Below are 57,554 nucleotides of genomic sequence, written 5' to 3'. Positions count from 1 at the left end.
GGCCCGCTTCAGGTTCCGGTCATCGATGGAGAAGCCCAGGGGCTCCACCAGGATGAGCCGGCAGCCCGTCACCGCGCAGAGGCGGGCGACGTTGCCGGTGTTGGGGGGAATCTGGGGGGAGACCAGAACCAGATGCAGAGGACGCGCCAGGGGCTCGAGCATGGGGTAGAACGCGCTACATGCGCTGGAAGGTGACCAACGAGACGCGGCAGAAGCCGCTGGCGGACCGGGCGGAGAAGGCCACCTCCTTCGCCCAGCGCTTCAAGGGACTGATGGGGCGCGAGCAGCTCGCCGTGGGCGAGGGCCTCCACATCCAGCCCTGCAACTCCATCCACACGTTCTTCATGCGCATCCCCATTGACGTCGCCTTCCTGGACGCACAGGGGCGTATCGTCAAGCAGATGATGGCGCTGCCGCCCTGGAGGACGACGTCCGTGTACTTCCAGGCCCGCTCCGTGCTGGAACTGCCCGCGGGCATCCTGGCCGCGAGCGGCACCCAGGAAGGGGACCGCTTGAGCTTCGAGCCTGCCTCCCCAGCCCCGGTGTCCCCTGTCTGACCGCACCAAGAGCACGTCTTTTGACCGTTTTCCGAGCGCTTTGTTAACGTGCGCCGCCAGTTTCTCGTCCCCTTAGAAGAGTCCCCGCGCATGCGCATCGAGGTAGCCGGCAGCACCCACGTCGGGATGAAGCGGAACCACAACGAGGACAACTTCCTCATGTTGCCCGATGAGCACCTCTTCATCGTCGCGGACGGGATGGGCGGGCACTCCTCAGGAGAAATCGCCAGTCGCATCGCCGTGGACGAGTTGGGTGAGTTCTACAAGATGACGTCCAAGGACCAGGACAGCACCTGGCCCTTCAAGATGGATAAACAGCGCAACTATGACGAGAACCGGTTGGCCACCGGTATCAAGCTCGCCAACGCGCGCATCTTCGAGAAGGCCAGCAGCGAGTCGAAGTACAAGGGCATGGGGACGACCCTCGTCAGCCTGCACTTCGCCAACGACGTCGCATACGTCGGGCACGTGGGTGACAGCCGCGTGTACTTCTTCCGCTCCGGAGCCCTCAAGCAGATCACCGAGGACCACTCCCTGCTCAACGACTACCTCAAGGCGAAGAAGCTCTCGCCGGAGGAGGTCGAGAACTTCCCGCACAAGAACGTCATCGTCCGGGCCCTCGGCATGAAGGAGAACGTCCAGGTGGACGTCTCCCGCGTGGAGCCGCAGCCGGGCGACGTCTTCCTGCTGTGCTCGGACGGCTTGAGCGGCATGGTGACCGACCCGCAGATGCAGGAGATTTTGGGTCGCACGCCGGAGCTGGACAAGGCGTGCTCCCAGCTCATCGACATGGCGAACGCCGCGGGCGGCAACGACAACGTCACCTGCGTGCTCGCCCGCTACCACGCCGCCTGAGCCGAATCAGGCGGTGCGCAGGAAGACCCGCAGCGCCTCGGCCACTCCCCAGGCCTGGGCGATGCACCCCCTTGGCCTGAAGGGGGGCGTGGCGTCGAAGATTTCGCTCACCTGCCCGACGCCCGCCTGTCTCAGGTGGGTCTCCAGGCCGTCCATGACGTCCCGCAGGTGGGCGCGGTCCGGCTGAACCCGCAGCGCCGCGTCCACGTAGTGGCCAATCAGCCAGCTCCACACCGTGCCCTGGTGGTAGGCCGCGTCGCGCGCGCGCAGGTCTCCGTCGTACGTGGCCTTGTACTCGTCGTGGTCCGAGGCCAGTGAGCGCAGCCCCACCGGCGTGAGCAACTCCGTCTCCACCTTGTGCAGCACGTCCGGCCACCGGTCCGGGTTGAGCACCGGGTGCTTGAGCGACAGGGCGAAAATCTGGTTGGGCCGCACGGCGACGTCATTGCCACCGCCTTCCCCGTCCACCACGTCGTACAGGCACCGCTCCTCGGGATTCCAGAAGCGCTGGTTGAAGGACTCCTGGGCGCGTTGCGCGGCCTGCGCGTACGGCGTCGCGTCCAGTCCCTGGAGCGCGGCCCACTCCGCCATCAACCGCATGGCGTTGAACCACAGCGCGTTGAGCTCCACGGCCTTGCCGCGCCGGGGCGTCACCACCCAGCCGTCCACCTTCGCGTCCATCCAGGTGAGCTGGTAGCCCTCCTCGCCCTGCGTCAGCAGTCCGTCCTTGGGGTCGATGCGGATGTTGTGGCGCGTGCCCTGCTCGTGCTTGCGGACGATGTCCTCGAACGTCGGATAGAACTCGCGCAAGAGCTCCATGTCCCCAGAGGCCGTGACGTAGCGGTCCACCGCGTGGAAGAGCCAGAGCGTCGCGTCGGCCGTGTGGTACAGCCCGTCCGCCTCGCCCTCCGGGAAGAGGTTGGGCAACAGCCCGTCCTTCACGTGGTGACGGAAGGTGCGAAGAATCGCCGCCGCCTCGCGGAAGCGCCCCGAGCACACCGTCAGCCCCTCCAACGAAATCATCGTGTCGCGGCCCCAGTCGGTGAACCAGGGGTAGCCGGCGATGACGCTGCGGGCATCCTCGCCAATGGCCCGGGCCCACGCGTCGTCACGCGGGCGCATGGGGTCGACGATGAACTGGTCCCCCGCGAGCACCAGGCGCGCCGCGGTGCCCGTCCTCGCCGCCGCGGGCGCGCGCTCCAAGAGGCGCCACTCGCGCTCGCGCTCCATGTCGAAGCTCATGGCCGGGTCGCGGTCCAACCGCGACCAGTCGTCCACCGTGGCTCCGAGCGACAGCCGGCTGCCCGGCCGCACCGTGCACTCGAAGTAGCCGGGGCTCGCCTGCGTTTCAATATGCGGCATCCCCCGGGCGCGCTCCGTCCGGTAGAGCTGCGGCGAGGAGATTTCAGGCAGCGCCACGAAGGGCACCGTGCCGTCGGCGTACAGCCGCAACTTCAACGCCGGCGCGTCCTTCTCCGCCAGCACCTCGATGCGCTCGCCCTGGAGGATGACCTTCGGCTGGCAGTAGCCGTGCGGGAAGTCGTGCTCGTGCACGCGGAACACCGGGAAGGGCCGCAGCCGGAGCTTCACGGGAGGCCCGGACAGGTGCGCCCACTCGATGAAGAGCGTGTTCTCGCCGTGCACCAGCACCAGCCTGCGACGCAGGCGCGTGGCACCCAGGACGTACTCCCATTCGGGGATGAGGCCATCCAGCCGGAAGGAGTGCAGCAGCGAGGTGTCGCCCATCAGCGTGCCGTCGGCGCGCACCTCTCCCTCCAGCCGGTAGGTCTGCCCCTCCACGCGGGCGGTCTCCACCAGCCGGGACAGCATGACGGTGCGGCCCCGCTCGGGCAGGGTGGGGATGAAGAGGCCGTGGTAGCGGCGCGCATTCACCCCCGCCAGCGTGCTGGACGCGTAGCCCCCCAGGCCATTCGTCACCAGCCACTCCCGGCCGAGCACCTCGATGGCCGGCGCTCCCACCGGCCAGGCGAACTTCAGCTCGGGCAAGCCCCGCACCCGGCTCATCCTCCCGTCCGCGTGTCGCGGTCCGTGGGGCTCCTTCCCGTGCTCGTCATCCACAGGGCGGTCATCCCCGGTACGCGCCATGTTGTCGCGACCCTCAGTGAGTCCAGTGAGCAAGAGCCTGCACCTCCGAATCGAACCTCTTCACTCGACAGCCCAACACGCCACCCTTCATCCCGAGGTGGCGCCAACAAGGGCTCGGGGCACGGAGAGAGCTCCAGCTCGCTCCCCAGGTTGACGAGCAACAGCCGGTCGCCTTCCTGCTCGCCGCCCGAGTAGCGCAGCACGAACGCGTTGGGTGAGAGGACGGCCCCCGCGAGCTGGCCGCCGTCCTGTCGGGCGAGCACCGGGTCCTCTCGACGCAGCCGGAGCAGCTCACGGTGCAGGGTGAGCGGCCCCTCGTTGCGCTCCCGCTCGCTCCAGTCGAGCCGGGAGCGGTGGAAGGCCTTCTCGTCCACGTGCTCCACGTAGCCCTCGTGCTCCAGCGCGTGGCGGGCGCTCTCGAACTGGCCGAGGTAGTGCTCCCGTCCCTTGCGCACCAGCGGCTGGAGCTCCGGCTTGTGGTCCACGAAGTAGAAGAACGGCGTGTTCGCGAACCACTCCTGCCCCATGAAGAGCAGCGGCGTCTGGGGCAGCAAGAGCCACAGCGTGGTGAGCGTGCGCGCCAGTCGCTCCCCGCAGAGGCGGTGCAGCCGCTGGCCCTGGAGCATGTTCGCGAGCTGGTCGTGGTTCTGGAGATAGAAGATGCACGCGCTCGACGGCACGCGCAGCAGCGGACTGCCCCGGGCCTTCTTCTGCCAGCGGTAGTACTGCCCCTGATAGAGCGAGTTGCGCAGCACGCACGACAGCAGCTCCTGCGCCGTGCCTCGATAGTCCTGGAGGTACGCCTCCGCCCGTCCCGTGGCGGCGACGCGCGTGGAGTGGTGGAAGTCATCCACCCAGAGGGCATCCATCCCCCAGCCGCCCCGCTCCGCCGCCCTCACGCACAGCTCGTCCTGGGGTTCGTTCTCCGCGATGACGAGGACGCCCCGCCCGCCGCTCGCCTCGCGCACCGCCTGGGTCAGCTCCTTGACGATGTGGCACGGCCCGTCGTCATACAGGGCCTGCGTCGCATCCACGCGAAGCCCGTCGAAGTGGTACTCGGCCACCCACGCACACGCGTTCTGGATGAAGAAGTCGCGACTGGGCCCCGCGGCGGGTCCGTCGTCGAAGTTCGTCGGCTCGCCCCACTCGTTCTCGTACTTGCGGGTGAAGTAGTCGGGCGAGTACTGCGCCAGGTAGTTCCCGTCCGGCCCCAGGTGGTTGTAGACGACGTCCAGCAGCACGCCGAGCCCCAGCGCGTGCGCGGCGTCCACGAAGGCGCGCAGCTCCTCCGGTCGTCCGTACTGGAAGCTGGGCGCGAACAACTGCGCGCCGTCGTAGCCCCAGTTGAAGCGCCCGGGGAACGTGTGCAGCGGCATCAACTCCAGGCAGGTGACGCCCAAATCCTTGAGCAGCGGCAGCTTCGCGGTGGCCGCCGCATACGTCCCCTCGGGCGTGAAGGTGCCCAGGTGCAGTTCGTAGAGCACCTGCCCCCGGATGCAGGCCAGCCCCTTCCAGTCGCCGTCCGTCCACGGGTGAGTGTGCGGGTCGACCACCTCGCTGAAGCCATGCGGGCCCTCGGGCTGGAAGCGCGAGGCGGGGTCGGGGAACTCTTCACCTGAGTCCAGGCGATACTTGTACAGCGCCCCCACGGGCACCGGATGCACGGCCTCGAAATAGCCTCGGTCGTCCCCCGTCAGCGGAAGCGGCTGCGACGCGCCTCGCACCACCACTTCGACACTGCGCCTGCGAGGCGCCCACACACGGAAGTGGGTGCTGTCTCCCCCCGCTGGCCTGGCCCCCAGAGAACCTCGCCACTTCATGCCCCAGACCTCCCCTTGTTCCCGCGCCGAACTCCCCCGGCCCAGGCAGGCTGTCCGCGACCAAAGGTAGGGCCCATTGTCCGAAACGGCGACCTTCGAGCGGAGGACAGAGCCCGCTCGCACGCCGTGCGGTAACCGACCCTTTCCGGGCCGGCTCCGTGCGCGTGGAGACAGGGGAGGTCAGCGGCCGGTCAGCGGCGCGGGAATCCGGTGCGCCCCCCAGGCGAGCACCTCGGTGAGCGTCTCACCGGGCGCAATCGACGTCTGCTCGAAGACGGCGGCGCTTTGGAGCCGAGCTCCCGCGTCCACCTTCACCCCGGCGCCCAACGACACGGACTCGCCCACGACGGCGCCCTCCGCCACCGTGACGCCGCGGCCGAACCAGGCGGGGCCCTCCACCTTCGCTCCACACACGTGCGCGTCCGGATGCGCCCACGAGGAGCCCGGCCCGCGCACCGTGCCGGCGAGCGGTGAGTCCGCCCCCAGCCACTCCAGCCGGACGCGGCCCGCGAGCACGTCCCGCACCGTGGCCAGGTAGCGCGACGGCGTGCCCAGGTCGGACCAGTAGCCATCCACGCGCGCGCCGCGCACCACCTGCCCCTGGGCCATGGCGCGCGCGTAGACCTCGCGGTTGATGTCCTCGGGCCCCTCGGCGCTCATGAAGTCGAAGACGCGCGGGGACATGACGTGCACGCCCGTGAAGTGCCACGGAGTCAGGCCCTCGCCTCCAGGCCCGTGCCCCGCGATTCTCCGCACGCGCCCCGACGCATCCAGCTCCACCGACGCGTACTTCTCTCCCTCCGGCATCGGGAGCAGCACCATCGTCGCCAGCGCTCCGGACGCCTGGTGCATCGCCACCACGGGACGCAGGTCCACCGGGTAGAGGATGTCGCCGTTGAAGACGAGGAAGTCTCCGTCGGAGAGGAAGTCGCGCAGGCCTCGGATGCCGCCGCCGGTGCCCTGGATGACGGGCTCGCGCACCACGTGCAGCGGCAGCTTCGCGCGCTCACACTCTTCGCGAGCCACCTCCTCCATGGTGTCCGGCAGGTGGTGGGTGTTGATGCCCACCGCCGTGACGCCCGCGGCCTTCAGCACCGCCAGGTGGTAGCGGAGCAGCGGCTGCCCCAGCAAAGGGAGCGCCGGCTTGGGCCAGCGCTCCGTCAACGGACGCAGGCGGGTTCCCAGCCCCGCGCAGAGGACCATCGCCTTCATTGTCGACTCCCCTCTTCAGCCGAGTGGGTGGCTCAGGCCGCCAGCTCGGGGACGTACTTCGCCACCAGCTCCTGCAACTCACGCAGCTCCGGCCGCCGACGGAACGCCTCGCGCACGTAGCGCAGCGACGCGGGGATGGAGACGAGGAAGCCCGGGTTGCCCTTCACGCGGTTGATGTACTCGAAGCGGCCCGCGTCCTTCAGCTTGCGCTGCACGGTGAGCAAATCGAAGAACGCCTTGAACTCCACCGCGTCTATCTTCTCGCCGCTCGCCTCCTGGAACGTGGCGATGTAGCGGTCCAGCATCGCGTCCACGAAGTCCCGGTCCAGCTCCACGTAGCTGTCGCGCAGCAGCGCCACCAGGTCGTACTGGCGCGGGCCCTGGAGCGCGTCCTGGAAGTCGATGACCACCAGCTCGCCCTCCTTCACCATGATGTTGCGGCTCTGGTAGTCGCGGTGCGTGAAGCCTCGGGGCGCGGCGGCGAGCTGCTTCGCGATGTCGCGGAACGTCGAGTCCAACCAGGCGCGCTCGGCGTCCGTGGGCAGCTTGCCGCTCCACGCCTCCAGGCCCCACTCGCGGAAGTGGTGAAGCTCCCAGTCGTACAGGTCCTCGTCGAACGAGCGCGTGAAGGCCAGGCAGTCCGGGTCCTGGTTCTTCTCCGCCTGCACCCGCAGCCGCGCGAGCAGGTCCACCGCGCGGGTGTAGAGCGCGTGGTTGTGCTTGCCGCCTTCCAGCGCGGCCTCGAAGGTGATGTCGCTCAGGTCTTCAATCACCATCATCCCCGCCGGCTCGTCGTAGCGGAGGATGGCGGGCACGCGCACGCCGAGCTTGTTCAGGTAGCGGTGCACGTTGACGAAGGGCAGTTCCTTCGGAGGCTCACCCTTGGTGGCCTCCTCGCTCTTCTTCGTCGCGTCCAGCGGCATCACCATCACCACCCAGCTCTCCGGGGGCGCGCCGACGCGGTAGTACGAACGATTGCTCGCGTCTCCCTTCAGCTTCTTGATGGGAGCATCGGAAACGGGACGGCCAATGGCCTGTCCCACCTGGTCGCGCAGGGCGGCCTCGAGTTCCATATCGACGGGGTTCTCCAAGGGGGGTTGGGAGCGGCTCCCGAGTATGGGAGGGGCGACTTTCCGCGTCAAAGCCCTCGCGCGGCGATTGCCCCCTGGCCCTTCGGGCTGTCACGTAAGCGACGCCGAAACATGAGACACCCCGGCTTCTCGTCGCGGCGCGTCGCGAGCCCGGCTGCCCCCTGACGAAGCGGGCCTCTCCCTCCTGGCACGGTGCCAGGAGACACCCGGGGTCCTGGTGTGGGGGGCGAGGGGGAAGTCCCCAGGGCGGGGCACTGTTACTTCCCGACGGGGCAGAGTGACTCCCGCTGTCGACCGGGCCCCTCCGGCGGCATATAAGACGCGCCGCGAACCCCTCTTTTTCTGGAAGCCGCGATGGACATCCACGACACCATTCTCACCGCCATTGGCAACACGCCCCTGGTCAAGCTCAACAAGCTCGTCGGACCGAACGATGCGACTGTTCTGGTCAAGTGCGAGTTCATGAACCCGGGCGCGTCCATCAAGGACCGCATGGCGCTGTACATCATCGAGAAGGCCGAGCGGGAGGGGAAGCTCAAGCCCGGCGGCACGATTGTGGAGAACACGTCCGGCAACACCGGCATGGGCGTGGCGCTGGCGGCGGCGGTGAAGGGCTACAAGTGCATCTTCACGATGCCGGACAAGATGTCGCTGGAGAAGATCAACCGCCTGAAGGCGCTGGGCGCGCACGTGGTGGTGACGCCGACGAACGTCGCGGCCGAGGACCCCCGCAGCTACTACGAGACGGCCAAGCGGCTGCACCGTGAGACGCCGGGCGCGTTCATGCTGAACCAGTACCACAACCCCGACAACATCGAGGCGCACTACAACCTCACCGGTCCCGAGATTTTCGAGCAGACGGGCGGGAAGATGGACTACTTCGTCTCTGGCCTGGGCACGGGCGGGACGATGAGCGGCGCGGGCAAGTTCCTCAAGGAGAAGATCCCCGGCCTGAAGAACGTGGGCGTGGACCCGGAGGGCTCGGTCTACGAGGGCTACTTCAAGACGGGCAAGCTCACCGAGCCGCACGTCTACAAGGTCGAAGGTATCGGCGAGGACATGCTGTGCGGCGCCATGGACTTCAAGGTCGTGGACGACGTGCGCCAGGTGGATGACCGTCAGTGCTTCGCGGCGGCGCGGCGGCTGGCGCGCGAGGAGGGCATCTTCGCGGGTGGCTCCTCCGGCGCGGCGGTGCACGTGGCGGTGCAGTTGGCGAAGGAAGTGGGCAAGGGCAAGACGATTGTCGTCGTGCTCCCCGACTCCGGCAGCAGCTACATCAGCAAGTTCCACTCGGACGAGTGGATGCGCGACAACGGCTTCGCCGAGGAGAAGGGCACCGGCACGGTGCGCGACATCATCGGGAGCAAGCAGCGCGACGTGAAGACGGCGCGCAAGGGCGACCGGGTGGACCAGGTGGTGGAGACGATGCGCAGCCACGGCATCAGCCAGATGCCGGTGGTGTCCGAGGACGGACGCGCGGTCGGCATGGTTCACGAGTACGACTTGCTCAACGCGCTCGTCGCCGGGAAGGCGAAGTTCGCGGACACCATCGACGCCATCGTCGCGCCGCTGCAGGGCGCGCTGTCGCCGGACACGAGCATCTCCCGGCTGCGTGAGGTCTTCGCGCAGGACAACGTCGCCGTCGTGAAGGAGGGCGAGAAGGTCGTCGCCATCGTCACGAAGATCGACCTCATCGACTTCCTGCACCGCACGGCGGCCTAGTCGGCCTCCAGGCAGTCGCGTCTTGGGAGGGCCTCTCACCGGCGACGGTGGGAGGCCCTTCGCGCGTCCGGGGGCGCGGGTCATCGATGTCCGAAAACCGCGAGCGCGGCTGGGCCCTGGGTGACACTGTCCGGGCATGGACCTGCTCGATTCCGACGCCTGCTACCGCGCGCTCCAGACGCGGGATGCCCGCTTCGACGGCCGCCTCTTCGTCGCGGTGACGTCGACCGGCATCTACTGCCGGCCCATCTGCCCCGCGCGTACGCCCAAGCGGGAGAACTGCCGCTTCTTCGCCTCCGCCGCCGCGTCCCAGGAAGAAGGCTTCCGCCCCTGCCTGCGCTGCCGGCCGGAGACAGCCCCGGACCTCGCGTCCTGGCGAGGCACCTCCAACACCGTGTCGCGCGCGCTGGCCCTCATCGCGGAGGGCGCGCTGGATGGCGGCGAGGCGGGCGTGGACTCACTCGCTGAACGCCTGGGCGTGGGAGGACGACAGCTCCGCCGCCTCTTCAAGCAGCACCTCGGTGCCACGCCCGTGGCCGTCGCGCAGACGCGGCGCGTGCTCTTCGCCAAGCAGCTCATCCAGGAGACGCGGATGCCGCTCGCGGAGGTAGCGCTGGCCTCGGGCTTCGGCAGCATCCGGCGCTTCAATGAAACGTTCCAGGGCCTCTACCAGCGGCCCCCGGGCGCCCTGCGCCGCAAGCAGGCGGTGGAGACGACGGCCAGCGCGGTGGCGGACGCGGGCGTGACGCTGCGGCTGCGCTACCGGCCTCCGTATGACTGGGCCGCGATGCTCTCGTACCTGTCCGCGCGCGCCATCCAGGGCGTGGAGCAGGTCTCCGACACGCGCTACCTGCGCACCGTGTCCCAGGACGGCGCGGTGGGCACGGTGGAGGTGACGCACGAGCCCGCACGCAACAACCTCGTGGTGAAGATTCGCTTCCCACGCGTCCAGTCGCTCCCGGCCATCGTCGCGCGCGTGCGCAGGGTGTTCGACGTGGGCGCGGACATCGAGGTGATTGGCGCTCACCTCTCCAAGGACCCTTTCCTGGCGCCCCTCGTGGCCCTGCGGCCCGGCCTGCGGGCCCCCGGTGCGTGGGATGGTTTCGAGCTGGCGGTACGCGCCATCCTCGGTCAGCAGGTGACGGTGGAGGCCGCGCGCAAGCTCGCGGGGAAGCTCGTGGTGCTGTGTGGCGAAGCGCCCATGGAAGGACTCCCCTCTGGCCTGTCACGAGCCTTCCCTTCCCCCGAGCGCGTCGTGGCGACGGACCTGGTCGCGCTGGGGATGCCGTCCGCGCGGAAGGCGTCACTGAAGGCCCTGGCGCAAGCGGCGCTCGAGGACCCACTGCTGTTCCATCCATTCGGCACGGTGGAGGAAGGCATCGCCCGGCTGCGCTCCATCCGAGGCGTGGGCGAGTGGACCGCGCAGTACATCGCCCTGCGCGCGCTGCGCGAGACAGATGCCTTCCCCGCCAGCGACGTGGCGCTCTTGCGGAGCGCGGCGACAGATGCGGGCGAGCGCCCCTCACCCGAGGACCTGATTCTACGCGCGGAGCCCTGGAGGCCCTGGCGGGCCTACGCCGCGCAACACCTGTGGGCCGCGGACCCAGGCCCGCGTTCCCGACTCCAAGAGGTGCGTCATGGTTGAGCCGCTCCACTTCCTCATCGACAAGACGGACACGCCCATCGGCGAGCTGGTCCTCATCGCGGACCGCGAGGGACACCTGCGCGCCATCGACTGGACGGAGCACGAAGGCCGGATGCGCAACCTGCTGCGCCTGCACTACGGTGACAGCTTCCGACTGGAGGCCGCGCGCAATCCCAGCGGACTCACCGAGACGATGCGGACGTACTTCTCGGGGCAACTCGACGCCATCGACAGCCTGTCCGTCCGCACCGAGGGTACCCCCTTCCAGCGCGAGGTCTGGACGGCGCTGCGCGGCATCCCGTGCGGAGTGACGGTGTCCTACTCGGAGCTGGCGAAGCGCATCGGCCGGCCCGCCGCGGTGCGCGCCGTGGGCCTGGCGAACGGCGCCAATCCCGTGGGCATCGTCGTGCCGTGTCATCGCGTCGTGGGGGCCAATGGCTCCCTCACCGGCTATGGAGGTGGCATCGAGCGCAAGCGCTGGTTACTCGACCACGAGTCGAGGCTACGGCGGACGTCCACTGCCTGAGGCGCTCGCCATCTCCTCCCGCCGCTTCCACACCCCTGCTCGAAAGGACCGCTGACCATGCCTGTCGCTCCTCCAAACTCCGCCCGAGACTTCCGTCAACTGCACGAAGCGGGCTTGCTGTTGCTGGTGAATGCCTGGGACGCCGGAAGCGCGCGCGTCATGGAGAGCCTGGGCGCCAAGGCGCTCGCCACGACGAGCGCGGGCGTGGCCTGGGCCCAGGGCTATCCGGACGGCGACAAGCTCCCGGTGAGTCGACTCCTGGACACCGTCACCGCCATTGCCCGCCTCGTGAAGGTGCCGCTGACGGTGGATATCGAAGGGGGCTATTCGGATGACCCCAACGCGGTGGGCGAAGTCGCCGCGGGCGTGGTGGAGGCGGGCGGCGTGGGCATCAACCTGGAGGACGGCGGGGGCTCGGTGGACCTGCTGTGCGCCAAGATTGAAGCCGTGAAGCGCGCCGCCGCGAAGAAGGGCGCGGACCTGTTCGTGAACGCGCGCACGGATGTGTTCCTGCGGGGCATCGGTCCGGCGGAGCGTCGCGTCGAGGAGACCCTGGCCCGGGCCCGGCGCTACCGAGCCGCTGGCGCGGATGGCCTCTTCGTTCCGGGCTTGAAGACGCCCGTGGACATCAAGGCCATCGTGACGGAGGCGGGCCTGCCGCTGAACCTGATGGCGATTCCTGGTCTGCCTCCCGCGTCGGAGCTGGCATCGCTCGGAGTCCGCCGCGTCAGCGCGGGAGCGGGCATGGCGCAGGCCATCTTCGGCCGCATCGCCGCGCTCACCACCGACTTCCTGCGCGACGGTGGCGCCGCGCCCGCGCCCGAGGCGGGCATCTCCTATCCCACCCTCAACACGCTGATGGCTCCGCGCTGAAGCATCGAACCCGGTCGCGCCATTCGTCGGCGCGACCCGGGCACTCCGACAGGACTACTTCGCCGCGCCACCCTCGGGCTTCCGCGCGAACAGCGCGTTGGCGATCTCCGTCATCACCACCTCGCCATTCTGGTTGCGGACCTCGAAGCGGAACTTGATGGCGCCCCGGTCCGGCTTGCTGCGCGACGGCGTGGTGGAGATGACCTCGAAGCGCGCGGTGAGCGCATCCCCGGGGCGCACCGGCCGCAGCCAGCGCAGCTCGTCCAGTCCCGGAGAGCCCAGGCTCGCCGTCTTGCTCAATAGATTTTCCACCGCGAGCTTGTGGCAGATGGAAGCGGTGTGCCAGCCACTGGCGATGAGGCCGCCGAAGATGCCTTCCCGACCTCCCTCGTCGCTCAGGTGGAAGGGCTGCGGATCAAACTGCTTCGCGAAGGCGATGATCTCCTCCCGGGAGACCACGTAGGGCCCGGCCTCACTCGCCTCACCGGGTTGGAAGTCGTCGAAGTAGCGCATGGGACTCCTCGGATACGGGTGACTCTTGCTGCATGGCCCCCTGACGCATTGCATAGGCCGCTCGCCGGGCCAGGGCAACGCATTGCAGCGCCCAGGCCCTCACGCACCATGTATCCACGACTTTCTGGCTTGGTCGGATTCATGACAGACTGACGCGGCCTCGTCAGGCACTGCCAAGGAGACACCAATGTTCGCGAAGCTGCTCAAGAGCCAGTGGTCCATGGTGCTGTGCATGTTGCTCGTGGTGGGACTCGCCGCCCTGTCCATGGGTGAGCCCCAGGCCGTGCTCGTCGAAGCGGAGGAAGAGGCGACGTGTGATTCGGCGGTGAGCGCGCCGCCGGAGGGCACGCTGCTCGCCGACAGCGAGTACGCCAACGCGGCCTGTCGCCCCGGTTGCTCCGGGCCGTGCTGGATCTGCGTGCTGGGTGTCTGTGAAAACCGCTGTATGTAGACAGCCGTCGAAGGCTTGAGGCGCCGGGCCACCGCCGGGAAACCCCTCGGGTTCGCGGCGGTGCGCTCCCAATTCCAGGCGTTGGCGGACGCGGTCAGTCTCCGCGTGGACAGCAACGCACCCGACACCTGCGCCGTTTCCCGGGCCAGGAAGTCCTGGCTCCATTGACTCCGGGTCCGTCAGTCCTGATACACGGCGTTGATGCTCCTGGATTTCACACCTCGTGCAACTCGACTGTCATTCATCCTCTGTGTCCTGCTCACACTGGGCGGTGCCTGTGATTCGGCACCACCCGCGCCGCCTGCTTCGGAGCCCGTCGCTTCGGTGAAGGCCCGGTTGGATCCACCGACCTGGTTCCAGGAGGTCGCCATGACGGGCACCTCCGCGTGCACGCTCGACTACGGCCTGGTCGACAATTGCTACAACGAGGAGAATCCGCAGCGCCCCAGCATCTTCCGTGAGGTGTCCGCGGCGTGGCGGCCCTATCGGAACGGCTACGGGGCCCCGCTGACCTTGAAGCCCGCGTCGCTCTCCAAGGTGATGCTGCCCTTCCCCCCGAACGAGTACGACAACGGCTGGTGGGCCCCGAAGCTGCCAGAGCGGAGCGACTCGGCCAACGCCATCCAGGTGCTGCCCTACAACCGAGGCACCAACGACGGACGGCTCTTCATTCGCGGGGGCTGCCGGGGCTGCGCGGAGGGCTCCCTCCTCTACACGTTCCGTCCCGAGGTGCTCGGCCACGACTTCCGCTACGACTTCACCAAGAAAGGCCCCCACCTCGTCCAACCCTCGCAGGTCATCGGCCGGATTCACCCGTTCACCTACTTCAACCCGATGGCCACGATGCTGACGGCCAGGAACAACAACGACTTCCCAGACGCGCTCCACAGCACCACGTGCGAGAACTCGATGAGCGCCCTCCAAATGGGAGTGAATGGGCGAAACCCGCTGGCGTGCACGGCCCGGTACGACGCGGGCTCGCCGCCCGTCCCCGGCGATTGCTACGACATCTCGCTCGTCTACAGCCTGGTGGCCTCCAACGGCAAACACTGGGAGCTGCGCTCCGTGGACCTGACGGTCTTCGTCAGGGACCCCAAGTCCATCCGGGCCGGCAACGCCGTGACTGGCGACGCCGACGGCTGGGGCCTGTGGGTGTACCCACGCAATCCCGAGGGCGAAACCAAATCCCTGCCCACCTGGGAGCTGCCTCCGTTCCGCCCGTTCAACATCCATGACTCGGACTGGGGCGCCATGAGCCCGAACTCCGGGTACAGCGTCCCCGGAGCACCGGACACCATCGATTGGCCCAAGCTGTTCAGCACCCATCCGACGTTCCAGTGCTACGTCCCGGTGAGGGTGCTGCCGCTCCCCGAGCCGCTGTACTTCCGCAACACCACCGCGTCCGCGCCCAAGTGGTGCCAGTTCTTCGACCGGCAACACTTCCGGGCCGTCTACCAGGTGGAGGACGACGAGGACTCCGTCATCGGCAACGGCCCGAACTGGAGCGGCGTTGTCGGTGAAAACTCCAGCGCGGGCGAGCGGCCCCTGGCCTTCTTCGAGCCCGCGACGAGCGGCGACGGGCGGCTGCTCGTCGTCAACATGAAGGGCCTCTTCTATTCGGTGGCGGACCAGGCCTGTGACGCGGGGAGCTGGGCGCACTTCAAGCCCATCAGCATGATGCCCAAGGACCCGGCGGTGAACACCCGCTACGAGATGGCGAAGTCCCAGGTCGTCAACGGCAAGCCCCAGCCCTTCCGGGACACCCTGGGCAATCCCATCCCCTTTGGTGTCACCAACCAGTGGGCCTACCCATGGCTTGACCGCGAGGGGAAGAACCTGTTCTTCGCCGCGAAGAACAACACCCACGACGGCTACTACGCGCGGAAGGTCTTCCTCGAGGAGCGGTTCAGCAGCGCGACCCGGACGGACTACACCTGGGGGCCACCCGCGGACTCGGACCGCGCCACGTTCAACCCCGACCGGTCCGCCGCGCAGGCCGTCGCCGCGCTGGGCGCATGGACGCGAGGCAAGGCCGTCATCCTCGACAACGGCCTGAACATCACCGACCTCGCGGGCAACTCCGAGGACGGCCACCAGCGCACCTTCTCGATGCGCCTGTATGCCGGTGATGACCTGCCGCTGACGCCCGAGGGGCCCTCGCAAATCTTCTCGTTCGAGAACCAGCTCAACCACTTCGACGCGATGCGCCCCACCCTGCCGTTCGACGTGGTGTGGAACATCCAGGCCAACACGCAGCGCAACGCGGAGGTGGCCTTCGACGACTACCTCAACAAGCGCGCCTTCGTCGTCGCGCACATGAACGCGGCCATGCGCATGGATGTGTCTCCCCACGGCCCATTCAGGGCGGAGACCTTCCCCCAGGACGGCTTCGTCCCCTTCCAGAACGTCTGGGCCGACGTGCGAGGAGGACAGCTCGCGGACTTCCGCTTCAAGCGCAACCCGCTGGCGCAGAACGCCGCCACCACCCACTCGACGTTCGGCACGGATGGCCCGCAGCCCCCCAGCTCCGTGCGGCTGCGCGGAGGGGCGCGCATCGAGCCCGTGGCGCTCGGCGGCGTCAGCGGCAAGGGCGTCTGGTTGGATGGCCACAATGACTTCATGGACATGGGCTATCCCATCAACGCCTCACAGCGTGAATGGATGCTGAGCCTCTGGCTGGACACGCGCGAGGACCTGGTGCTCGCCCCCGGAGCGAGCTGGGTGCGCGGCCTGCCCCGCACCCTCTTCTACTTCTCCGACAACTCGTGGGTCGCGCTGGTGCAGAGCAAGGACTTCACGGGCGCGGTGTCGCACGAGCTGGAGGTGTACAACGGCAGGACGGGCGGCAGGGGCACCATCAACCTGGGCTCCTCGCTGGTGCAGGTGGGCCGCTACTTCCACTTCGGCATGAAGATCTCCAACGCCGTGGGGCAGCGGAGGCTGCACTTCTACATCGACGGCACGTGGCACTCGACGCACAACGTCGGGCCGAGCGACGTGGGGTTCGACCCGATGTGGAACTCGGGGAACAACGGCTGGACGTGGATGACGGTGGGCGACCCGGGGCCGACCTTCGTCCCCGGACAGCAGCGGCTGCCCTTCTTCGGGTGGGTGGATGAGCTGCGCATCTACGCGCTGTCTCCCAACGATGCGAATCGCGGCTGGACGGACGAGCTGATGTGCAACCAGGCACTCGGGACACTGGTGGACGCAAGCCCATACCGCCCGGGGCCAACACATCCCGTGCTGGAGAAGCTGCGGGTGAAGTCGACGCAGTACCCCATCGTGCACTGGCTCATGTGCGAGCAGATGCGGCTGGGCTCGTACGTGGAGCCGCTCGACTACCCGGCGCAGTACGGAGAGCACCTCTGCATCGACCGGGTGCACAAGAACCCGCATCCCGACCCGGACCTGGCCTCCCGGTGCATGCGCTCGGCCCTCATCGACATGCCCGCGCTGTCGGCCACGCTGCCCCGGCCGGACACCAGCACCAACGCGTTCTGCCTCTCGTGCCACACCAAGACCACCACGCTGCCGGGACTCCAAACAGGCGCCCTGACGAGCGGGACGGTGCCCCGGTTCATGGACCGGCGGCGCCAGCCCATGAATGTCCCGGCGGTGATGGGAGGCAGCGTGCCGCCGTGGCTCATCGGCGGAGTGAGCCAGCCAGATGGCACCCGCACGCTGGACCACCACTTCGACCACTTCCCCGCGCCTTGAAGCACGGGCTCGCGTGACTCACCGCGAAGGGGGCAGCGACTCCGCCTGCCCCCTCGCGGTCCTCACCTCAGGGTGCGGTCACAGTGCACGGCCACCATGCGGGCGGCGCGGCCCGGTCATCCCAGGTGCCGTTCCAGTAGTCGCGCAGCGAGTACACCACCTGGTTCGGAGTGGTGCAGAAGCGCTCCGGATGGAGGTTCACCACGAGCACCTGCTCGGAGCCCGACACGGTGTGCATATACGTGCGGCAGACCTGGCTGCTGCCGGCCGGGGGGAGACTCGCGGTGGTGGCGCGCACCATGTCCGCGAGGAACAACTGGTTGGCCTGATGGCAGGCGAGCCGTTGGAACGCCTGGTTCGCCTCGAGGATGATGTCCACGTCGACCTTGCGCGTCATCAAGAAGCACCCGTCGTAGATGGGGTCGCCGTCTGGATTGCTGGGGTCTGGATGGTAGCGGTACTCCACCACGGAGTACCCCTGGGGAACCACGGGGCAGTCGGAGAACAGCTTGGTGTAGAGGGGGTGCAGCGCGCCCTCCCGGTACACGATGGTGGCCATCTTCATCGCGTTGAGCTGGACGCCTTCCTGGTGTCCCACGACGATGTCGACACTGGTCGTGGCCTCGTTGTCGACGCGGTCCAGCGTGCGGTTGCCGTTGCCATCCACGTAGGCCACGACGGAGGCAAGGCCGAGACGAGAGCCCGCCCCGCCCATCAGCCCCTCGGGGCCCGGAAGCCGGTTCAGGGACATGGTGAAGGAGTTGGGGAAGCGACCGTTCACCTGCACATCCACGTCGGGGTGATGGAACGACGACCGAGGGCTCACCCGCTGGCACTTCGACAGCGCGTCGCGGAGGGGGCTCTGGACCATGCAATCCACGACAGCCTGCGGCCACGTCTGCCACAGCAGCGCCGCCCGCATCTGGGCGGAGCTTCCCGCCTCGAACGACTCGGAGGCACGGAGCGAGCCCTCCAGCGTGAGCAGCGTTTCGTCCTCGGCTTCGTCCCCCAGGACACCTCCGCAACCCGTCAGCGCCAGCGTGAGCAGGCTCCACTTCCAGAAACCACGACCCCTCGTCATCGTCATATGGTCTTCCTCTTGGTCCATGGGGCAACCCCCATGTCGCGTGGTGGGCACACGACGGGTGACGCGCGCTCCTCGTTTCGGAGCGCTCGCCGAGCGCGGTCAACCTGCCGGTGCGACAAGGAGACGTCCGAGCCACTCACCGTGGGACATGGCCCCGAGGCTCACAGTCCCCAGGTGCAACCGAGCAGCAGGTGCGGTGAGAGTTGCGTGCGGAGCTTTTCATCCTCGCGCATCAACGCGACATGGCCGCCCAGCCGGGCGAAGAGGCCCGTGCTCGCGCCCACCGGCACCTCCGCGGAGAGCGTGGCGAAGGAGGCCGCTCCCGCGCCGGTGCGCGTCCGCCACGGGGGAAGGCCCAACTCCCTGCGCCGCTCCGCATCCGGGCTCGTCGCGCGTTGAGCGAGGCCCAACACTCCGACGCCCGCATGGACTCCGGCCCAGACACGTCCCACCGAGCCCGCCAGGCCCAGGCCACTCCACAGTCCCAGCTCCACCTGCTCCAGGCGCTGCTCGGGCGTGGAGCCCCGGGTGGCCCCCAACGTGAGTCCTCCGAGGAAGGACAGCCCCAGCCCTCCTGGGCTCTCGCGCGCGAACAGCACGCCCACCTGGGGGCCCCAGCCTCCCAGCTGCGTCGAGGAGCGGCCCGCGCCCAGCCCCGCTTGAAGCCGCCAGCTGCTGGCCTCCAGGAGCGCGCCCTTGCGCTGGTGCACGGCCAGCGTGCGCACCTCCAGGGCCTCTGGATTCAACCGCTGCTTCTCGCCCCAGGGCAGGTACACCTTGCCGTAGAGCACCTGGGCGCCCCGCCTCACCTGGACCCGGTAGCGCCCCGCGGGCAAGGCGACGCGCACCGACTCGTCGGCCCGTGGCTCCACTTCCGCCATGACCTGCAGCGTGCGCTCGTCCACGAGCACGACGCTGTCACCCACCGAGGGAGGCAATTCGAGCTGCGCGTGGGCTCGCGAGAGCGTGGTGAGGAACAAGTCCCCCTCCCCCGCGAGCTGGCTGGACAGCTCCGGGTGCTGCACCGCCGCCGTGGAGGCATGCGAGCCCGCGAGCGTGCGGTGGTAGACGTGGCCATAGGCCTCCGTGAGCGAGACACGGCCGTCGGCGTCCACGTCCGCCGCGCCCCGCAGGCCTGAAATCAGGTGGTGCGTGAAGAACGAGCCCCGGAGGCTGTCCGACTCCTGCGCCACCTCGTGTGCCCCCGCGGAGGCGATGAACACCCGGCCTTCCGGCCCCACCTGCCGGAGGAAGGAGACATCGAAGGCGGGCGCGGACTTGAGGCCCTTGGAGCGGCCGCGCACGAGCGCGCCACTGTGACAGGCATCCAGCACGGCGACGGTGACGGTGGTGGGGACCTCGGCCAGCATGCGTTGCAGCTCCGCGAGCGGGAGGGCTTCTCCGCCCAGACGCAGTGCCACCTCGTCTCCATGGCCCGAGTAGAAGAAGAACAGCAGCGTGCGCTCTCCGGCGCGCCGTGCCTCCTCGATGCGTCCTCGCATCCGCGCGAGTCCCAGCCGGAGGTTGGAGACCGACTCTCCGCGCAGGAGGATGCGACGGTCCTCGGGAACACCGCCCAGCTGGCCGAAGAGCGCGTCCATGCGCTCGGCGTCCTGCTGGGCCCAGCGAAGGGGCTCGTCCGTGTCCCGGCCCAGGTTGTGTCCCACGCTGATGGAGAACCGGCTCTCCGCGCTCGCGACGGAGGTGGCGAGGAGGACGAGCAGGACACCGAGCACCCGCGAGCTTCTGTCACTCAAGGCAGCTCCTTCGGAAGCGCGCGCACGGCGTGGCGGGTGCCGGGGAGCGAAGTGAGTGACGGTGGGAAGCCCGCCTCTCGCGTCGACTGCTCCAACCAGCGTTGGACGGCCTCGGGTGACGGTGCATTCCAGGCGTCGGACACGAGCACCACCACCAGCGCCTCCTGCTCGGGAGCGGCATCCAGCTCCAGGCTCCCGGGCAACACCCAGCGCCCCGCCACCATGGACAGCGGGCCGCCGGTGGCCGGAAAGCCCTGGAGTGGAGTGACGCGTCCATGCTCGCTCAGCGCCAGCAGGTAGAGCGCGCCGCCGTCCACGTCCTCCACCTCCACGCGCACCCGGTCTCCAGCGCGCAGCACCGCGCCGGGCCCCTGCTCGAAGACGACGTCGCCTCGCTTGACGAGCACCCGCGCGGTGAGCCCGCCGCGCACGCGCACCTTCTCCACCTCCTCGAGCGAGAGGATTCGGGGCAGCACCGCCGCGAGCACCACGCCGAGCACCAGCACGGGCTGGCTCCAGCGCCAGAGCACCCGCCAGCGGCTCGGACGCGGCGCCTCCAGTCGCGCCCGCATCGGACCGAAGGGCCGCACGAGGGCGAAGGCGGCCTTCTCGGCACGTCGCTCGCGCAGGTGAGCGGCCAACGCGGGCGAGGCGTGCGCCGCCTCCTCCACGTGCCGGGCCTCTTCTGCGGAGAGCTCGTCACACAGGTAGCGCTCCAGCAGGAGGTCCGGCACGCCTGGGAAGTGAGGAATGGAGGAGGTGCTCATGCGGGGGCCGTTCCCTTTCGCGGCTCAGGACGGGGGGCGACTTCCAGGAGTCGCCGCGCGGTGTCGAAGAAGGTCTGCAACTTGCGCTGCACCGTCTTGCGAGAGACGTCGAGCAGCGTGGCGATCTGCTCCTGCTCCAGCTCGTCGATGAAGCGATGGGCCACGATGCGCTGGACGTCCTCGGGACAGTGGGCGAGGACGCGACGCACCAGGTCCGCATCCACCAGCAGTCGCTCCAGCGCGGCCTCCGGTGAAGCGTGGGCTTCCGGAAGCGGTGCCAGTCGCGTCAGCGCGTGGGTGACCTCGGTGCGACGGCGGCGCAGCACCGAGAAGCACTGTCGGTCCGCCACGGTGAGCAGCCACGACAACGGAGAGCCCGCGGCGCGAAGGGACTTCAGGTTCTCATGGACGCGCAGGAACACCTCCTGCGTGGAGTCCCAGGCCAACGCTTCGTCGCCGAGCAATCGCAGACAACGACGATGCACGGCCTCACCGTAGCGACGGTAGTAGCCCTCGGTCTGCTCGACCTCGTTCACCGGTTCGCGCACGGACGGACCTCACCCTGGGCCGATACCCGCCCCCACCGTCAGTCTCGCCCGGTACGGGCGTCGGGGGAGGCTCGCCCCGCGAAGCGAGACGCATGACCTTCAATCCGTGGGACATTTCCCGGGCCCTTTCTTCTCGGCTTGACGGGATGCAGTCGACTCGTTCCCGGCGGGCGTGGCCCACCGGCCGCGCCAAAGGAATCCGTCATGACCCAATTCGCCCTCAAGCAGGTGACGTGCGCCGTCTGCGGCGGCGTGAGCGAGCAGCGCACCCTCCAGTGTGTCTCCACCTTCGGACGCCCCGACCTCGACGGGCGCCCGTCCGTGATGGCGCGGTCCACCATGGGCCTCTGGACCCAGATATGTCCCGCCTGTGGCTACTGCGCGACGACCCTCACCCAGGCGCTCCCCCGTGCTCGCGAGGTGGTCCACTCGGTGACCTACCGTGCACGCCTCCACCATCCAGAGGCGCCGGCCCTGTTCAACCGGTTCCTGTGCCTGGCGCTCCTCCATGACGCGGAGGGGCTCGTGCGGGACTCCGCCGAGTTTCGGACACATGCCGCCTGGGTGGCGGATGATGCGGGCCTGGAAGAGAGCGCCCGACGTTGTCGCTCCGAGGCCGCGGACCTGCTGCTGAATGCGCCACCCCTCAAGCACTGGGAGCGTCGAGAGGATCTCGACTGGCAGGGCTGGCGGGGCGTCCAGTTGGTGGACCTGTTGCGCCGTGCGGGGCGTGGCGAAGAGGCGCTGCGCGAGGTGGAGCGCATCCGACGAGAAGGAGCGTCTTCACTCATGAAGCAATTGCTGACCTATGAGAGCGCCGCCATCGCCCGGGGCGACACGGGCCGACACACCGTCGACGAAGGACTGGGCCTTCCCTCCCCTCCAGAGCTCCAGCCCATCAAGGACCCGCTCCTCGAATACCTGGTCGGCAACTACCACCGCCTCTTGACGGACACGGAGCAGAGAGCCTCGAGCATGGAGACCTTCAACACGGAAGAAGGGCCACGCTGGGCCACGGACCATCCAGAGATTCTCGCGCTGCTCACCGAGGGGAAGGCGGGACTGGGCCGTGCCCTGGAGCGCCGGCTCCTCGCGGAGCATCCCGACGAGGTCGTCATCAATCGCTGTCCGAAGTGTGGTGTCCCCGCCCGGACGGCCAAGGCCCGCCAGTGCCGCGCGTGCCCCCACACCTGGCGCGAGACGCCTCGCTGACCGTACCCATTTCAACCAACCCGAGGCTCCCCGCGCGCGGCCATGTACGCGCCGGGGCCGCCCGGCGAAGATGACGGTCGTCGCCAGGACGAGCACGGACGCGGGCATCGAGCACCGCCGAGCAGGCGGGGCACCGGGCCTCGCCCCTCCGTCGCGCCTAGCTTCGAGGGGAGACGCTGGAGGTGCGTCATGCCCAATCCCCACACCCTGTTGAGCAGCCCGGAGCTGATTGCCCGGCACATCATCGAATACGGCGCCACGGTGGACGAACAGCCGCTGGAGGCGACGGCCCTGCCGCGAGGCCCCCTGCCCGCCGAGGTGGCCCTCGGGCTGACGTGGCCCACGGGCCTGGAGCCTCGGCCCCATCCACGACTTCCCACCCCGCCCCAGCCCGGCGCCGCGCTTCCGCAGGCCGACTACCTGGTCGTCACGTGGACCGTCGCCGAAGTCGAAGCCCTGGCGGACACCCTCACTCCGGGCGTCCGGCGCACCGCCTGGTACCCATACGACCGGAACTTCCAGAGCCACTACCAGCCGCTCATCCGCAAGTCGGCGCCCGCCCAGCGCGTGCAGCGCCTGGGAAGCTGGTTCCTCACCGACATCGGTGGCCGGCGCGTGCTGTGCTTCAAGTCGGAGCTGCACCTCAACCAGGACGGCGTGCGCACCGGCGTCGGCACCGCGACGCTGCCGGTGAAGGACTTGTTCCACCAGCTCCTGCGGGAGGTGAAGCCTCGCATGGTCATCACCGTGGGCACCGCGGGGGCGACCTTCGCGGACCACGAGCTGGGCGACGTCATCGTCACCCGCGCCGCCCGCTTCCGCCTGTCCCAGGAGTTCCGCGAGGAGCCCTTCAATGACAAGACATATCGCTGCGAGTTCGACGTCCCCACCCGCTACTTCGCCGACGCGGAGCGGCTGATGGCCCAGCACGCGCCACAGCTCGGCGAGCCGGACTTCGGGCCTCCCACCAAGCGCTACGCCTTCAACGGCCCCCTGCTCCCGGGCCCGCGCAACAACCCCGACATCAAGCTCGACGCCAGGGATATGCCCGCCTTCCACCCCATCCTCACCACCGACTTCTTCGAGTTCGGTACCTCGCGCAACGGCCTGGAAGCCGTCGGCGCGGGCGTGGAGATGGGAGACGCGGTGCTCGGCCTGGTGGCCCAGGAGCTGGGTAACACCGCACCCCTGTGGCTCGTCATCCGCAACGCCTCGGACCCTCAAATCAACGGAGACCTGCCGGCGGAGCCCAGCCGGCTCGACATGCAGGCGCACTGGGCCGTCTGGTACTACGAGGCCTACGGGTACTGGACCAGCGTCAATAGCGCGCTCGCCACCTGGGCGGTCATCGCCGGGCAGCCAGCGCCAGGGGTACGACACTGAAGGACCCGCAACTCCCGAGAAGACCTGGCGCGTAGGGCTGTAAGCTCCTCGCCCTATCCGCCAGGAGGAATCGAATGAAGGTCGGGACGTGGCTGGCCGCGCTGGGAGTCGTCTTCGCCGGCCTGGGCTGTGGTGGGTCCGATGGAGCAAACGGCGCGCAGGGCGGCCAGGGACTGCAAGGGCCTCAAGGCTCCGTCGGGCCTCCGGGCGCCCCTGGGCCGCAAGGCGCCCCTGGCCCGCAGGGTGTCGCCGGCCCGGAGGGTGCCGTTGGCCCACAAGGCCCCGTGGGCCCGAACTGGCAGGTGGGGATGGGGTTGGAGCTGAAGGACAACGTGCTGAGCCTGCCGTACGGGAGCGGTGCCAACGCGCCAGTGCCGAGCGGCGACCCGCGCCTCAGCGATGCGCGCCAGCCCCTGCCGGGCAGCGCCAACTACATCCAGAATGGCGTGCTCGCGCAGGAGGCCTCGTTCTCGCTGGCGGGGACGGGCACCACGCGAGGACGGATGACGACGCGGTCCGACGTGCTCGTCGACGCGACGACGGCCATCGCCACGCCCACGGCCCTGCTGAAGCTCCAGAACACGGCCTCGGACGGAGTGAACTGGACGGCGTTCCCGCTGCTCACCGTGGACTCGGCGGGCGGATTGCTGGCGCGAGGCGAGCAGGGCCAGGGCACGCTCCCGATGTCGGGCACGGGAACCCGCCTCATGTGGGCGCCCCACAAGGGAGCCTTCCGCGCGGGCCACGCCGAGACGCAATGGGACGACAGCGCCATCGGGCTGTTCTCCTGGGCGGGTGGCAACCTCTCCAGCGCCAGCGGGAGGGCGTCGTTCTCCATGGGTGAGAACTGCGTGGCGAGCGGCGGCTCCGCGGCGTGCATCGGCAACGGCAGCCTCGCCAGCGGTCCCGGCAGCGTGTCGATGGGCTTCTCGAACTCCGCGACGGGCACCTCGTCCACCGCCCTGGGTTTCTCGAGCATCGCCACCGGCACGGGAGCCATCGCGCTGGGGTATCGCGTCACGGCGAACTCCGACTACGGCATCGCGCTGGGCCAGCGGGTGTCGACGGATGGCCGCACCGGCTCGTTCATCTGGGGGGACCAGTCGAATAGCAACGTCGCCTCCAACACCGCCAACAACCAGTTCATGGTGCGCGCCGCGGGTGGCATCCGCCTGCGCAGCAGCGCCGACCTCACCACCGGTTGTGACCTGGCGGCGGGCAGCGGCGCGTTCAACTGCACGTCGGACCGGAACCAGAAGGAGGGCTTCCGGAACGTCGATGGCGAGCTGCTGCTGACCAAGGTCTCCGAGCTGCCCATCTCGACCTGGCGCTACAAGCAGGAGCAGACCGGCGTGCTGCACATGGGCCCCATGGCGCAGGACTTCCGGGCGGCCTTCGGCCTGGGCTCGGGCGACACGAGCATCGGCATGCTCGACATCGACGGGGTGAACCTGGCCGCCATCAAGGCGCTGGAGGCCCGCACCCGGGAGCTGCGCGAGAAGACCGCCGAGGTCGACACGCTCAAGGCCGAGCTGGCCGAGCTCAAGCGCGGCCTGTCCCGCCTGGAGGCCACCGTCAACGCGAAGGCCGCGCGGCCGTAGTCCCAGGCCCCAAACAGCAGGGCCTCCCGCGTTCCCACGGGAGGCCCTTGTCGATACCGGGGGTCGTTACACCGTGATTACTCGGCCTCGGGCACCACGGGAGGCTCTGGCGCATCGGCCACGTCCTCCAGCCGGTCCGCCGGAGGCAGCGGCGGCCGGGCCCGCAGACTCTCGGGCATGCGGGCCGGGTCATCCACGGGGCCGGGCACCGTCTCCAGCGGCGCCAGCTTCAGGGACGCCGCGCGCACCGTCGGCAGCGACTTCGTCAGCGTGAGGGTGTCGCGCACCGTGCCCGTGGAGGTGATGAGCCGCGCCGTCAGCGTGCCGCCATCCACCACCACGTCCATGAAGCCATACACCTGGTTGTCGCGCAGCGCCGTCCAGGAGGGCTGGCTGCCCGCGAAGGGCCGCAGCGTCGCGCCACCGCTGCCCACCACGACATAGGGAATGCCGCGCGTGCCAGACGCCGCCACGGCGTCACCCTTCATCGGCTTGCTGCGCTCGTAGTTGTGGTCATGCCCGGTGAGCACCAGGTCCACGCCGTACTTCTCGAAGAGCGGGCCGTACGTGCGGCGCATGGTGAGCTGGGAGCCGTGCTCGCCGCTGGACCAGGGCGGATGGTGGAAGAAGACGACCTTCCAAGGCAGCGCGCTGGCCGCCAGGTCCTGCTCCGCCCACGCCTTCTGCGCCGCCGCCGAGCACCGGTCCGCCGACGCCATGCCGATGGCGCAGTTGGAGTCGAGCGCGGTGAAGTGCACGTTGCCCCAATCGAAGGAGTAGTAGCGCTCGCTCTTCGCCGGGTTGTTGGCGGGCAGGTAGAAGTTGTCCAGGTACGGCTGCCCCTGGTTCGTCACGTACTCGTGATTGCCCAGCGAGGGGAACACCGGCACCTCGCGCAGGAGCGTCCCCATGGGCTTGAACATGCGGTCCTGGAACTCCTGCTCGGTGCCGTCGGAGTAGGCGTTGTCCCCCAGCGCGACGAGGAACTCTCCGCGCCATTCGGGCTTGTTCATCATCGCCATCACCTTCGACTGCGCGGAGCCTCCGGTGCCGAAGTCGCCCATCGTGGTGAAGCGCACGCGCTGCGTCCCCGGCGCGGACGCCGTGCGGAACGTCCTCAGGCCCGTGACGGAGCCACACGCCTCCACGCTGTAGCCATACGCGCGGCCCGGCTGCAGGCCCGTCAGCACCACCGCGTGACGCCAGCCCGCGACGGTGGCCACCGCCGTGCGCGCCAGGAGCGAGCCCTCGCCGAAGCGGACGAACGGCGTGCAGGACGCGCTGGAGCGGAACGCGACGATGGCGCTCGTGGGCCCCACGCTCTGGAGGTACGGAAGGCGCGGCAACACCGGCCCGGAGTCCGCCGTGGGCACGGGCGGCGCGGTCTGCTCACCACACGCACGGGCCTCGGCGATGGAGGCCCAGTCATTCACCGTGTTGCCATTCACGGTGATGCGCACGTAGCGGGCCTTGCGCGCGCTGAACGCATACGTCTGCGGAAGGTTGTTCAACGCGCTGTCGGCCGCGTACGCCTGGGTGAAGGTGGTGCCATTCTCCGACGTGGAGAGGACGAAGTGGTTCTGTCGCTCGTTGCCCCGGTGCCACGCCACGGTGGTGCCCACCAGCGTCTGCGATGAGCCCAAATCCAACGTGAGGAACGCGCCCACGCCCGGGCCGCTCCAGCGCGTGTTCAGGTTGTCGTCCTGCGAGTTCGCCGCGACGCTGCCGTCCCCGTCGTCACCGCTGGCCGCCACCGAGGCGGTGGTGAGCATGCGGCAGCCGGGAGCCGTCAGCGCGGCCTCGGAGTCCTGAAGCTCCGTCATGGGGATTTCGGGGGGAACAACATCCTGGTCGACGGGTGTGAGCGGCTGTTCATCGCAGCCAGCAATGGCAGCGAGCAGCACGCCCATGAAGCATGTGGTGAGAGTCCTTCGGTCGCTCATGATGGGAGCCCAAACGGAACCCATCCGGCGACATTCCATTACTGGACACTCGCCCTTCCCTCCAGGCAGGAGGGCGGCCGAGCACAAGCCACGTCTGGCAGGGCATGGACAGACGAAGGGCCTCCGCGCGTCCCGGGTGCGAGGGAGCGGGGAGGCCCTTGGCAGCCCGTCTGGCTTCAGACGACGTGCGGCCTACTTCGCCGCTTCGAGCGCCTGGGCCAGGTCATCGATGAGGTCTCTCGAGTCCTCGATGCCGACGGACAGGCGGATGAAGCCATCGGCGATGCCGAGCTTCTCGCGCGTCTCCTTGGGCACGGAGGCGTGGGTCATGATGGCCGGGTGCTCGATGAGGGACTCGACGCCACCGAGCGACTCCGCGCAGGCGAAGACCTTCACCGTCTTGAGGAAGGTGCGCGCCGCCTCCAGGCCGCCGTGGATGTCGAACGTCACCATGCCGCCGAAGCCCGTCATCTGCTGACGCGCGAGCGCGTGCTGAGGATGCGTCTCCAGGCCCGGGTAGGTGACCTTCTTCACCTTGGGGTGCGTGGCGAGGAACTGGGACACCTTCATCGCGTTTTCGGCGTGGCGGTCCATGCGGACATGGAGCGTCTTCACGCCGCGCAGCACGAGGAAGCTGTCGAAGGCGCCGGACACGCCGCCCACCGCGTTCTGGAGGAAGTACATCCGCTCGGCCACGTCATCGCGGCTGGTGCAGACGAAGCCGCCCACCACGTCGCTGTGTCCGTTGAGGTACTTGGTGGTGGAGTGCGCCACCACGTCGAAGCCGAGGTCCAGCGGCTTCTGGAAGTACGGCGTCATGAAGGTGTTGTCGGCGACAGCCAGGATGTTGTGCTTCTTGGCGACCTCGGCGATGCGCGCCAGGTCGATGAGCTTGAGCATCGGGTTGGTGGGGGTCTCCACCCACACCATCTTCGTCTTGGGCGTAATCGCCGCCTCGAAGGCGCCCGGGGCGGACAGGTCGACGAAGGAGAAGTTCAGGCCGCAGCGCTTGTAGACCCTGTCGAAGAGGCGGAAGGTGCCTCCGTAGACGTCGTCGGAGACGATGACGTGGTCACCGTGATCCAACATGTGCATCAGCATGTCCGTGCCCGCGAGGCCGGAGGCGAAGGCGGCGCCGTACTTCGCGCCTTCCAGCGCGGCCAGACAGTCCTGGAGCGCCTTGCGGGTGGGGTTCTGCGTCCGGCTGTACTCGTAGCCCTTGTGCTCCCCGGGCCCGTCCTGGACGTAGGTGGAGGTCAGGTAGACGGGGGTCATGATGGCGCCCGTCGTGGGGTCCGGCTCCTGACCGGCATGGATGGCGAGAGTGTCGAAGCGCATGGGCGGGGGAGTAACACAGCCCCCTTGGCCGCGCACCAGCCTCTGCCCTACTCGAACGTCCCGTGCCGTCCGGCCCCCTTCGCGAAGCGCGTGGCCCCGGCGATGGACTCCGACTCCAGCACCTTCACGCCCCCCACGAACTCCTGACGCAGCGCTTCCTCCAGGCCCAGGCCCCCCTGGGCGTAGGCGGAGGCGCGGTCCGCGTTCATGCAAGCCTGCGGAAACGCGGCCACTTCCAGGGCGAGCGCCTCGGCCGCCTCGCGAGCCTGCCCCCGAGGCACCACGCGGTTGACCAGTCCCATGGCCAGCGCCTCCTGGGCCGACACGGGGCGTCCGGTGAGGATGAGGTCCATGGCCCGGGACAGGCCGATGAGCCGGGGCAGCCGCACCGTGCCGCCGTCGATGAGCGGCACGCCCCAGCGCCGACAGAAGACGCCCAGCACCGCGTCCTCCTCCGCCACGCGCAAGTCGCACCACAGCGCCAGCTCCAGCCCACCCGCCACGGCATGGCCTGAAATCGCCGCGATGACGGGCTTGCTCAGCACCATTCGCGACGGGCCCATCGGGCCATCTCCGTCGACTTGAAGCCGAGGCATCCGGCCCTCGGAGACGGCCTTGAGGTCCGCGCCCGCGCAGAAGGTGCCGCCGTCGCCGTGAAGGACACCCACGCGCGCGTCGGGGTCGGCGTCGAAGGCGCGGAAGGCGTCCGCCAGGAGCCAGGCGGTGGCGCCGTCCACGGCATTGCGCACCTCGGGCCGCTGGAGGACGACGGTGGTGATGGGGCCGCTCTTCTCGACGCGCACGCTCATGGCGCAGAAGTCTTCCTTCCCCGGGCTCGTGCCGCAATCCTCACGCGGGTGCGGGCGCTTCGTCACTTGAAAGCCCCCGAGCGGCCTCACGGCGCTTGTCGTCCGTCCGCGAGTCGGGGATGAGTGGGGCCGAGATGGCTGACCCCAAAGAGAGTCACGGCAAGGACGCCCCCGGGACAACCGAGGCGGCGATGTTCGCCAACCGGCTGCGCAAGGGCGCGAAGCACTTCCGCAAGTGGGCCCAGGCCCGCGGGCTGACGGCCTTCCGCGTCTACGACAGGGACATCCCCGAGTACCCCTTCGCGGTGGACCTCTACGGCGACTGCGTCCACGTCACCGAGTATCCCCATCGCCGCGCGCTCAAGTCCGGCACGGCGGAGACGCAGCGCACGGACGTGCTCGCCGCGGTGACGGAGGTGCTGGAGGTCCCCGCCGAGCGCATCTTCGTCAAGACTCACACGCCCCAGCCCTGGGGCCGCGCGCAGTACGGCCGCGTGGGCCAAGGCAGTGGACGGCTCGTCGTCGAGGAGCGGGGCCTGAAGTTCTGGGTCAACCTGGGCGACTACCTGGACACCGGCCTCTTCATGGACCACCGCGACACCCGTCAGCGCGTGCGCGAGGAGGCCAAGGGCAAGCGCTTCCTCAACCTCTTCGCATACACCGGCGCGTTCACCGTGTACGCCGCCGCCGGTGGGGCCGCGAGCACGGTGACGGTGGACCTGTCCAACTCGTATCTGGACTGGGCCGAGGACAACCTGGACCTGAATGGGCTGGCGAGCTCACGCCACGAGCTCATCCGCGCGGACGCGAAGGCGTGGGTGGAGGCCCAGGCCCGAGGCCCCGAGCGCTATGACCTCATCGTCTGCGACCCGCCCTCCTTCTCCACCTCGAAGAAGATGACGGGCTCGTTCAACGTGCAGAGAGATCACCCGCGCCTGCTGGACGCACTCCGGGCACTGTTGTCACCCGGAGGCGTCCTCTACTTCTCCAACAACTTCCTCGGCTTCCAGTTCGACGACAAGGCGACGCGCGGCTGGAAGTCCGTGGAGGAGCTCACACCGGCCTCCATCCCCGAGGACTTCCAGCGCAAGGACATCCACCGCTGCTGGCGGATGGTGGCGCCCTGAGGACTTCCGGGCGCCACCAGGCGTGACGGACTACAGCCAGCAGACGTTGTCCTGGCAGCGCTCGCCGGCGGGGCACTCGCAGTTGGCCACGCACGACTTGCCGCTGCCCTGGTTCACCGTCTTGCACGCGCCGTCCTTGCACATCTGTCCCGCGGGGCACTCGCAGTTGGCGCGGCACACCGTGGTGGTGCCCGCGTCAGGAGGAGTGGGAGGCGGAGGCGCGCGGCAGTAGCCGCTGGAGCACACCTGACCGGAGGGGCAGTCGCAGTTGGCCGCGCAGGTGGTGCCCGAGCCCGCGTCCGGAGGAGGAGGCGGCGGCGCGGGAGGACGGCAGTAGCCGCCGTTGCAGACCTGACCGGAGGGGCAGTCGCAGTTGGCCAGACACGTCTGGCCCGGGTCCGGCTCCGTGGAGCGGCACTGGCCGTTGGAGCAGACCTGGCCCGAGGGGCACTCGCAGTTGGCGCGGCACTCCCCGCCGTGGGGAATGGGCAGGCAGTAGCCAATCTGGCAGGACTGGTCCGAGGGGCACTGCGTGGTGGACTCGCACTGCGCACGGCACTGGCCGTCCACGCAGTCCTTCCCGCCCGAGCAGTCGCCCGCCGTGCGGCACGCGTTCGGATCCGGCGGACGCGGGCGGCACACTCCGAAGACACACGACTCGGTGTTGGAGCACTGCCCGTCCGTCACGCAGCCGCGGTGGCACTGGTTGTTGATGCAGTAGTTCCCCGTGCCGCAATCCGCGTTCACCTGGCACACGGGACCAGGACCGCCATCCATCGGAGGATGACCGCCGTCGGGCCACGGGCCGCCGTCCGGGCGAGAGCCACCGTCACCGGCATCCGGACGGGGACCCGCGTCGGGTTTCGGACCGGCGTCACGCGGAGGAGGCTGGGAGGGGCCAGGGGTGCAGAAGCCGTCCTCGCACTTGCCACCGGAGGAGCACTCACCCGTGCGGGTGCAGGGCTGGTTGCAGACGGAGTTGATGCAGATCTGCGTCCCGGGGCAATCGAGCGAGCCGGAACACCGGTCCGGGTTCGTCCCCATGTCGCGACAGTAGCCAGAGCGGCAGTACTGGTCCGCGTCACAGTCGGCGTTGGTGGCGCAGTAGCAGAGGTCCTCGTCGTCCAGCCAACTGTCATCGTTCTCGCGGATGATGCAGCCTGAGAAAGCGAACAACAGCAGGAGCGGCGCCAGCAGGCCGCGTGCGGGGTGGTTCATGAGCGGGGACTCCGTGCTGCGGGGAACCGGTCCGGCCACCGGGTGGGTTGTCCGGTTTCACCCGCGTTCGTCTCCGCGCGGCAGACAGCTGATCAAAAATCTTTTTTGATCGGCGCACGTCGCTGCGGCGACCCAGGGGCACGGAGGTAGTGTGCTGGCCTGGACCTTTCACATGGACGGTGGGGCGCTCCTACAGGGGGGGACCTCATGGCGCGTCCCGGAGGGAGAGCGTCCGGTGATCTTCCGCGAAGCCCAGGCATTGGCGCCGGCCGCCTCGCCCGAGGAGCGCCCAGGACAGGGCCCTTCCTTACCTCCCACGTCCTCCGACGAGCCCCAGTTGCACCTGCTGGTGCGCCGGCTCCAGGAAGGCGACCTCACCGCCTTCGAGAGTCTCTATGAGCTGACCCGGGTGGACGCCGCGCGCACCTTGCGGCACCTGGTGGGCAATCGCGTGGACGTGGAGGACCTGCTCCAGGAGGTGTACCTGCGGCTGCTGACGGCGGTGAAGGGCTTCCGGGGCGAGTCGCGCTTCAAGACGTTCTTCTATCGGGTGTGCTCGAACGTGGCGCTGTCGCACCTGCGCTGGAAGCGGCGCAGGCCGGAGGACTCCGTCGCGGAGCCGCCCGAGTGCGAATCCCCGGACGAGGACCCCGAGCGTGCCGCGCAGCGGCGGCAGGCGGCTCGGCTGGTGGAGGCGGCGCTGGAGAAGCTCAAGCCGAAGAAGCGAATCGTCTTCGTGTACTACGAGCTGTGCGGAATGAGCCCGGACGAAATCGCCGAGGCCGTGGGAAGCTCGCCCAACACCGTCCGCAGCCGCCTGCATCACGCGCGATTGGAGTTCAACGAGGCCATGCAGCGACTGCTCGCCACCCGCCGCCCCGGAGGCCCTCATGGCGCACCCTGAGGCGCGGGCACTGTGGGCGCTGGTGGCGAACGAGTTGAGCGCCGAGGAGACGGCGAGCACGCGCGCGCACCTGTCGAGCTGCGCCACGTGCACCGTCGAGTTGGAGCGGGTGCGGACCAGTCGAGAGATGCTGCACGAGGTCCGGAGCGTGGAGCCCCAGGTGAACTGGGACGCGGTGGGCGCGAAGCTGCGCGCCGAGGCCGCCGCGCGCATGGAGGTGAAGTCTTCGCGGATGCGGTGGCCGTGGAGCACGGCGACCCCGCGAGGCTCGGATGAAGCACGCCGGCCCGGAGCCCAGGAAGGGAAGTCCACGTCGGTCTGGCCGAACGTGAGCACGGCGACCGCGAGACGCACGCAGCGGTGGCCCTGGGCGCTCGCGCTCGCGGGCACCTGCGCCGTGGTGCTGGCGCTCTGGGTGTCCCGAGCGACGGTGGCACCGACGAGCACTCTGCCTCCTGAAGGAGTCCGCGCGGAACAGCCGGCTCCGACGCCCGAGGCAGCGGTGGCGATGGGCACGCCCACGACCACCGCCGAGCAGGAGTCGACGCGAGCGGAGAGCACGACGGGCGCGGTGATTCGGGAGCGCGGTGGCGCGGAGCAGGCCCTGCGCGCTGGAATGCGGTTGCGCTCGGGGACGGCGGTGAAGACTCCGTCGCGAGCCTCCGCGATGTTGCGGTTGCCGGACGCGAGCCGGGTGAGGTTGTCGGCGGACTCGGAGGTGGAGCTGTCTCGCGCGGAGGCGAGCGACGTGCACCTCACGGTGCGCCAGGGTCGGCTGTCGGTGCAGGCCTCGCACGCCGAGCGGCGCGGCTTCCGCGTGGACGTCGCGGGCCTGCGCGTGTCGGTGGTGGGCACGGTGTTCACCGTGGCGCGCACGCTCCTGGGCGCTTCGGTGGCGGTCTCCGAGGGACGCGTCCGGGTAGAGATGGAAGGCCATCCCGCGCGGATGGTGGGCGCGGGCGAGCGCGTGGAGTTGTTCGAGGAGCAGGACGCGTTGTACCAGGCGCCCCTGTCCGTGCCGGACCGTGAGGCGCTCGAGGCCATGGACCTGCCCACCGAGTCCTCCACGCAGGAGGTGGGCCCGACGGTGCCCACGGGTGCGAGCACGCCTGAAGCGGCGCCCACCGTGGTGCCAGCCGTGGCCCATGTGCCCCAGACGCCGAGCACCGTGAGGCCCGCGCTCGCGAAGGAGCCGCTCAAGAAGGTGGAGAGCAAGTCGAACGTGGTGGCCGCCTCCCTGAAACCGCGACAGGAGAAGGCCCAGGCTCCGCCCAACACTCCGCCGGAGACAGCGGAGAAGACTCCCGAAGAGTCCCCGTCACCGCCGCCGAGCCTCGTCGCCATGGCCACGCCCCCGGCGGCCACCAGGGCACGCACTCCCTCGGACCCGAGCCAGGAGTTCGCGCCCTACCCCGCGCCATCGGTGACGGAGACGCTGCCCGCGACGCCTCTTCCGGCGCCAGTGGTGACGGCCCCGTCTCCCGCGCCAACGCAGCCGGTGGAGGTGGCGGAGCATCCCGAGCCCAAGAAGAAGAAGGGAGGGCTCAGCCCCATGTCCCTCTTGTCGAAGGACGCGGATGAGCGGTTCCTCGGCTACGCGCGAATCCAGGAGGGGCCACGGACGTGTGAAAACTTCCTCGCGGGCCTGGAGGAAATCGCGGCCAAGAGCCCGCGCAAGGACCACCGCGAGCAGGCGCGCTACCTGCGCGCACGGTGCTTCGAGGCACGGCTCCAGGGACAGGACGCGAAGACGGAGTATCGCCAGTACCTGAACGACTTCCCGCGCGGTCGCTACGTGCGCGAGGCCGGCGCCGCGCTGCTGCCCTGAACGCTCGCTGTCACGGGCCTCGAATCACGAAGCCGGCGCCGCGCGGATTGATGCCCTGAGGGGTCTCATCGCTGATCTCGCGAGACCAACGCCGCGCTGATGCATGAGCCCTTCTCGTCGCGCGCTGGGGCCGGCGCCGACGCATCAGCCCTCGGTCCCCGTGCGCTGCTGCTTCACCCGCTTCATCGGCTCCTGCGCACGGCCACGCTCCACCAGCACGCGCAGCACGGACTCCAGCGCGCGGATGCGAGTGCCCGCGCGCCCGGGCGCCCACGGGGGCACCTCCGGGCCGCCCAGCAGCTCCATCGCGTGCTCCACGCCCCCGGCCTTGCCCTCCAGCGCGCGCGCCGTGGCCAGCCGCACGTTCCTCGCGGGCCTGCGCTTCACCCCGCCGCTCCACAGCAAATCGAGCGCGAACGTCGTCCACACCGCCAGCTCGTCCTCGGGCCGAAGGAACCGCTCGAACCGCTCCAGCGCCTGCGCCCGAGGCTCTCCCGCGCGCAGCACCTCTTCCGACAACTCCACATGCAGCGTGGTGCTGCGAGCCAGCGGCTGCTCGGGCGCGATGACGGCCTCGAAGCGCTCGCCCGTGGACGGACGACACGCCACCATGTGCACCAGCTCCGCGGGGATGTCCGCGCCCGTCGGATGCGCATTCGCCTCGCCATAGAAGACGACGAGCTTCTCGAAGTCCTCCGCCACCGAGCGCAGCTCCTGCGGCGGACGCCACGGGCCAAAGTGGATGCGGCGCCGGTTCGGCGACGTCCGGGTCGACTGCCGCCCCAACTGCGTGTCCACCATGTACTCGAACGCCTTCAACATCGTGTCGAAGCGCTCCGGCTCGCCCTCCAGCAGCCCCAGAATCTCCACCACCGCCTCGATGGTGGAGACGCAGTGGTCCGCGGGCTCCGCGCGGATGCGGTAGTTGCTCGGGCGGCGAGGCACGAAGCCGATGCGCGGCAGCCCGGCCAGCAGCGGGTTCCGGGAGACGACCTTCTTCGCCTGCGGCCACGTGCCATCCACCACGATGAGCGTCTTCGGCGGACGCGCGCGCGCCTGCTCCACCGAGATGGCGTCTTCACCCGGAAAGAGCACGGCGACGGAGTCGGGGTCCGCGGCCAATTCCTCCAGCCGGGTGTGGCCGGTGAAGTCGACGCCGTGGTGAAGCTCGGAGTTGGCCAGCGCCAGGTGCGCCATGCGCGCGGTGCCAATGGCCACGCGGCGCTCACGCGGATGCTGGAGGAAGACGACGCGGGTGCGAGTGTCCAGCCGAGGGGGCAGTTGCGAGCAGTAGCAGGTGCTCTCGGGGCGATGGCAGCGAAGACAAAGGGAACGCACAGCCCGGCTTTACGGCACGGCCCGGGGCCGGGCAAGCACTGCCGGTGGAAGGGCACGCCACCAGCCAGGGAGCCGGGCGCTCCAGGGCCGTCCTGGAGGGAAGAAGGGCCCCACGGCGCCCTCCAGCCGGGGTACAGAAGCGTCCCGTGAACCTGCTGCTGCTCTTCGACGAGGACTTCCTTCCGGACGGCACCGCGCGCCTCACCGGCCGCCGCGCCCTGCACGCCCGCGAGGTGCTCCGCGCCGAGCCCGGCGAATCCCTGCGGGTCGGCCGCCTGGGCGGGCTCATCGGCACCGGCGAGGTGCTGGAGAACACCCCCGGCGTCCTCCACCTGCGCGTCACCCTCACGGAAGCCCCCCCGCCGCGCGCGGGCATCGACCTGCTGCTCGCCATCCCCCGTCCCAAGGCGCTCAAGAAGGTCCTCCCCGCCGTGGCCTCGCTGGGCGTGGACCGCATCGTCCTGGTCAACGCGGCCCGGGTGGAGAAGAGCTACTTCGACTCCAAGGTGCTCGACGGCGCCTTCGTGAAGGACTTGCTCCTCCAGGGCCTGGAGCAGGCCCGCGACACCCACCTGCCGGAGGTCCTCGTCCGGGAGCGCTTCCGCCCCTTCGTCGAGGACGAGCTCGACGCCGTCTTCCCCCCGGACGCCGTCCGCCTGCTCCCCCACCCACCCGCGAGCCAGCCACTGCGCGCCGTGTCAGCGGCCCCCGGCCAGCGCTCCGTCCTCGCCATCGGTCCCGACGGAGGCTGGGTATCGTTCGAGGCCCAATTGTTGGAATCCCACGGCTTTCGCCCCTTCTCCCTGGGCCCCCGAATCCTGAGGGTGGAGACGGCGGTCCCCGTGCTCGTCGGGCAAGTAGCCCTTCTCGCGGAAGACACTGCCGCGCGTCAGGGTGCATCTCGGGCTTGAGGAGCGCGGGGCGCTGTTGAAGAGTCCCCGCCATGGCCACGTCCATCCCTTCGTCCCCGGTCGCTTCCGACAGCTCGCAGCCCGCGGTCGGTGAGCAGCAGCCCCTCGTCACGTCCGAGCCGCAGGCGCCAGCCGCGAAGCCCGCCAGCCACGACTCGGTGCCGCCGCCCGCGCTGCTGGACTTCATGCTGAAGCAGTGGAAGCCCGGCTCGGGGAAGCTGCCTCCGAAAATCAAGTACGCGGAGTCCTTCAAGGCCCGCCGCAAGGCGCTGTCGCAGGCATTCCCTGGCGAGACGATTGTCGTCCCCACCGGCCACGAGAAGGTGCGCGCCAACGACACGCACTACCGCTTCCGCCCGGGCACGGACTTCTACTACCTCACCGGCAACCTGGAGCCGGACTGCGTGCTGGTGCTGGAGCCGAAGGAGGGCGGCGGCCACACCGACCTCCTCTTCGTGGAGCCCAACCCGGGCCGCTCCGATTCGACGTTCTTCACGGACCGCGTGAAGGGCGAGCTGTGGGTCGGCCCGCGACTGGGCGTGCCGGAGAGCCAGGCGCGCCATGACGTGGACGAGGCGCGCGGCCTGAACACGCTGGCGGACTACCTGAAGGGCCTCAAGGGCGCGGCGACGAAGCCCACGCGCGTGCTGCGTGGGCACTCGGCCAAGGTGGACGACGCGGTGACGGCGGGCGGCGAGCGCGACAAGGCCCTGGCCACCTTCCTGTCCGAGCTGCGGCTCATCAAGGACGCCCAGGAGCTGCGCGAGCTGCAGATCTCCATCGACGCCACGCAGCGCGGCTTCGAGGACGTCATCCGCAGCCTGAAGGTGGCGAAGACGGAGCGCTACGTGGAGGGCATCTTCAACCTGCGCGCGCGCGTGGAAGGCAACGACACGGGCTACAACAGCATCGTCGCCAGCGGCTCGCACGCGTGCGTGCTGCACTGGAACCGCAATGATGGGCCGCTGGTGTCCGGGGACTTGCTGCTGTTGGACGCGGGCGTGGAGGGCCACACGCTCTACACGGCGGACATCACCCGCACGCTGCCCATCTCCGGGCGCTTCACGCCGGAGCAGAAGGCCATCTACGAGCTGGTGTACGCCTCGCAGGAAGCGGCCTTCGCGGCGGTGAAGCCGGGCAACGACTTCATGGAGCCCAACCGCGCCGCCATGCAAGTGCTGGCGGAAGGACTGGAGAAGCTGGGCATCCTGGAGAGCGCGACCGAGGCGCTCAAGGACGAGCACCAGTTCTACAAGCGCTACTCGTTGCACAACGTCAGCCACATGCTCGGCCTGGACGTGCACGACTGCGCGCAGGCGCGGCAGGAGGCGTACAAGTACGGCAAGCTCCAGGCGGGCATGGTGCTCACGGTGGAGCCGGGCCTGTACTTCCAGAAGGACGACCTCACGGTCCCCGCGCGCTACCGGGGCATCGGCGTGCGCATCGAGGACGACATCGTCGTCACCGCCCGGGGCTGCAAGGTGCTCTCCGCCAACATCCCGCGCACGGTGAAGGACATCGAGGCGTGGATGGGCGGCATCTGGAACGCGGACAAGGCCCCCGCCGCGAAGGCGAAGAAGGCCGCCTCGAAGAAGCCCCAGGCCCGCACCGCGAAGAAGGCCCCCGCGAAGAAGGCGAAGGCCGGCAAGCGCAAGTAGCACCAAGGCGCGTGAGTCGGGCCAGACGGGTCCGACTCACGACGCGAGGCCCCAGGCTCCGAGTTCTCACCGCGAAGCGGACTCGACGCTTCGGGGTCCCCAACCCGCGAGAGCCAACGCGCGCTTCACCCTCGTGAGTCAGGACACCGGTGCGAAGTAGATATCGCGGGACGCGCTGTCCGAAGCCGCGAAGGCGAGCAGTCGCTCCCCCTCCTCCGTCAGCGCGGCGCGGTCCTCGCGAGCCAGTCGCTCGAACGGTTCGATGCGCAGCGTGACGCGCGCCTTCGCGCGCTCCAGCTTCCACATCCCTCGCACGAAGCCATCCACCAGCACTGTCGGACGGATGATGCCGTTGACGGTGAAGACGCGCTTGCGATGGGGCTCGGAGATGATGCGCGTGCGGTCCGCGTGCGACAGCAGCACGTTGTCGAACTCGGCCACGAAGCGCACCGGTGCGGGCGTGTCCCCCGCGGGGCGGGGCGCGTCCGGCATGTCAAACAGCTCGACGCCGTGCTCGTCACGGAACGTGCGCAGTCGAGGACGAAGCTGCTCGACGGTGTCCGAGAGTCGCGCCAGCCCGGACCACATCTGCATGTCCTTCACGCTCGCGGGCCCGAAGGCACCCAGGTAGCGCAGCACCACGTCCTCCAGGGGCAGCGCGGAGCCTGACGGCTCACCGAGCCACGACTTCGACGGGGCGAACTCCACCTCGCCCCCCACGCCCCACGTCGCGAAGGGAGGCACGGTGACGAGCGACTCCGCGACACGCACCACCATGCTGAGCGCCGAAGCCTCCCGCTCCGGCCAGCGCTCCTGGAGTCGCCGGCCCAGCTCCACCGCGCTCAAGGGCCCCCGGGCGAACAGCTTGCGTCCCTCGGCAATCACCAGGTCCACGTCCAACCCCACCAGCTCGCGCGGATACGCGCTGTGTTTCAGCATCCGGTCCAGCACGGGCTGAAGGGTGGGCCGCAGGCGCTGGAAGTCGCGAGCCGTGACGAGGTGCTGCGTGGACCGCAGCATCGTCGCCCGCACCACGTCGCGCGCGTGGTACCGGCGCGTCAGGTCGTCGAGCTGGAAATCCTTCATCCGCGTCCAGAGCCCCAGGTACGGCGCGTTGCCCGCCTGCGCCTGAAGGCCCACCAGGTGCTCAATCACCTCCGTGACGGAGCGGCTCGTGCGGCGCAGGAGGAACTGTCGCTGGAGCAGGGCCCGGTTCAGCTCCCGGGTGGTCAGCACCGGGGCCAATCCACCCTTCCCGCTCCGCCGCGCTGTGACGGCGACTGACGGACTCTTGTGTCGTGACGGCACGGAGACCTTCTTCACGGAACGAGGCGCTGACACCACGCGGGGGCGACGTCCCGGGTTCTTCGCACCGCCGGCCCTGGAGCGCTTCTCCTCGGTGAGGGTGTAGGGAAAAGGCAGGAACATCAAGGCGATGGGAATCATGGGGCCTGGGGTCAGGGACAGGGCAGGCGAAGCTGGGCGGCTTCGTGAGAAGCACCATGACGGGCAGGCGTGACAGCTATCTGTCAGGTATCAGGACAGGCGCCCGGAGGCCGGGAAGGCCCGGCCGGAAGAAGCGCCTCAGGCGGCGACGGTGTCGGCCAGGAGCGGCACACGCTCCAGCACCAGTTCGTCGTCGCGCAGCGAGAAGCGCAGCAGCATCGAGCCATCCTCGTTCTCCATCAGGAACGAGTGGATGGGGCCGAACACGAACCGCAGTTCCTGGGCGTTGCACGTGGGCAGGTACGTCCGCAGGACGCGAGGGTCGTAGTAGCGGAAGTAGAGGCGCTTGCCATTCTCGTCCTGGACCTTGAGGAAGCGACGCAGGTGGCGGCGCAGCACCTCGGGCGCGACGGGCGCTTCGACATACAGCCCCCACGCGCGTCCCCAGGCCGTGCCCAGCAACTCCCCCAGCAGGGGCGCATCGGGCCGCAGGCGGACGAGATAGGGCGCCACCTCCGCCAGTTCGGGGGCGATGCGCCCCTCGTAGAGACACGAAGCGGCGGGCTCCCAGCGAATCAGCGGGTACACACGCGGCTCGCGGGCCGCGTCGAGCAGGGCGTAGCGCTCCAGCGGAGGCGTGCCCTCTTCCCGCGCGGACCAGAGCAACGCGGACAGGTGTCTGGCGCGCGGTGACATCGTCGTTCTCCCGCTCAAGCAGCGCGCTTCTGGGAGGCTTGCAGGGCCTTCTTCTCGCACTCCTCGCAGAAGGGCGTGCCGTGGGCGGCGGCCTGCCGCAGGGCGTGCACCTGCGCGGCGATGTCCTGCTCGGGCGCGGGAGGCGGAGGCGCGGGACGCTCCACCGGGGGAGCCTCGCGTTCAATGAGCACCGGCTCGATGAAGGAGGGCGGCGCCTGGCGCACCCGTGGAACCTCGCGCACCTTCAGCTCACCATCGAGCAGGGCCCGCTCCACGCGCTGCGTGAGCCGCTGCTCGAAGTGCGTTCGCTCCAGCGTGGACAGCCCCATGGGAGTCATCCCGCCCAGCGCCTCATAGAGCGAGTACATCGTCGCGCGCGAACCGGAGAGCCACCGGTCCAGGTGCCAGATGGCCAGCCCGCCCACCACCGGCACGAAGTCCTCGCCGTCCTCGAACGTCATGTCGACGGTCCGCGCAATCTCGTAATCGAGTTGCGTTCCCGGCAACAGCCAGGAGCGCGCCTGCGAAGACTTTCGACGAGGAAGCATGGGCTCAGTATCTCACAGGGCCATGGTGAAGGGACGGGCCCGCCCGAGACGACTAGGGCGAGGACGCGGGTGCGGCCTCCATCGGAGCTTCCTCCATCGGAACCTGGGGCACCGGCGCGGGCGGCGCCGTCTCGCCGGGGACCTTCCCGGTGGGCTTGCGCGCCTTCTCCTTCTCCCACTCCTCGGCGGAGAGGGGGATGATCTCCTTCAGGGTGGAGTACTCCATCTTGAGGTCGCGCGGCTCGGTGCGAGTGTCCGCGCCGGCGGTGAAGGACAGGCGGTTGATTTCGTGCCCCGACTCCGTCTCCAGCACCACGCGCCAGTGGCCCGGCTTCAGGTTGGACGTCGTGGCGTAGTAGCGATAACCGCCGTCCGTCCCGTTGCTGCTGACGTTGGCGATGAAGCCGTTGCCGCTGGTCGTCCAACCCTTCTCCGGGTGGTCGTAGTACCAGCGCACGCGGACCTTGTAGGGCGCGAAGTTCTTCGGCGCGAAGATGCGGAAGAAGTAGTACGGCTTGTCGCCGGGCCGAATCACGAAGTCCGGACCGAACCACGTCCACGGCTTGTACCAGATGGAGTCTTCCACCGAGGTGAGCTGGTACAGGCCCGGGCCGACGCGCTTCACGTCGTGGAAGATGCCCGAGTACTGCACGGCCAGCGGAATCGGCGGGATGACGCCCACCAGGTAGCAGACGAGCAGCGCCGCCTGCACGCCGAAGCCCGGCAAGGCCACCTTGCGCACCACGTACTCGACATCCGGGCGCAGCCGCTCCATCAGTCGCATCAGCCCGAAGACGCTCGCGCAGCCCAGGGACACGGCCAGCAGGAACACCCAGAAGCCCATCCGGCCGATGAGCACGGGCAGGAGGAACGCGAAGTACATCGTCACGCAGAGGCTGAGCAGCGCCACGCGGACGATGGGGCCCAACTGCCGGAAGCGCGGCAGCTCGTTCGCCACCAGCAGGCCGAAGAGGCCCACGATGAAGATGTACGGCATGAAGCCCGACGTGCTCTTGAACAAGAGCAGCATGAACACGCTGAGCAGGCTTCCGAAGAAGAAGTGGATGGCGTCCTCACGCCAGCGCCACACCTTCGTCAGCGCCACGGGAGGCGGCGTGCCCTCCGGATAGCGCTGCTCCAAGAGGAGCAGGGACGCGAGGATGAGCAGGTACGCGAAGCTCTGCACCATCGTCAGCGTGTCGTCGATGCGACTGAGCGAGATGATGTCGTAGAGGAAGCCACCGAAGAAGAAGGCGGCCATCTCCCACTTCTCGTGCCGGGCGCGGAACGCCTGCACCTTCTCCATCAGCGTCGGCGTCTTCGCCGTGGCCACCAGGTCATCGGGGTCCACCGTCGCGGGGGAGATACCTGGTGGGGCATCCGTCAACACGACTGCGGCGTTGGTGGGGGCGATATCGGAGACCGCCGGCGGTGCACCCGACGGGTCGACGGTCTCTTCGGTCTTCTGGGAGCTGTTGGGCGGAGTGGCGGTGACCACGGTGTTTCCTCGCGGTAGCGGCCGCCCATCCTAGCCTCGGGCGGGGAGCAAATCTCCCCTCCCCCCCGAGCCCGCTCCCCCAGGTCAGGCTGGGGGCTTGCCGGCGAGCAGGTCGGTCAGCTCGCCGCGTTCCTCAATCTCCGCCAGGATGTCCACCCCGCCAACGAACTGCCCGCGGATGAAGATCTGCGGAATGGTGGGCCAGTTCGTGTAGTCCTTGATGCCCTGGCGAATCTCGGGGTCGGCCAGAACGTCCACCGTGAAGACCTGACCGTGGGGCTGGAGAATCTGGAGCGCCCGCGCGGAGAAGCCGCACTGGGGGAACAGGGCGTTGCCCTTCATGAAGAGGACGATGGGGTGCGCCTGGGTGAGCTGGTCGAACCGGGCCTTGAGCTCGGGGGTCATGGAAGTCTCCTTAGCGGTTCCCGAGCTTCTTCCACTGCTCGGGCGAGTAGGTTTTAAGAGCCAGGGCATGCAGTTCGCCCGACTTCAGCCATTGCTGGAGCGGCGCATACACGAGCTGGTGTTGCTGCACCATCGCCTTGCCGGCGAAGTCGGGGCTGACGACGCGGGCCTCGAAGTGGTCCCCCGTCCCCGTGGTGTCCTGGACCTCCACCTCGGAGCCCGGCAGGGCCTCCAGGATGCGGCTGCGGACGAAGTCTGCGTCGAGCATCAGTTCATTCCCCTTCCCATCACCAGCATGGCTGGGTCCACGCCCATGCCACGCAATGTCGTCTCCCACAACTTGCCTGGCTCGAGTTCCAGCACGGCGTCCGCGCTGGCCTCGGTGAAGAGCCATGAGCCGGCGGCGATTTCGCTCTCCAACTGCCGGGGGCCCCAGCCCGCATAGCCCAGGCAGAAGCGCAGGCGGGGCGCGGCGCGCTCCAGCAGCGGGCCCAGCGCGTCCAACGTCACGCTGAGGAACAGCCCGGGCAGCACCGAGTGCTTCTCCAGCACGCCGCCGTCGTCGTGCAGCACGAAGCCTCGCTGCGGCTCCACGGGGCCGCCGATGAAGACGGACTGGGCGGTGCGCTCGGTGTGGATGTCCAGGTTCTGCCCGCGCGCCAGCTCGCCCAGCGACAGCGGTGCACCCCGGTTGACGACGAGCCCCATGGAGCCGGACTCCCCATGCTCAATCATCAGGATGACCGAGCGATAGAAGTTGGGGTCCCCGAGCTGAGGCATGGCCAGCAGAAAGCCGGGAGCGAGGTTCTTCACGAGCCGAGCATCAACCGTTCGAGCGAGCGGCGCAACCGGAACCGCCCCTCTCGGGGCCCGCTCCGAGCGCGCCGCCGCCTGGCCTCAGTGCCAGCTGGTGTGCTTGGACTGAAGCGCCTCGGACAGTCGCTCCGGGTTGAGCGGCTTGCCGATGAAGAGGTCCGCGCCCAGGCCCTTGCACTTGCGCGCCATGGCCGCGTCGCTCATCGCGCTCACGCCGATGAGGACCGCCTGGGGGAAGCGCTCGCGCAGTCGGGACATCAGCGTGGCGCCGCTGCGACCGGGGAGGAACACATCGACGATGGCGGCGTCCATGCGCTTGTTGCGCACGGCGAACTCCGCTTCCTCGGCGCTGCCCACGGGCAGGGGCTCGTAACCCCAACCCGCCAGCATCTCGACGAGGATTTCGCGGTGGGAAGGATCATCCTCCACGACGAGGACCGAGCTGCGCACGGTCTCCACCTTCAAGTCGTCACTGCGTTCCGTGCGCTCCTTCGCGTCGTGGCCGAGCACGGGGAGGGTCTCTTCAGTGGTGGGCAGGGACATGAGGGCACCGGTTGGGCAAAAGGTTTCCGTGTGATGGGAACCCACATTTCCACGGTGGGAATTCCTCGCACCCACGGGTGCCCAGGATGTTCCTCAGGAGGCCTTGCGAGGGCTCGCCGAGAGTGCCTGGGAAGCGAGCGAAGCGCCGAGCACCAGGAGGACGAGCAGCGCCCACGCGGGCAGCACGACGCGAGCGCCGCCCTCGTAGATGAGGGCCGCGTAGCTGGTGCCCAGATATCGCCCCAGGGACATGGGCTCCATGCGGGCGATGCCGAAGAAGCTCACGGTGGACTCGGTGAGGATGGCGGTGGGCAGGCGGCTGAGGAACACGGCGAGCGCGAAGGGCCGCAGCGCGGGCCACAGGTGGACGCGCAGCACGTGGACTCCGCCACCGCCGAGCGCGCGGGCCGCGGCGACGAACTCCTGTCCCTCCAGCGTGGCGAGCCGGTTGCGGAACATGCGAGCGGGGCCCGCCCAGCCGACGAGCGCGAGAGAGGCCACCATCAATCCGAAGGGGCCCAGGCCACCGCTGTGTCCCGCGTCCGCGAGGGACTGGCCCGCGAGTTGGAGCACCATCACCACGAGCACATCGGGCAGGGCGAAGACGGCGTCCACGCCGCGCAGCAGGGCCTGCTCCCAGGCGCCGCCAACGAGTCGTGCCACGGCCGCGACGATGAGGCCGATGAGCGTGGAGAGTCCGCCCGCGCACAGGCCCACGGCGAGGGACACCCAGAGTCCACCGAAGGCCAGCTCGCACACGGTGCGGTCCGGCCGCATCGGGTCCTCGCCCAGGGGACAGGTGCTGGCGAGCACCTCGGGGAACAGGCGTCCGGCCACGAGGCTCAGCACCCCGAGGCCCACGAGCAGGAGGAGTCCGAAGCAGGCGCGCGCGGGGACGCGGTTCATGCGAGCCCCCTGTATCGGACCAGCGCGGCATCCGACTTCTGGCGCACGGAGCAAGGGCGACACGCGCGCTGAGTCAGCGAGTCACACGACTCCGCTCCGGAGCACGTGATTGCAGGAACAAGCCTCACGCGCGAGCCTCCCGCGAGCGAGGGTCCACCGCGTACCGGGTCAACTCGACGGCGAGGCTGACGACGACGAGCAGCGAAGCAAAGGTGGTGGTGGCCACCACGACGACGGCCACCTGCTTGTTGAGGACGGCCAGCACATAGAGCTGACCGAAGTACGGGAGGCCCAGCACGCGCTCGGCCGCGAACGAACCGGCGAGCAGGGCCGTCGCCACGGGCCCTATCGCGTCCAGCAACGCGGGCAGGACATTGGGCAACACGTGACGACGCAGCACGGTGCCGGGAGCGAGTCCCTTGCCCAGCGCGGTGCGCACGTAGTCGCGAGACAGCTCCGTCTCCAGCGCGTCCCCCACCAGGGTGCCCAGGAAGATGCCCGGCCAGATGGATGTGACGAGCGCGGCGCAAAGCTCCGGCAGCATGTTGCCCCGCTCCACCACGGAGGGAGCCAGCAGGAGCGCGGGGATGAAGACAGGGGTGCCGAAAGCCAGCGCGGGCACGACATCGCCGAGCGCGGCCCATCGGCCCCGACGCCAGCGCGTGCGCACCATCGCGAAGCCGAGCGCCCAGGTCAGCGCCAGGGGCAGTGCGAGCAGTCCCACGCCGACGCTGCCGGACAGCTTGCGCGCCAGTTCGTCGCCGGTGACACCTTGCGCGCTCGTGCCCAGCCGCTCGCCGCGCCAGAGCTTCTGCCAAGGCCGAAGGAAGCCCAGCGGCTCGCCGATACCCAGGTCCCGTCGATACGAAGCCGCCAGCTCCGGTGACACCTGCCGCTTCGCTTCGCTCTCGGTGGTGAGCGGCAACATCGCCATGAGGAAGTACGAGGCCACCGCCACGAGCGGCACCAGCACGAGCTGTCGCGCCAGCTTCTGGAGCACCGACCTCATGGCCACACCTCGGCGCGCCGCGCCTCGACCGGGAGCAGCAACGACGTGGCCAGCGCCACATGCGACAAGAGCCCGAGCCTCATGGCGTCATCTCGAAGCGCTGCGAATCCATCAGGCGCGGCAACGTCGCGGACAGCGCCACATGCGTCGTCATGGCACCACCTCGGCCTGCTTCGGTTCCGGAGTGGATTGCCGCAGCGTGCGCAGCGCCAGGAAGTTGAACGGGTCCACGTCCAGGCCCTGCAGCGTGGCCCGAGCACGGTAGTAGCGGTCCGGGTGATAGATGGGCGCAATCACCGCCTGCTCCCCCACCAGCACCTCCTGCGCCTGGGTGTACAGCGCATGAGCGCGAGCCTCATCCGCCTCTCCATCCGCCGCCTCCAGCAATCGCTCGAAGCGGCCCATCGGCTCACCACCCGCCTGCGTCTCCCAGCCCGTCTGATGGTTGCCCTCGCGCTCGAAGAGCGTGAAGAACGTATTCGGGTGCGCGTAGTCCCCGCCCAACCGGCGCAGATACAGGTCATACGCGCGAGGCCCCTGCGCCGTGCGCCGCGCCACCTCCGCCGTGAAGTCCGACCGCGCCTCCAACACCACCTGCACACCCACGCGAGCCAACTGCGCCGCCACGCGCTCCGCGATGGCGACCTCCGGCACGAAGTTGTCGCCCGAGCGATACACGAGCCGCAACGGCCGCTCCAACCCAGCCACTCCGGCCAGCTCCTGCTTCGCGCGCTCTGGCTCGTAGTGCGGCAGGCGCGCCGCCTCCTCCGTCGAAGCCGCCCCCGGAAGCTCCGGAGGCAACAGCACATGCGACGGACGCGCCGCCGGCAGCAACCCCGCCACCAGCGCCTCGCGGTCCAGCGCCCGCGACAACGCGCGACGAACCTCGGGCCTGTCCAGCGGAGCGCGCTCTGTGTTGAAGGCCAGGTAGTACGTCGACAGCAACGGCTCGCGCTGCAAATCCCCGGGCCGCTTCACACGCAGCGCCGCCGCGCTGTCCACGAACACGAAGTCCACGCGGCCCCGCTCATACAGCGCCGGGCCAATCTCCGACTTCATCAACGTGATGACGGGCACGGGCGCCTCACCGGGCACCATCGGCGGAGGAAACGCGGAGCGCGGGTTGTACACCAGCCGCACCCGCTCGCCCGCGCGGTCCCAGCTCTCCACGCGGTACGGCCCCAGTGCCAGCGGACGCCCATCCCGAGGCCGGTCGAAGTAGTCGCGGACCTCCTCGTCCGCCCTGCCCTCCAGGTCCGCGGCGGGCGCCGGATAGAAGATGTAGACGTTGGCCACGCGGGCCAGGAAGTAGCTGCGCGGATGCACCAGCGTCACTCGCAGGGTGTGCGCATCCACGGCCTCCACGCCCACGCGCTCCATCGCCGCGCGGACCTCCGCCTCCAGAGCCATGCGCTCCTGGAGCGCCAGCACCTCCGACGCGCCATCCAGGTCCGCCATCTCCCCGCGCTCACGCCCTCGCAGCGCACGCCTCCACCCCACGACGAAGTCGCGAGCGGTGAGCAACGAGCCGTCCGACCAGTGCACATCCCGCCGCAGGTGGAAGACGTAGACCTCGCGGCCCTTCTCGTCGCGAGCCCGCTCCCAGCGCTCCGCCAACCCAGGTTGCACCGAGTGGTCCGCGCCGAGAACCGTGAGCCCCCGCTGCGTGGCCAGCATCACCGGATAGTTGGCCCAGCTCTCGGGGTCCGAGTGACTCCAGTCGAGCGTGGTGGGCATCGCGGGCACCACCACCTTGACGCCCGCGTCGGGCTGGAAGCCGCACGGCCCGCATGCCCCGGTCACCCAGGCCAGCAAGAGACACCACCAGGCGAGTCGCGCGCGAGGAGCCACCGGAGCACGTTGTACCCCGAAGCGCCGCTCCCCCGAAAAGGAGAAGCCAGGAGACCGGCGACTCCTGGTCGGCCGGCATCCTGGCTTCGGTACCTCACGGAGGAAGCTCCTCCGCTGTCACCCCGGCGCTAGGCCGGAGCGGGGGCCGGCGTGGACGGAAGGTCCGGCGGTGCGGCCTTCAGGCTGTCGGAGAACGGCTTGCGGCCGAACTCCTCCGGCTTCTCCAACACCAGCGCCTCGCGCAGCACGTCGTCCACGAACTCCACCGGGACGATGCGCAGCTGCTTGCGAATCTTCAGCGGGATGTCCTTCAGGTCCTTCTTGTTCGCCTTCGGAATCAGGACCGTCTTGATACCCGCCCGGTGCGCGGCCAGCGTCTTCTCCTTCAGGCCGCCGATGGGGAGCACCCGCCCGCGCAGGGTGATTTCACCCGTCATCGCGACGTCGCGACGGATGAGGACCCGCGTGAGCGCGCTCACCAGCGCCGTGCAGATGGTGACACCCGCCGAAGGACCGTCCTTCGGAATGGCGCCTTCCGGCAGGTGGACGTGGATGTCGTAGTTCTCGAACACCTTGCGGTCGATGCCGAAGCGCTCGGCGCGGCTGCGCACGTACGACATGGCCGCCTGGGCGGACTCCTGCATCACCTCGCCCAGCTTGCCGGTGATGATGAGCTTGCCCTTGCCCGGCATCACGGTGGCCTCGGTGGTGAGAATCTCACCGCCCAGCTCCGTCCACGCCAGGCCAGTCACGATGCCCACCTGGTCCTCCCGCTCCGCCACGCCGTAGCGGTACCGAGGGGTGCCCAGGAACTTCATCGCCGTCTTGCGGTCCACCTCGATGTCCCGCTTGCCGTTCTTCAGCACGTCGCGGGCGATCTTCCGGTACACGCCGCCAATCTCACGCTCCAGCGAGCGCACGCCGGACTCACGCGTGTAGCGGTGGATGATGGTCCTCAGCGCCTCGCGGCTGAAGTCCACCTTGATGTCCGCCAGCCCGTTGGCCTCCTGCTCCTTCGGGATGAGGTAGCGCCGGGCGATGGAGAGCTTCTCCGGCTCGGTGTACCCCGCGATGCGAATCACCTCCATGCGGTCCTGCAGCGGACCGGGGATGTTGTGCATCGTGTTCGCGGTGCAGATGAACATCACCTTCGACAAGTCGTAGTCGAGGTCCAGGTAGTGGTCGTTGAAGTTGTGGTTCTGCTCGGGGTCCAGCACCTCCAGCAGCGCCGCGCTCGGGTCGCCTCGGAAGTCCGTGGACATCTTGTCGATTTCGTCGAGCAGGAAGACGGGGTTGTTGCTGCCCGCCTTCTTCAGCGACTGGATGAGCTTGCCCGGCATCGCGCCGATGTACGTGCGACGGTGGCCGCGAATCTCGGCCTCGTCACGCACGCCGCCCAGCGACAGGCGCACGAACTTGCGGCCCGTGGCCCGTGCAATCGAGCGCGCCAGCGACGTCTTGCCCACGCCCGGAGGACCCACGAAGCACAGCACGGGGCCCTTGAGCTTCTTCACCAGCTGCTGCACGGCCAGGTACTCGAGGATGCGCTCCTTCGGCTTCTTCAAGCCGTAGTGGTCCTCGTTGAGCACCGTCTCCGCTTCCGTCACGTCGAGCCGGTCCTGCGTCTCGTCGTACCAGGGGAGGCTGATGATCCAGTCGATGTAGTTGCGGACGACGGTGGCCTCGGCGCTCATCGGGCTCATCATCCGGAGCTTCTTCAGCTCCTTCTTGACCTTGAGCGTGGCCTCCTTGCTCATCCGCTTGTTCTTCAGCTTCTCTTCAATCTCCTGAATCTCGTTCTTGAACTCGTCGCGCTCACCCAGCTCCTTCTGAATGGCCTGCATCTGCTCATTCAGGTAGTACTCCTTCTGGGTCTTCTCCATCTGCTTCTTGACGCGGGTGCGGATCTTCTTCTCCACCTGGAGAATCTCGATCTCCCCCTGCATCAGCTCGTACAGCTTCTCCAGCCGCTTGGCCGGGGACTCCGTCTCGAGCAGCGCCTGCTTGTCGTTCAGCTTCAACGACAGGTGGGCGACGATGGTGTCAGCGAGCCGCGCCGGGTCGTCGATGCTGGCGACCTGCATCAGCATCTCTGGCGGGATGCGCTTGTTGAGTTTGACGAAGGCCTCGAACACGGAGTGGACGCTGCGAACCAGCGCCTCCAGCTCCACGCTCTTCTCCGTCTGCTCTTCGACCTCCTCCACCTCCACCATGAAGAAGGCGTCGTTGGGGTGGAACTTCTTCACCTTGGCCCGGCGCACGCCCTCCACCAGCACCTTCACCGTGCCGTCAGGCAGGGGAAGCAGCTGGATGACGTGGCCCATGGTGCCGAAGTGGAAGATGTCGTCGGGAGAGGGGTCATTCGTCTTGGCCTTCTTCTGGGCGGCCAGCAGGATGACGGCCTTGTCGTCCGGCCCCTTGTGAGCCATCGCGTCCTTCAACGCCGCGATGGACTTCTCCCGGCCGACGAACAGCGGAACCACCATGTGCGGGAACACGATGATGTCCCGAAGGGGCAAGAGCGGGACAGTGAGTCCCCGCTTCTGGGCTTCCTTCTTGTCGTCACGTCCGAAGAACATGTATCCGCCACCTGCTGGCCTACCGGGAGGGTAGGCCCCTGAAGAGTTGCCCGGTTGCTCGCCCGACGAGCGCTGACCCGGGGTGAAGCATGTCTATAACACGTCGAATTCAGACGCCGTTCCCCGCCTCAACATTGGGGAACCACTTGCTGCCTTCAAGGGAACACCCGGAGCCGACTCGGATGTCCGCCTGGGGTGTCAGCGGCCCTGCGCTGCCTGCCCACCCTGGAGCCCTCCCACCTCCAACGCCTGGAACAAGAACGCGTACTGGTCCGCGCTGGATTCAATGCTCTTGGCCACCTGGTCCGCGCCACCATGTCCCGCGTTCATTTCGATGCGCAGCAGGGCGGGTGACAGGCCGCCAGGTGCGTTCTGCACCGCCGCCACGAACTTGCGAGCGTGCATGGGGTCCACCCGGTCGTCGTGGTCCGCGGACATCATCAACAGCGCGGGGTAGCGCACGTCCGGCCGGACATGGTGGTAGGGCGAGTAGGCGTGCAGCGTCCGGAAGTCCTCGGCCTTCTCCGCCGTCCCGTACTCCGGAATCCACGTCCGCCCGCTTCCGAAGAGGTGGTAGCGCACCATGTCCAGCAGGGGCACCTGGCACACCACCGCGCCGTACAGCTCCGGGCGCTGAGTCATGGCCGCCCCCACCAGCAGGCCGCCGTTGCTGCCTCCCTGGATGGCCAGCTTCCGGGGCTGGGTGTACTGCTCGCGGATGAGGTACTCGGCGGCGGCGTGGAAGTCGTCGAAGACGTTCTGCTTGTTCGCCTGGCGGCCCGCCTCGTGCCAGGCCGTGCCGTACTCGCCGCCTCCGCGCAGGTTGGCCACCGCATACACCCCTCCCGCGTCCAGCCAGGGCAGGATGCTGGCTCGGAAGTTGGCCTCCATGTTCACGTTGAAGCCGCCATACCCGTACAGCAGCGTGGGGGCGTTCCCGTCCCGCTTCAGGCCCTTCCGGTACACCAGGAACATGGGCACGCGGGTGCCGTCCTTGGAGGGGTAGAAGACCTGGTCCACGGTGTAGGCCGCCGGGTCCATGGGCAGCTCCACCTGGGCCCACAGCTGGGACTTCCCGCTCTGGACGGACGTCTTGTAGACGCGCCGGGGCGTGGTGAAGGACGTGAAGACGAAGTACGCCTCGTCCTCGTCCTCCAGGCCGGACAGGTTGGAGGCCGCGCCCACCCCCGGCAGTTCCACCTCGCGCACGGGCTTGCCCCGCAGCGTCGCCACGCGGATGACGGTGGTGGCGTCCTTCATGTACTCCAGCGCCAGGTGCTCCCCGACGATGTTCATGTTCTGGAGCGAGGCCACCGGGTCCTCGGGGACGATTTCCTTCCACGCCGAGCGCTCGGACCTGGCCGGGTCCACCTCGAACACGCGCTGGCGCGGGGCGCCCTCGTCGGTGTTGACGTAGAAGCGGCCCTTCCAGGCCACCACGTTGTAGCGGGCGCCCTGCCCCTTCACGAGCAGGCGGAAGTCCTTCTCACCGGGCCGCTTCCAGTAGACGTCGTTCTCGTTCCAGCCCCGGAGGATGTAGACGAAGAGGAACTGGCCATCGCGGCTCAAGTCACCCTGGAGGAAGGTGGTCGGGTCACCCGTGTGCGGGTGCACCAGCGCGTCCTTCTTCGGGTCCTCGCCCAGCGAGTGGAAGCGCAGCGTGGTGTAGCCCGGCCGCGCGTCCACGGGGATGGAGGCGTCCGAGGGCAGCCACTCGTAATAGAAGCCCTTGCCGTCCGGCGTCCAACGGGGCTGCGCGTACTTGGCGCCCTCGATGACGTCCACCTTCGACCACTGGCCCGAGTCCACGTCCACCACGTGCAGCACGGCCTCGTCCGCCGCGTTGGGCTTCTGCGCGAAGACGAGCTTCTTGCCGTCCCATGAGGGAGCCCACGTACCCAGTGACACGGAGCCATCCTGGCTCCAGCCGTTGGGGTCCAGGAGGACTTTCTCCGCGCCCTTCTCGCCGTCACGCCAGTAGAGGACCGCCTTCTCCTTGTCCTTGTGGGTGCGGATGTAGAAGTAGCGGCCCGCGCGCCGGGCGGGGATGGAGATGGAGTCCACGTAGAACAGCTCGCGGAAGCGCTTCACCAGCGCGTCCCGGCCAGGCATCTTCGCCAGGGCCTCGCGCGCGACGGCGTCCTGCGCCTTCATCCACGCCTGGACGTCGGGAGCCTTCTCGTCTTCCAGCCAGCGGTAGGCGTCCGGCACCGTCACGCCGTGCACCGTGTCCACCACCGCGTCCACCCGTGTCGCCGGGTATGCCATGCGCGAGTGTTCCTCCTGGGCTCGCGTCCCCACCGGGGCCGCCTCCCGTTCCGCCGGCTTCGAGCCAGCGCAGGCAGAGAGCATCAACAACAAGGCGGGCAAGGGCAGCCGTGTCATGGAGCCAGCACATACAGAAAGCCCCAGGCCCGTCCCACAAAAACCGTGGGCCGCCTGGCAGGCCGGCCCTCCCGACAGAATGCGTGGGGCGCGTCGGGCCTGCTTCCTGGCCCTTGACGCGCCCCGTCACATCTCGAGGGACCGCCCCTGGAAGAGGCGGCCCCGTCTTGCCGCGCTAGGCGGATTCCTTCTTCGGCTCCGCGGGCTCTTTCTCCGCCGCGGAGTGGAGGATGACGGGCTCGCTCTTCTTGAGGATGACCTCCTCGGAGATGAGCACCTCGCGCACCGTCTTGCGGGACGGGATTTCGTACATCACGTCCAGCATGGCCGACTCCAGGATGGAGCGCAGGCCACGGGCGCCGGCCTTACGGCGGATGGCCTCGCTGGCGATGGCCTTGAGCGCGCCGTCGGTGAACTTCAGCGCCACGCCGTCCAGCTCGAAGAGCTTCTTGTACTGCTTGGTGAGCGCGTTCTTCGGCTGGTTGAGGATGTTGATGAGCGCGGGCTCATCCAGTTCCTCCAGCGCGGTGATGATGGGCAGACGGCCGATGAACTCCGGAATCATGCCGAACTTGAGCAGGTCCTCCGGCTCCACGTGCTTGAGCAGCTCCGTGAGGTTGCGCTGCTTCTTCGACTGGATGTCCGCGCCGAAGCCCAGGCTGCGACCACCGAGGCGCCGCTCAATCACCTGGTCCAACCCGCCGAAGGCGCCACCGCAGATGAAGAGGATGTTGGTGGTGTCCACCTGCAGGAACTCCTGCTGGGGGTGCTTGCGGCCACCCTTGGGCGGAACGTTGGCCACCGTACCTTCGATGATCTTCAGCAGCGCCTGCTGCACGCCCTCGCCGCTGACGTCGCGGGTGATGGAGGGGTTCTCCGACTTGCGGGCAATCTTGTCGATTTCGTCGATGTAGACGATGCCGCGCTGCGCCCGCTCGATGTCGTGGTCGGCCGCCTGGAGCAGGTTGACGATGATGTTCTCGACGTCCTCGCCCACGTAGCCGGCCTCGGTGAGGCAGGTGGCGTCGGCAATCGTGAAGGGGACGTTGAGGATGCGCGCCAGCGTCTGCGCCAGCAGCGTCTTGCCGCTGCCCGTGGGGCCCAAGAGGAGGATGTTGCTCTTCTGGAGCTCCACGTCCTCGAGCGCGACCTTGGACTCGATGCGCTTGTAGTGGTTGTGAACGGCCACCGACAGCGTCTTCTTCGCCCGCTCCTGGCCGATGACGTACTCGTCCAGCACGGCCTTGATTTCAGAGGGCCGGGGGATGCGCAGCTTGGTGTCCTTGGTCTCCTCGCGGTCGATCTCCTCCGCGATGATGTCGTTGCACAGCCCGATGCACTCGTCGCAGATGTAGACCGTTGGCCCCGCGATGAGCTTCTTCACTTCCTTCTGCGACTTGCCGCAGAAAGAGCAGCAGAGGGTCTGGTTGTCTCGCTTCTCCACGTTCTTGCCCGCCATGAAATCCCTCGCTGCGCCTGTAAAGCCGCCACCCTGCCTCGCGCCACCCAACCCGGCCTCAAAGCAATCTAGTCAGCCCCCATCAGGGACGTCCACGCGCCTTCCCGGTACTTAACAGGGAGAGTGGGTCGGCGCAGAAAGCAGAAAGCCGGAGACGCGGGGACGAATTCCCGCGGCTCCGGCCACCGGCCGAGGCGTCAAGCCCCGGCGAACCGCTACTTCTTCTCGTCCTTGCCCAGCCCGACGACCTTCCTCGGGTTCTGGATTTCATCCACGATTCCGTAGGCTTTCGCCTCCGTGGCGCCCATGAAGTAGTCGCGATCCGTGTCCTTCTCGACTCGCTCGATGGTCTGCCCGGTGTGCTTGACGATGATGTCGTTGAGCTTCGCCTTCATCCGGAGGATTTCCCGGGCCTGGATTTCGATATCCGTGGCCTGGCCCCGCACCCCGCCCAGGGGCTGGTGGATCATGATGCGGCTGGAGGGCAGCGTGTAGCGCTTGCCCTTCGTCCCGGCGAGCAGGAGCACGGCCCCCATCGACGCCGCCTGGCCCACGCAGATGGTGGACACCGGCGGCTTGACGTACTGCATCGTGTCGTAGATGGCCATGCCCGCCGTCACGGAGCCGCCCGGCGAGTTGATGTAGATGTTGATGTCCTTGTCCGGGTCTTCGGACTCGAGGAACAACAGCTGGGCGACGATGACGTTGGCCACGTCATCGTCGATTTCGGTGCCCAGCATGATGATGCGGTCCTTCAGGAGCCGGCTGTAGATGTCGTACGAGCGCTCACCGCGGTGCGTCTGCTCGATGACGTAGGGAACGGGCATGAAGGGCATGTCGACCTCGAGTAGCGGGCTCTGAAGCTCTTAGGAGACGGCTCGGAAAAGAACCTCAGGAATACTTCGCCCGGCCCTTCAGGAATTCAATCGTCTTTTCCTCGCGCAGTCGCAGAGACAACCCGAGGCGCTCGTCCGGACCCTTGAAGTACTTCTTCACGGCGGCCACGGGCTGGCCCGCCTCCACGGCGAGCTGTTCGATGCGCGCGTCCACGTCGGTGTCGGACGCCTGCACGCCCTCCTTGAGGGCGATGGACTCCAGCAGCAGCGTGCCCTTCACTTCCTGGAGGGCCTTCTCGCGCATCTCCTCGCGCAGCCGGTTGAAGTCCAGGTTCAGGCGGCTGGGGTCCACGCCCGAGCGCTGCAGCTGCTGCAGGGCGCCCCGCAGCATGGAGTCCATGGCGCGCTCCACCATGGCGCGAGGAACCTCGAACGGGTTGCGCTCCACGAGCACCTTCACCAGGGCCTCGCGCTCGTCGTTGTCCGCTTGCGAACGGCGCGCCTTCTCCATGTCGGTGCGCAGCTTGCCGCGCAGCTCCTCCATCGTCTGCGCGATTCCCGTCTCCTTGGCGAAGTCGTCGTTCAGCTCGGGGCTGATCTCCTTCTTCAGCTCCTTGAGGGTGACGTGGAAGCGGCCCGTCTTCCCCTTCACTTCCTCCACCCGGTAGTCCGCGGGGAAGGCGTAGTCGATGTCCTTGGACTCGCCCACCTTGACGCCCTCCAGGGCGGCGATCTTGGACTCGACCAGCTCACCGGGCTGCACCTGGACGGTGATGCCCTCGGCCTTGCTGCCGGTGAACGGCTGGCCGTCCACGGTGGCGTCGTAGTCCACGGTGGCGTAGTCGCCGGAGGCCGCCGAGTCGCGGTCCGCCACGGGCTCCAGCCGGCTCAGCGACTGGCGCATGCGGTCCAGCTGCTCGTTGACCTGCTCGTCGGTGACGGACACTTCCGTCTTCGTCAGGGGCAGCTCCGCGTACTCCTTCGCCTCGACCTTGGGCTTGACCTCCACCCGGGCCTCGAAGCTGAACGGAGCGTCGGCCTTCAGGCCCTGGTTCGTCACCTGCGGGCTGGCGACGACCTCGACGTTGTGCTCGCGCACGGCATCCAGGTAGGCGCTCTGCACCACGCGCTGGATGACCTCGTCCTCGATTTGATCCTTGAAGCGCTGCTCCAGGATGCGGCGGGGGACCTTGCCCTGGCGGAAGCCCGGCAGCTTCACCTGCTTGCTCAACGCGGAATAAGCGCGGTTCAGCTCTTCCGCCACGCGGGCGGACTCGACCTCGATGGAGAGCTTCTTCTCAACGGGAGAGAGCTCTTCGACCTGGACCTTCATACGGGCCTCGCTCGCCGCCGCCTCGGACAATCGTCCCGAGCGGCGCCGGATAAGTGGGACGTGCGCGTTTAGGGGATAGGCACGAACGGGTCAACGCGAAATGGGCGAGGAGGGACTCGAACCCTCACACCTTGCGGTACCAGATCCTAAGTCTGGCGCGTCTACCAGTTTCGCCACCCGCCCGGATGCGCCGCGTGCCGTGTTCCGTACATACCGCGAAACGTCCGCTGGACGTCAGCAGGCGGCGGCGCAGTGCGGAAAAACAAACGGGGCCTCTCCATTTCTGGAGAGACCCCGTCATGAGAGCGGAGGGAATCGAACCCACAACCTATGGATTAAGAGTCCATTGCTCTGCCAATTGAGCTACGCTCCCGGCACTGCGCTTGGCCCGTCGGCTGCGTGACGTCCAAGTGGCGGCGGTAACTACAGAAGGCCGCCCGCGCTGTCAAAAAGTATTTTCGTCCCCCCTGCATTCCCACGCGGAGCGATCACCCCTCGGAGACGCCGAGTCCGGGTGACGCCGCGCCGCCCGCCCCACGGGCTGGCGCAACCGTGGGGCCACGCGGGGATGAAACACGCTCCCAGCACCGCTGTTGAACGAGGCCACGTCGGGCCTTTTCGCGACCAGTCCACCGGAGCGAACAGGCACGCACGGCCCCTTATTCGGGATTCGCACGGGTGCACCGCCGAGGCACAGGCGGGCGGACGGAGGTCGTCCGCCCTT

At 68.7% G+C, this 57,554-nt stretch carries 47 protein-coding genes and 2 tRNA genes (1 of these 49 running past the window's edge); 16 read left to right on the top strand and 33 right to left on the bottom strand.

The annotated features are described in order from the left end of the window. Positions 1-162, bottom strand: partial view of a tRNA (cytidine(34)-2'-O)-methyltransferase gene (locus tag G4D83_RS22610; RefSeq protein WP_163866861.1) — the 5' portion only. The gene continues 342 nt to the left of window position 1, outside the view; only the first 162 of its 504 coding nucleotides appear in the window; the start codon lies at positions 160-162; its stop codon lies off the left edge, out of view. A gap of 17 nt (positions 163-179) precedes the next feature. Between G4D83_RS22610 and G4D83_RS22605 the strand changes: the two genes are divergently transcribed. Together G4D83_RS22605 and G4D83_RS22600 are read left to right on the top strand one after the other, a co-directional pair. Then, a complete protein-coding gene (locus G4D83_RS22605; RefSeq protein ID WP_163866860.1) occupies positions 180-557 on the top strand; it encodes a DUF192 domain-containing protein in 378 nt (125 codons plus the stop codon). Positions 558-647: 90 nt separating this feature from the next. Next, positions 648-1,412 carry a Stp1/IreP family PP2C-type Ser/Thr phosphatase gene (locus G4D83_RS22600; protein WP_163866859.1) on the top strand — a complete coding sequence of 255 codons (765 nt, stop codon included), beginning with the start codon at positions 648-650 and terminating at the stop codon, positions 1,410-1,412. Between the two features lie 6 nt (positions 1,413-1,418). Here G4D83_RS22600 and G4D83_RS22595 read toward each other — a convergent pair whose 3' ends face one another. The 4 genes from G4D83_RS22595 to G4D83_RS22580 all read right to left on the bottom strand — a co-directional run bounded on the left by G4D83_RS22595 (position 1,419) and on the right by G4D83_RS22580 (position 7,623). After that, complete coding sequence (locus G4D83_RS22595; protein WP_163866858.1) at positions 1,419-3,437, bottom strand: amylo-alpha-1,6-glucosidase; 2,019 nt, start codon at positions 3,435-3,437, stop codon at positions 1,419-1,421. Continuing rightward, complete coding sequence (gene treZ, locus G4D83_RS22590) at positions 3,434-5,338, bottom strand: malto-oligosyltrehalose trehalohydrolase (RefSeq protein ID WP_163866857.1); 1,905 nt, start codon at positions 5,336-5,338, stop codon at positions 3,434-3,436. The genes G4D83_RS22595 and treZ overlap by 4 nt, the downstream gene beginning before the upstream one ends. A 180-nt stretch (positions 5,339-5,518) precedes the next feature. Further along, a complete protein-coding gene (locus tag G4D83_RS22585; protein WP_163866856.1) occupies positions 5,519-6,550 on the bottom strand; it encodes a nucleotidyltransferase family protein in 1,032 nt (343 codons plus the stop codon). A 32-nt stretch (positions 6,551-6,582) separates the two neighbouring features. Continuing rightward, entirely contained in the window at positions 6,583-7,623 is a 1,041-nt protein-coding gene (locus tag G4D83_RS22580) for an aminoglycoside phosphotransferase family protein (RefSeq protein ID WP_163866855.1), read from the bottom strand. Positions 7,624-7,995: 372 nt separating this feature from the next. Here G4D83_RS22580 and G4D83_RS22575 point away from each other — a divergent pair, with 372 nt between their 5' ends. The 4 genes from G4D83_RS22575 to G4D83_RS22560 all read left to right on the top strand — a co-directional run bounded on the left by G4D83_RS22575 (position 7,996) and on the right by G4D83_RS22560 (position 12,407). Continuing rightward, complete coding sequence (locus tag G4D83_RS22575; RefSeq protein WP_163866854.1) at positions 7,996-9,363, top strand: pyridoxal-phosphate dependent enzyme; 1,368 nt, start codon at positions 7,996-7,998, stop codon at positions 9,361-9,363. Between the two features lie 136 nt (positions 9,364-9,499). Next, positions 9,500-11,008 (top strand): AlkA N-terminal domain-containing protein, encoded by a 1,509-nt coding sequence (locus tag G4D83_RS22570; RefSeq protein ID WP_163866853.1) that lies wholly within the window; start codon positions 9,500-9,502, stop codon positions 11,006-11,008. Beyond that, positions 11,001-11,534 carry a methylated-DNA--[protein]-cysteine S-methyltransferase gene (gene ogt / locus G4D83_RS22565; RefSeq protein WP_205522688.1) on the top strand — a complete coding sequence of 178 codons (534 nt, stop codon included), beginning with the start codon at positions 11,001-11,003 and terminating at the stop codon, positions 11,532-11,534. Before G4D83_RS22570 ends, ogt begins: the two co-directional genes overlap by 8 nt. Positions 11,535-11,591: 57 nt before the next feature. Further along, on the top strand, positions 11,592-12,407 hold the full coding sequence (locus G4D83_RS22560; RefSeq protein WP_163866852.1) for an isocitrate lyase/PEP mutase family protein: 816 nt from the start codon (positions 11,592-11,594) through the stop codon (positions 12,405-12,407). 54 nt (positions 12,408-12,461) lie between these two features. Here G4D83_RS22560 and G4D83_RS22555 read toward each other — a convergent pair whose 3' ends face one another. Then, entirely contained in the window at positions 12,462-12,920 is a 459-nt protein-coding gene (locus tag G4D83_RS22555; RefSeq protein WP_163866851.1) for a MaoC family dehydratase, read from the bottom strand. Positions 12,921-13,107: 187 nt separating this feature from the next. On the opposite strand from G4D83_RS22555, the gene G4D83_RS22550 reads away from it, so the two are divergent. Continuing rightward, the gene (locus tag G4D83_RS22550; RefSeq protein ID WP_163866850.1) at positions 13,108-13,371 is read left to right on the top strand and encodes a hypothetical protein; all 264 of its coding nucleotides are present in this window, start codon (positions 13,108-13,110) and stop codon (positions 13,369-13,371) included. A gap of 369 nt (positions 13,372-13,740) precedes the next feature. Beyond that, positions 13,741-17,091: a LamG domain-containing protein gene (locus G4D83_RS22545; protein ID WP_163866849.1), complete on the top strand. Its 3,351-nt coding sequence runs from the start codon at positions 13,741-13,743 to the stop codon at positions 17,089-17,091. 67 nt (positions 17,092-17,158) lie between these two features. On the opposite strand, the gene G4D83_RS22540 is transcribed toward G4D83_RS22545, so the two are convergent. The 4 genes from G4D83_RS22540 to G4D83_RS22525 form a co-directional block, all read right to left on the bottom strand. Further along, entirely contained in the window at positions 17,159-18,178 is a 1,020-nt protein-coding gene (locus G4D83_RS22540) for a hypothetical protein (protein ID WP_163866848.1), read from the bottom strand. 161 nt (positions 18,179-18,339) lie between these two features. Beyond that, positions 18,340-19,935 (bottom strand): caspase family protein, encoded by a 1,596-nt coding sequence (locus G4D83_RS22535; protein ID WP_163866847.1) that lies wholly within the window; start codon positions 19,933-19,935, stop codon positions 18,340-18,342. Then, positions 19,932-20,702: a hypothetical protein gene (locus tag G4D83_RS22530; RefSeq protein ID WP_163866846.1), complete on the bottom strand. Its 771-nt coding sequence runs from the start codon at positions 20,700-20,702 to the stop codon at positions 19,932-19,934. The genes G4D83_RS22535 and G4D83_RS22530 overlap by 4 nt, the downstream gene beginning before the upstream one ends. Beyond that, a complete protein-coding gene (locus G4D83_RS22525) occupies positions 20,699-21,250 on the bottom strand; it encodes an RNA polymerase sigma factor (RefSeq protein ID WP_163866845.1) in 552 nt (183 codons plus the stop codon). The genes G4D83_RS22530 and G4D83_RS22525 overlap by 4 nt, the downstream gene beginning before the upstream one ends. Positions 21,251-21,454: 204 nt before the next feature. Between G4D83_RS22525 and G4D83_RS22520 the strand changes: the two genes are divergently transcribed. From G4D83_RS22520 to G4D83_RS22510, 3 genes are all read left to right on the top strand, one after another. Then, entirely contained in the window at positions 21,455-22,462 is a 1,008-nt protein-coding gene (locus G4D83_RS22520) for a hypothetical protein (protein ID WP_163866844.1), read from the top strand. 189 nt (positions 22,463-22,651) lie between these two features. Further along, complete coding sequence (locus G4D83_RS22515) at positions 22,652-23,845, top strand: nucleoside phosphorylase-I family protein (RefSeq protein ID WP_163866843.1); 1,194 nt, start codon at positions 22,652-22,654, stop codon at positions 23,843-23,845. 74 nt (positions 23,846-23,919) lie between these two features. Continuing rightward, complete coding sequence (locus tag G4D83_RS22510) at positions 23,920-25,446, top strand: tail fiber domain-containing protein (RefSeq protein ID WP_163866842.1); 1,527 nt, start codon at positions 23,920-23,922, stop codon at positions 25,444-25,446. 77 nt (positions 25,447-25,523) lie between these two features. Here G4D83_RS22510 and G4D83_RS22505 read toward each other — a convergent pair whose 3' ends face one another. From G4D83_RS22505 to G4D83_RS22495, 3 genes are all read right to left on the bottom strand, one after another. After that, on the bottom strand, positions 25,524-27,389 hold the full coding sequence (locus G4D83_RS22505) for a metallophosphoesterase (RefSeq protein ID WP_420826650.1): 1,866 nt from the start codon (positions 27,387-27,389) through the stop codon (positions 25,524-25,526). A gap of 192 nt (positions 27,390-27,581) precedes the next feature. Continuing rightward, on the bottom strand, positions 27,582-28,727 hold the full coding sequence (locus G4D83_RS22500) for a cystathionine gamma-synthase (RefSeq protein ID WP_163866841.1): 1,146 nt from the start codon (positions 28,725-28,727) through the stop codon (positions 27,582-27,584). Between the two features lie 47 nt (positions 28,728-28,774). After that, the gene (locus G4D83_RS22495; protein WP_163866840.1) at positions 28,775-29,536 is read right to left on the bottom strand and encodes a crotonase/enoyl-CoA hydratase family protein; all 762 of its coding nucleotides are present in this window, start codon (positions 29,534-29,536) and stop codon (positions 28,775-28,777) included. 134 nt (positions 29,537-29,670) lie between these two features. Here G4D83_RS22495 and G4D83_RS22490 point away from each other — a divergent pair, with 134 nt between their 5' ends. After that, entirely contained in the window at positions 29,671-30,663 is a 993-nt protein-coding gene (locus tag G4D83_RS22490; protein ID WP_163866839.1) for a class I SAM-dependent methyltransferase, read from the top strand. A gap of 30 nt (positions 30,664-30,693) precedes the next feature. Here the strand turns inward: G4D83_RS22490 and G4D83_RS22485 are convergent, their stop codons facing one another. Next, positions 30,694-31,881, bottom strand: coding sequence for a DUF7107 domain-containing protein (locus G4D83_RS22485; RefSeq protein WP_163866838.1), 1,188 nt, complete (start codon positions 31,879-31,881; stop codon positions 30,694-30,696). A gap of 235 nt (positions 31,882-32,116) precedes the next feature. Here G4D83_RS22485 and G4D83_RS22480 point away from each other — a divergent pair, with 235 nt between their 5' ends. Both G4D83_RS22480 and G4D83_RS46910 read left to right on the top strand, forming a co-directional pair. Further along, a complete protein-coding gene (locus G4D83_RS22480; RefSeq protein WP_205522686.1) occupies positions 32,117-32,785 on the top strand; it encodes an RNA polymerase sigma factor in 669 nt (222 codons plus the stop codon). Next, on the top strand, positions 32,772-34,613 hold the full coding sequence (locus G4D83_RS46910; RefSeq protein ID WP_163866836.1) for a FecR domain-containing protein: 1,842 nt from the start codon (positions 32,772-32,774) through the stop codon (positions 34,611-34,613). Before G4D83_RS22480 ends, G4D83_RS46910 begins: the two co-directional genes overlap by 14 nt. A gap of 144 nt (positions 34,614-34,757) precedes the next feature. Here the strand turns inward: G4D83_RS46910 and G4D83_RS22470 are convergent, their stop codons facing one another. Continuing rightward, entirely contained in the window at positions 34,758-35,951 is a 1,194-nt protein-coding gene (locus tag G4D83_RS22470; RefSeq protein WP_163866835.1) for a DTW domain-containing protein, read from the bottom strand. A 146-nt stretch (positions 35,952-36,097) separates the two neighbouring features. Here G4D83_RS22470 and G4D83_RS22465 point away from each other — a divergent pair, with 146 nt between their 5' ends. Then, a complete protein-coding gene (locus G4D83_RS22465; RefSeq protein ID WP_163866834.1) occupies positions 36,098-36,862 on the top strand; it encodes a 16S rRNA (uracil(1498)-N(3))-methyltransferase in 765 nt (254 codons plus the stop codon). 32 nt (positions 36,863-36,894) lie between these two features. After that, positions 36,895-38,520, top strand: coding sequence for an aminopeptidase P family protein (locus G4D83_RS22460; RefSeq protein ID WP_163866833.1), 1,626 nt, complete (start codon positions 36,895-36,897; stop codon positions 38,518-38,520). A gap of 138 nt (positions 38,521-38,658) precedes the next feature. On the opposite strand, the gene G4D83_RS22455 is transcribed toward G4D83_RS22460, so the two are convergent. The 18 genes from G4D83_RS22455 to G4D83_RS22370 all read right to left on the bottom strand — a co-directional run bounded on the left by G4D83_RS22455 (position 38,659) and on the right by G4D83_RS22370 (position 57,203). Continuing rightward, a complete protein-coding gene (locus tag G4D83_RS22455) occupies positions 38,659-39,966 on the bottom strand; it encodes a winged helix DNA-binding domain-containing protein (RefSeq protein ID WP_163866832.1) in 1,308 nt (435 codons plus the stop codon). Positions 39,967-40,104: 138 nt separating this feature from the next. Next, the gene (locus tag G4D83_RS22450) at positions 40,105-40,662 is read right to left on the bottom strand and encodes a DUF4123 domain-containing protein (RefSeq protein WP_163866831.1); all 558 of its coding nucleotides are present in this window, start codon (positions 40,660-40,662) and stop codon (positions 40,105-40,107) included. Positions 40,663-40,676: 14 nt separating this feature from the next. Next, on the bottom strand, positions 40,677-41,210 hold the full coding sequence (locus tag G4D83_RS22445) for a hypothetical protein (RefSeq protein ID WP_163866830.1): 534 nt from the start codon (positions 41,208-41,210) through the stop codon (positions 40,677-40,679). A 52-nt stretch (positions 41,211-41,262) separates the two neighbouring features. Beyond that, positions 41,263-42,708 (bottom strand): DUF2914 domain-containing protein, encoded by a 1,446-nt coding sequence (locus G4D83_RS22440; protein ID WP_163866829.1) that lies wholly within the window; start codon positions 42,706-42,708, stop codon positions 41,263-41,265. A gap of 84 nt (positions 42,709-42,792) precedes the next feature. Beyond that, positions 42,793-43,113, bottom strand: a complete 321-nt coding sequence (grxD, locus tag G4D83_RS22435; RefSeq protein WP_163866828.1) for a Grx4 family monothiol glutaredoxin — start codon at positions 43,111-43,113, stop codon at positions 42,793-42,795. A gap of 10 nt (positions 43,114-43,123) precedes the next feature. Further along, on the bottom strand, positions 43,124-43,381 hold the full coding sequence (locus tag G4D83_RS22430; protein ID WP_163866827.1) for a BolA family protein: 258 nt from the start codon (positions 43,379-43,381) through the stop codon (positions 43,124-43,126). Next, positions 43,381-43,926 carry a YqgE/AlgH family protein gene (locus G4D83_RS22425; protein ID WP_163866826.1) on the bottom strand — a complete coding sequence of 182 codons (546 nt, stop codon included), beginning with the start codon at positions 43,924-43,926 and terminating at the stop codon, positions 43,381-43,383. The genes G4D83_RS22430 and G4D83_RS22425 overlap by 1 nt, the downstream gene beginning before the upstream one ends. Positions 43,927-44,010: 84 nt before the next feature. Further along, a complete protein-coding gene (locus G4D83_RS22420) occupies positions 44,011-44,472 on the bottom strand; it encodes a response regulator (protein ID WP_163866825.1) in 462 nt (153 codons plus the stop codon). Between the two features lie 93 nt (positions 44,473-44,565). Continuing rightward, complete coding sequence (locus G4D83_RS22415; RefSeq protein ID WP_163866824.1) at positions 44,566-45,378, bottom strand: ABC transporter permease subunit; 813 nt, start codon at positions 45,376-45,378, stop codon at positions 44,566-44,568. A 124-nt stretch (positions 45,379-45,502) separates the two neighbouring features. Further along, a complete protein-coding gene (locus G4D83_RS22410; RefSeq protein ID WP_163866823.1) occupies positions 45,503-46,387 on the bottom strand; it encodes an ABC transporter permease subunit in 885 nt (294 codons plus the stop codon). Positions 46,388-46,537: 150 nt separating this feature from the next. Further along, positions 46,538-48,124, bottom strand: coding sequence for a peptide ABC transporter substrate-binding protein (locus G4D83_RS22405; RefSeq protein WP_240356502.1), 1,587 nt, complete (start codon positions 48,122-48,124; stop codon positions 46,538-46,540). A 242-nt stretch (positions 48,125-48,366) separates the two neighbouring features. Next, positions 48,367-50,817 (bottom strand): endopeptidase La, encoded by a 2,451-nt coding sequence (gene lon, locus G4D83_RS22400; protein WP_163866821.1) that lies wholly within the window; start codon positions 50,815-50,817, stop codon positions 48,367-48,369. Between the two features lie 198 nt (positions 50,818-51,015). Continuing rightward, on the bottom strand, positions 51,016-53,085 hold the full coding sequence (locus G4D83_RS22395; protein WP_163866820.1) for a prolyl oligopeptidase family serine peptidase: 2,070 nt from the start codon (positions 53,083-53,085) through the stop codon (positions 51,016-51,018). Between the two features lie 292 nt (positions 53,086-53,377). Further along, a complete protein-coding gene (gene clpX, locus G4D83_RS22390; RefSeq protein ID WP_141642435.1) occupies positions 53,378-54,661 on the bottom strand; it encodes an ATP-dependent Clp protease ATP-binding subunit ClpX in 1,284 nt (427 codons plus the stop codon). A gap of 215 nt (positions 54,662-54,876) precedes the next feature. Continuing rightward, the gene (gene clpP, locus G4D83_RS22385) at positions 54,877-55,497 is read right to left on the bottom strand and encodes an ATP-dependent Clp endopeptidase proteolytic subunit ClpP (protein WP_163866819.1); all 621 of its coding nucleotides are present in this window, start codon (positions 55,495-55,497) and stop codon (positions 54,877-54,879) included. A 55-nt stretch (positions 55,498-55,552) separates the two neighbouring features. After that, positions 55,553-56,830 (bottom strand): trigger factor, encoded by a 1,278-nt coding sequence (gene tig, locus G4D83_RS22380; protein WP_163866818.1) that lies wholly within the window; start codon positions 56,828-56,830, stop codon positions 55,553-55,555. A gap of 101 nt (positions 56,831-56,931) precedes the next feature. Next, positions 56,932-57,013 (bottom strand) — tRNA-Leu (locus tag G4D83_RS22375). A 117-nt stretch (positions 57,014-57,130) separates the two neighbouring features. Beyond that, positions 57,131-57,203 (bottom strand) — tRNA-Lys (locus tag G4D83_RS22370). Positions 57,204-57,554 lie beyond the last annotated feature (351 nt).

The sequence above is a fragment of the Myxococcus eversor genome (assembly GCF_010894455.1).
Classification (GTDB): domain Bacteria; phylum Myxococcota; class Myxococcia; order Myxococcales; family Myxococcaceae; genus Myxococcus; species Myxococcus eversor.
This window is presented reverse-complemented; position numbering and strand designations above follow the sequence as displayed.

Coding starts and splice junctions, on each gene's coding strand:
- G4D83_RS22605 (WP_163866860.1), top strand. CDS start 180: ATGCGCTGGAAGGTGACCAACGAGACGCGGCAGAAGCCGCTGGCGGAC.
- G4D83_RS22600 (WP_163866859.1), top strand. CDS start 648: ATGCGCATCGAGGTAGCCGGCAGCACCCACGTCGGGATGAAGCGGAAC.
- G4D83_RS22595 (WP_163866858.1), bottom strand. CDS start 3,437: ATGAGCCGGGTGCGGGGCTTGCCCGAGCTGAAGTTCGCCTGGCCGGTG.
- treZ (WP_163866857.1), bottom strand. CDS start 5,338: ATGAAGTGGCGAGGTTCTCTGGGGGCCAGGCCAGCGGGGGGAGACAGC.
- G4D83_RS22585 (WP_163866856.1), bottom strand. CDS start 6,550: ATGAAGGCGATGGTCCTCTGCGCGGGGCTGGGAACCCGCCTGCGTCCG.
- G4D83_RS22580 (WP_163866855.1), bottom strand. CDS start 7,623: ATGGAACTCGAGGCCGCCCTGCGCGACCAGGTGGGACAGGCCATTGGC.
- G4D83_RS22575 (WP_163866854.1), top strand. CDS start 7,996: ATGGACATCCACGACACCATTCTCACCGCCATTGGCAACACGCCCCTG.
- G4D83_RS22570 (WP_163866853.1), top strand. CDS start 9,500: ATGGACCTGCTCGATTCCGACGCCTGCTACCGCGCGCTCCAGACGCGG.
- ogt (WP_205522688.1), top strand. CDS start 11,001: ATGGTTGAGCCGCTCCACTTCCTCATCGACAAGACGGACACGCCCATC.
- G4D83_RS22560 (WP_163866852.1), top strand. CDS start 11,592: ATGCCTGTCGCTCCTCCAAACTCCGCCCGAGACTTCCGTCAACTGCAC.
- G4D83_RS22555 (WP_163866851.1), bottom strand. CDS start 12,920: ATGCGCTACTTCGACGACTTCCAACCCGGTGAGGCGAGTGAGGCCGGG.
- G4D83_RS22550 (WP_163866850.1), top strand. CDS start 13,108: ATGTTCGCGAAGCTGCTCAAGAGCCAGTGGTCCATGGTGCTGTGCATG.
- G4D83_RS22545 (WP_163866849.1), top strand. CDS start 13,741: ATGACGGGCACCTCCGCGTGCACGCTCGACTACGGCCTGGTCGACAAT.
- G4D83_RS22540 (WP_163866848.1), bottom strand. CDS start 18,178: ATGACGATGACGAGGGGTCGTGGTTTCTGGAAGTGGAGCCTGCTCACG.
- G4D83_RS22530 (WP_163866846.1), bottom strand. CDS start 20,702: ATGAGCACCTCCTCCATTCCTCACTTCCCAGGCGTGCCGGACCTCCTG.
- G4D83_RS22520 (WP_163866844.1), top strand. CDS start 21,455: ATGACCCAATTCGCCCTCAAGCAGGTGACGTGCGCCGTCTGCGGCGGC.
- G4D83_RS22515 (WP_163866843.1), top strand. CDS start 22,652: ATGCCCAATCCCCACACCCTGTTGAGCAGCCCGGAGCTGATTGCCCGG.
- G4D83_RS22510 (WP_163866842.1), top strand. CDS start 23,920: ATGAAGGTCGGGACGTGGCTGGCCGCGCTGGGAGTCGTCTTCGCCGGC.
- G4D83_RS22505 (WP_420826650.1), bottom strand. CDS start 27,389: ATGAGCGACCGAAGGACTCTCACCACATGCTTCATGGGCGTGCTGCTC.
- G4D83_RS22500 (WP_163866841.1), bottom strand. CDS start 28,727: ATGCGCTTCGACACTCTCGCCATCCATGCCGGTCAGGAGCCGGACCCC.
- G4D83_RS22495 (WP_163866840.1), bottom strand. CDS start 29,536: ATGAGCGTGCGCGTCGAGAAGAGCGGCCCCATCACCACCGTCGTCCTC.
- G4D83_RS22490 (WP_163866839.1), top strand. CDS start 29,671: ATGGCTGACCCCAAAGAGAGTCACGGCAAGGACGCCCCCGGGACAACC.
- G4D83_RS22485 (WP_163866838.1), bottom strand. CDS start 31,881: ATGAACCACCCCGCACGCGGCCTGCTGGCGCCGCTCCTGCTGTTGTTC.
- G4D83_RS46910 (WP_163866836.1), top strand. CDS start 32,772: ATGGCGCACCCTGAGGCGCGGGCACTGTGGGCGCTGGTGGCGAACGAG.
- G4D83_RS22460 (WP_163866833.1), top strand. CDS start 36,895: ATGGCCACGTCCATCCCTTCGTCCCCGGTCGCTTCCGACAGCTCGCAG.
- G4D83_RS22455 (WP_163866832.1), bottom strand. CDS start 39,966: ATGATTCCCATCGCCTTGATGTTCCTGCCTTTTCCCTACACCCTCACC.
- G4D83_RS22450 (WP_163866831.1), bottom strand. CDS start 40,662: ATGTCACCGCGCGCCAGACACCTGTCCGCGTTGCTCTGGTCCGCGCGG.
- G4D83_RS22445 (WP_163866830.1), bottom strand. CDS start 41,210: ATGCTTCCTCGTCGAAAGTCTTCGCAGGCGCGCTCCTGGCTGTTGCCG.
- grxD (WP_163866828.1), bottom strand. CDS start 43,113: ATGACCCCCGAGCTCAAGGCCCGGTTCGACCAGCTCACCCAGGCGCAC.
- G4D83_RS22430 (WP_163866827.1), bottom strand. CDS start 43,381: ATGCTCGACGCAGACTTCGTCCGCAGCCGCATCCTGGAGGCCCTGCCG.
- G4D83_RS22420 (WP_163866825.1), bottom strand. CDS start 44,472: ATGTCCCTGCCCACCACTGAAGAGACCCTCCCCGTGCTCGGCCACGAC.
- G4D83_RS22415 (WP_163866824.1), bottom strand. CDS start 45,378: ATGAACCGCGTCCCCGCGCGCGCCTGCTTCGGACTCCTCCTGCTCGTG.
- G4D83_RS22410 (WP_163866823.1), bottom strand. CDS start 46,387: ATGAGGTCGGTGCTCCAGAAGCTGGCGCGACAGCTCGTGCTGGTGCCG.
- G4D83_RS22405 (WP_240356502.1), bottom strand. CDS start 48,124: ATGCCCACCACGCTCGACTGGAGTCACTCGGACCCCGAGAGCTGGGCC.
- lon (WP_163866821.1), bottom strand. CDS start 50,817: ATGTTCTTCGGACGTGACGACAAGAAGGAAGCCCAGAAGCGGGGACTC.
- G4D83_RS22395 (WP_163866820.1), bottom strand. CDS start 53,085: ATGGCATACCCGGCGACACGGGTGGACGCGGTGGTGGACACGGTGCAC.
- clpX (WP_141642435.1), bottom strand. CDS start 54,661: ATGGCGGGCAAGAACGTGGAGAAGCGAGACAACCAGACCCTCTGCTGC.
- clpP (WP_163866819.1), bottom strand. CDS start 55,497: ATGCCCTTCATGCCCGTTCCCTACGTCATCGAGCAGACGCACCGCGGT.
- tig (WP_163866818.1), bottom strand. CDS start 56,830: ATGAAGGTCCAGGTCGAAGAGCTCTCTCCCGTTGAGAAGAAGCTCTCC.